The organism is Pelagicoccus sp. SDUM812005, from assembly GCF_031127875.1.
GTDB lineage: Bacteria > Verrucomicrobiota > Verrucomicrobiia > Opitutales > Opitutaceae > Pelagicoccus.
Genome location: NZ_JARXIA010000007.1, coordinates 1 through 57,671 on the forward strand (window position 1 = coordinate 1; position 57,671 = coordinate 57,671).

At 58.9% G+C, this 57,671-nt stretch carries 39 protein-coding genes (1 of these 39 running past the window's edge); 17 read left to right on the forward strand and 22 right to left on the reverse strand.

Annotated elements, in window-relative coordinates; genetic code table 11:
* Nucleotides 1-129 precede the first annotated feature (129 nt).
* The 3 genes from QEH57_RS09900 to QEH57_RS09910 are packed head-to-tail and all read left to right on the forward strand — an operon-like array spanning nucleotide 130 to nucleotide 3,213.
* Nucleotides 130-1,617: a glycosyltransferase family 39 protein gene (locus QEH57_RS09900; RefSeq protein WP_309006571.1), complete on the forward strand. Its 1,488-nt coding sequence runs from the start codon at nucleotides 130-132 to the stop codon at nucleotides 1,615-1,617.
* Nucleotides 1,604-2,488 (forward strand): FAD:protein FMN transferase, encoded by an 885-nt coding sequence (locus QEH57_RS09905; protein ID WP_309006572.1) that lies wholly within the window; start codon nucleotides 1,604-1,606, stop codon nucleotides 2,486-2,488. Before QEH57_RS09900 ends, QEH57_RS09905 begins: the two co-directional genes overlap by 14 nt.
* 2 nt (nucleotides 2,489-2,490) lie before the next feature.
* Nucleotides 2,491-3,213, forward strand: a complete 723-nt coding sequence (locus tag QEH57_RS09910; RefSeq protein ID WP_309006573.1) for a glycosyltransferase — start codon at nucleotides 2,491-2,493, stop codon at nucleotides 3,211-3,213.
* A gap of 3 nt (nucleotides 3,214-3,216) precedes the next feature.
* Here QEH57_RS09910 and QEH57_RS09915 read toward each other — a convergent pair whose 3' ends face one another.
* The 3 genes from QEH57_RS09915 to QEH57_RS09925 all read right to left on the reverse strand — a co-directional run bounded on the left by QEH57_RS09915 (nucleotide 3,217) and on the right by QEH57_RS09925 (nucleotide 7,109).
* The gene (locus tag QEH57_RS09915) at nucleotides 3,217-5,463 is read right to left on the reverse strand and encodes a CRTAC1 family protein (protein ID WP_309006574.1); all 2,247 of its coding nucleotides are present in this window, start codon (nucleotides 5,461-5,463) and stop codon (nucleotides 3,217-3,219) included.
* Nucleotides 5,464-5,612: 149 nt separating this feature from the next.
* Nucleotides 5,613-6,080 carry a DoxX family membrane protein gene (locus QEH57_RS09920; RefSeq protein ID WP_309006575.1) on the reverse strand — a complete coding sequence of 156 codons (468 nt, stop codon included), beginning with the start codon at nucleotides 6,078-6,080 and terminating at the stop codon, nucleotides 5,613-5,615.
* A gap of 102 nt (nucleotides 6,081-6,182) precedes the next feature.
* On the reverse strand, nucleotides 6,183-7,109 hold the full coding sequence (locus tag QEH57_RS09925) for a bile acid:sodium symporter (protein WP_309006576.1): 927 nt from the start codon (nucleotides 7,107-7,109) through the stop codon (nucleotides 6,183-6,185).
* Between the two features lie 150 nt (nucleotides 7,110-7,259).
* Between QEH57_RS09925 and QEH57_RS09930 the strand changes: the two genes are divergently transcribed.
* On the forward strand, nucleotides 7,260-7,748 hold the full coding sequence (locus tag QEH57_RS09930) for a hypothetical protein (protein WP_309006577.1): 489 nt from the start codon (nucleotides 7,260-7,262) through the stop codon (nucleotides 7,746-7,748).
* Between the two features lie 43 nt (nucleotides 7,749-7,791).
* On the opposite strand, the gene QEH57_RS09935 is transcribed toward QEH57_RS09930, so the two are convergent.
* The 3 genes from QEH57_RS09935 to QEH57_RS09945 are packed head-to-tail and all read right to left on the reverse strand — an operon-like array spanning nucleotide 7,792 to nucleotide 9,751.
* Nucleotides 7,792-8,859, reverse strand: coding sequence for a LysM peptidoglycan-binding domain-containing protein (locus QEH57_RS09935; RefSeq protein ID WP_309006578.1), 1,068 nt, complete (start codon nucleotides 8,857-8,859; stop codon nucleotides 7,792-7,794).
* A gap of 11 nt (nucleotides 8,860-8,870) precedes the next feature.
* Nucleotides 8,871-9,446, reverse strand: a complete 576-nt coding sequence (locus QEH57_RS09940) for an SET domain-containing protein-lysine N-methyltransferase (RefSeq protein WP_309006579.1) — start codon at nucleotides 9,444-9,446, stop codon at nucleotides 8,871-8,873.
* A 20-nt stretch (nucleotides 9,447-9,466) separates the two neighbouring features.
* Nucleotides 9,467-9,751 (reverse strand): DUF167 domain-containing protein, encoded by a 285-nt coding sequence (locus QEH57_RS09945; protein ID WP_309006580.1) that lies wholly within the window; start codon nucleotides 9,749-9,751, stop codon nucleotides 9,467-9,469.
* Between the two features lie 75 nt (nucleotides 9,752-9,826).
* Here QEH57_RS09945 and QEH57_RS09950 point away from each other — a divergent pair, with 75 nt between their 5' ends.
* Nucleotides 9,827-10,327, forward strand: a complete 501-nt coding sequence (locus QEH57_RS09950) for a hypothetical protein (RefSeq protein ID WP_309006581.1) — start codon at nucleotides 9,827-9,829, stop codon at nucleotides 10,325-10,327.
* Nucleotides 10,328-10,379: 52 nt separating this feature from the next.
* Here the strand turns inward: QEH57_RS09950 and QEH57_RS09955 are convergent, their stop codons facing one another.
* A complete protein-coding gene (locus QEH57_RS09955; protein WP_309006582.1) occupies nucleotides 10,380-11,204 on the reverse strand; it encodes an HDOD domain-containing protein in 825 nt (274 codons plus the stop codon).
* Nucleotides 11,205-11,382: 178 nt separating this feature from the next.
* Nucleotides 11,383-12,954, reverse strand: coding sequence for an HDOD domain-containing protein (locus tag QEH57_RS09960; RefSeq protein WP_309006583.1), 1,572 nt, complete (start codon nucleotides 12,952-12,954; stop codon nucleotides 11,383-11,385).
* 246 nt (nucleotides 12,955-13,200) lie between these two features.
* Between QEH57_RS09960 and rny the strand changes: the two genes are divergently transcribed.
* Nucleotides 13,201-14,736: a ribonuclease Y gene (gene rny / locus QEH57_RS09965; RefSeq protein WP_309006584.1), complete on the forward strand. Its 1,536-nt coding sequence runs from the start codon at nucleotides 13,201-13,203 to the stop codon at nucleotides 14,734-14,736.
* Between the two features lie 54 nt (nucleotides 14,737-14,790).
* Here rny and QEH57_RS09970 read toward each other — a convergent pair whose 3' ends face one another.
* The gene (locus tag QEH57_RS09970; RefSeq protein ID WP_309006585.1) at nucleotides 14,791-15,219 is read right to left on the reverse strand and encodes a hypothetical protein; all 429 of its coding nucleotides are present in this window, start codon (nucleotides 15,217-15,219) and stop codon (nucleotides 14,791-14,793) included.
* A gap of 10 nt (nucleotides 15,220-15,229) precedes the next feature.
* Nucleotides 15,230-15,994, reverse strand: coding sequence for an inositol monophosphatase family protein (locus tag QEH57_RS09975; protein ID WP_309006586.1), 765 nt, complete (start codon nucleotides 15,992-15,994; stop codon nucleotides 15,230-15,232).
* A gap of 96 nt (nucleotides 15,995-16,090) precedes the next feature.
* Here QEH57_RS09975 and QEH57_RS09980 point away from each other — a divergent pair, with 96 nt between their 5' ends.
* From QEH57_RS09980 to QEH57_RS09990, 3 genes are all read left to right on the forward strand, one after another.
* A complete protein-coding gene (locus QEH57_RS09980; RefSeq protein WP_309006587.1) occupies nucleotides 16,091-16,780 on the forward strand; it encodes a 3'-5' exonuclease in 690 nt (229 codons plus the stop codon).
* A gap of 87 nt (nucleotides 16,781-16,867) precedes the next feature.
* Nucleotides 16,868-17,743 (forward strand): SMP-30/gluconolactonase/LRE family protein, encoded by an 876-nt coding sequence (locus QEH57_RS09985; RefSeq protein ID WP_309006588.1) that lies wholly within the window; start codon nucleotides 16,868-16,870, stop codon nucleotides 17,741-17,743.
* A 173-nt stretch (nucleotides 17,744-17,916) separates the two neighbouring features.
* A complete protein-coding gene (locus QEH57_RS09990) occupies nucleotides 17,917-18,258 on the forward strand; it encodes a hypothetical protein (RefSeq protein ID WP_309006589.1) in 342 nt (113 codons plus the stop codon).
* Nucleotides 18,259-18,302: 44 nt separating this feature from the next.
* Here the strand turns inward: QEH57_RS09990 and QEH57_RS09995 are convergent, their stop codons facing one another.
* From QEH57_RS09995 to QEH57_RS10005, 3 genes are all read right to left on the reverse strand, one after another.
* On the reverse strand, nucleotides 18,303-19,622 hold the full coding sequence (locus QEH57_RS09995; protein ID WP_309006590.1) for a sulfatase: 1,320 nt from the start codon (nucleotides 19,620-19,622) through the stop codon (nucleotides 18,303-18,305).
* A gap of 81 nt (nucleotides 19,623-19,703) precedes the next feature.
* Complete coding sequence (locus tag QEH57_RS10000) at nucleotides 19,704-21,200, reverse strand: hypothetical protein (protein ID WP_309006591.1); 1,497 nt, start codon at nucleotides 21,198-21,200, stop codon at nucleotides 19,704-19,706.
* 118 nt (nucleotides 21,201-21,318) lie between these two features.
* Nucleotides 21,319-27,723: a malectin domain-containing carbohydrate-binding protein gene (locus QEH57_RS10005; protein WP_309006592.1), complete on the reverse strand. Its 6,405-nt coding sequence runs from the start codon at nucleotides 27,721-27,723 to the stop codon at nucleotides 21,319-21,321.
* Between the two features lie 386 nt (nucleotides 27,724-28,109).
* On the opposite strand from QEH57_RS10005, the gene QEH57_RS10010 reads away from it, so the two are divergent.
* Nucleotides 28,110-29,525 (forward strand): hypothetical protein, encoded by a 1,416-nt coding sequence (locus QEH57_RS10010; protein ID WP_309006593.1) that lies wholly within the window; start codon nucleotides 28,110-28,112, stop codon nucleotides 29,523-29,525.
* Between the two features lie 662 nt (nucleotides 29,526-30,187).
* Here QEH57_RS10010 and QEH57_RS10015 read toward each other — a convergent pair.
* The 7 genes from QEH57_RS10015 to QEH57_RS10045 form a co-directional block, all read right to left on the reverse strand.
* Nucleotides 30,188-31,378, reverse strand: coding sequence for a DUF4263 domain-containing protein (locus QEH57_RS10015; RefSeq protein WP_309006594.1), 1,191 nt, complete (start codon nucleotides 31,376-31,378; stop codon nucleotides 30,188-30,190).
* Nucleotides 31,375-32,694, reverse strand: coding sequence for a restriction endonuclease subunit S (locus tag QEH57_RS10020; protein WP_309006595.1), 1,320 nt, complete (start codon nucleotides 32,692-32,694; stop codon nucleotides 31,375-31,377). The genes QEH57_RS10015 and QEH57_RS10020 overlap by 4 nt, the downstream gene beginning before the upstream one ends.
* The gene (locus QEH57_RS10025) at nucleotides 32,691-34,127 is read right to left on the reverse strand and encodes an N-6 DNA methylase (RefSeq protein WP_309006596.1); all 1,437 of its coding nucleotides are present in this window, start codon (nucleotides 34,125-34,127) and stop codon (nucleotides 32,691-32,693) included. The genes QEH57_RS10020 and QEH57_RS10025 overlap by 4 nt, the downstream gene beginning before the upstream one ends.
* A 145-nt stretch (nucleotides 34,128-34,272) precedes the next feature.
* Nucleotides 34,273-34,944 (reverse strand): Abi family protein, encoded by a 672-nt coding sequence (locus QEH57_RS10030; RefSeq protein ID WP_309006597.1) that lies wholly within the window; start codon nucleotides 34,942-34,944, stop codon nucleotides 34,273-34,275.
* A gap of 160 nt (nucleotides 34,945-35,104) precedes the next feature.
* Nucleotides 35,105-37,492, reverse strand: coding sequence for a DEAD/DEAH box helicase family protein (locus tag QEH57_RS10035; RefSeq protein ID WP_309006598.1), 2,388 nt, complete (start codon nucleotides 37,490-37,492; stop codon nucleotides 35,105-35,107).
* 518 nt (nucleotides 37,493-38,010) lie between these two features.
* The gene (locus tag QEH57_RS10040; RefSeq protein ID WP_309006599.1) at nucleotides 38,011-39,474 is read right to left on the reverse strand and encodes an MFS transporter; all 1,464 of its coding nucleotides are present in this window, start codon (nucleotides 39,472-39,474) and stop codon (nucleotides 38,011-38,013) included.
* Nucleotides 39,475-39,579: 105 nt separating this feature from the next.
* Complete coding sequence (locus QEH57_RS10045; protein ID WP_309006600.1) at nucleotides 39,580-40,635, reverse strand: LacI family DNA-binding transcriptional regulator; 1,056 nt, start codon at nucleotides 40,633-40,635, stop codon at nucleotides 39,580-39,582.
* Between the two features lie 287 nt (nucleotides 40,636-40,922).
* On the opposite strand from QEH57_RS10045, the gene QEH57_RS10050 reads away from it, so the two are divergent.
* Complete coding sequence (locus QEH57_RS10050) at nucleotides 40,923-42,107, forward strand: Gfo/Idh/MocA family oxidoreductase (RefSeq protein ID WP_309006601.1); 1,185 nt, start codon at nucleotides 40,923-40,925, stop codon at nucleotides 42,105-42,107.
* 228 nt (nucleotides 42,108-42,335) lie between these two features.
* Here QEH57_RS10050 and QEH57_RS10055 read toward each other — a convergent pair whose 3' ends face one another.
* Together QEH57_RS10055 and QEH57_RS10060 are read right to left on the reverse strand one after the other, a co-directional pair.
* Nucleotides 42,336-43,643 (reverse strand): acetylxylan esterase, encoded by a 1,308-nt coding sequence (locus QEH57_RS10055; protein WP_309006602.1) that lies wholly within the window; start codon nucleotides 43,641-43,643, stop codon nucleotides 42,336-42,338.
* A 76-nt stretch (nucleotides 43,644-43,719) separates the two neighbouring features.
* Entirely contained in the window at nucleotides 43,720-44,976 is a 1,257-nt protein-coding gene (locus QEH57_RS10060) for a VCBS repeat-containing protein (RefSeq protein WP_309006603.1), read from the reverse strand.
* Nucleotides 44,977-45,151: 175 nt separating this feature from the next.
* Here QEH57_RS10060 and QEH57_RS10065 point away from each other — a divergent pair, with 175 nt between their 5' ends.
* The 6 genes from QEH57_RS10065 to QEH57_RS10090 form a co-directional block, all read left to right on the forward strand.
* Nucleotides 45,152-46,897: a tetratricopeptide repeat protein gene (locus QEH57_RS10065; protein WP_309006604.1), complete on the forward strand. Its 1,746-nt coding sequence runs from the start codon at nucleotides 45,152-45,154 to the stop codon at nucleotides 46,895-46,897.
* A gap of 140 nt (nucleotides 46,898-47,037) precedes the next feature.
* The gene (locus QEH57_RS10070) at nucleotides 47,038-48,639 is read left to right on the forward strand and encodes a right-handed parallel beta-helix repeat-containing protein (protein WP_309006605.1); all 1,602 of its coding nucleotides are present in this window, start codon (nucleotides 47,038-47,040) and stop codon (nucleotides 48,637-48,639) included.
* Nucleotides 48,640-48,649: 10 nt separating this feature from the next.
* Nucleotides 48,650-51,415 carry a polysaccharide lyase family 8 super-sandwich domain-containing protein gene (locus QEH57_RS10075; protein ID WP_309006606.1) on the forward strand — a complete coding sequence of 922 codons (2,766 nt, stop codon included), beginning with the start codon at nucleotides 48,650-48,652 and terminating at the stop codon, nucleotides 51,413-51,415.
* 50 nt (nucleotides 51,416-51,465) lie between these two features.
* Nucleotides 51,466-53,442: a glycoside hydrolase family 88 protein gene (locus tag QEH57_RS10080; protein WP_309006607.1), complete on the forward strand. Its 1,977-nt coding sequence runs from the start codon at nucleotides 51,466-51,468 to the stop codon at nucleotides 53,440-53,442.
* Nucleotides 53,443-53,633: 191 nt separating this feature from the next.
* Nucleotides 53,634-56,591 carry a TonB-dependent receptor plug domain-containing protein gene (locus QEH57_RS10085; protein WP_309006608.1) on the forward strand — a complete coding sequence of 986 codons (2,958 nt, stop codon included), beginning with the start codon at nucleotides 53,634-53,636 and terminating at the stop codon, nucleotides 56,589-56,591.
* Nucleotides 56,592-56,724: 133 nt separating this feature from the next.
* Nucleotides 56,725-57,671, forward strand: partial view of a glycoside hydrolase family 28 protein gene (locus QEH57_RS10090; protein WP_309006609.1) — the 5' portion only. The gene runs 373 nt beyond the window's last position; the window shows 947 of its 1,320 coding nt (coding positions 1-947); the start codon lies at nucleotides 56,725-56,727; the stop codon falls past the right edge of the window.

The following is a 57,671-nucleotide window of genomic DNA, read 5'->3' on the forward strand; positions in this document are numbered from 1 at the left end:
AGACGAAGGCCCGCTACGTGCGCCTCTACTCCGACGGCAACACCAGCAACGAGATGAACCACTACGTCGAGGTGGAGGTCTTTGGGGAGTACTAAGGCAAAGGCGTTTCTCTTTTGGGTCCCAGCCGTATTGTTGCTGGGACTCGCTTTTTGGCTGCGCAGCGAAAGCTCGCAGCGTCGCCTTTTCCACGCCGACGAAGGCGTGCAGTCCTACCAGGCGTGGCGGCTGATCGAGTCCGGAGAGTATCGCTACGACGCGAGCGAGCATCATGGTCCGCTGCTTTACTACATGGCGAAGTGGATGGCTCCGTTTCTTGAAGATGAGTCGGGAACTCTTTCCGATGCTGGGATGCGTCGGGTGCCAATGCTGTTCAGCATGGCGATGCTCTTCATGGGGCTGTATTTCTTTCGTCGATACGGAGGTGGCGCCGCCTTGCTTTGGGGGCTTGTTTTCGCGTCGGCGCCCCTGAGCGTGATCTACGGCTCCTATTTTGTGCAGGAGGCGATGCTCAGCTGTTTCACCCTTGGCTTCTTGTTGGCAGTTTATCGCTACTGGCTGGGGCCGTCCTGGTGGGGCGCTGCGGCGGTGGGGTCGGCCCTTGGATTGATGCATGTTACGAAGGAGACGGCGGTTCTGCACGTGGCGGCGATTTGCGTGGCTGGCGTGCTGGTCGTCTGGATACGCAAGCAAGGGGGGCAGCTCAAGCCAGCTCCGTTTTTGAAGCATGTAGGATTCGCAGGAGGTATCGCCCTCGCTTTGCACTGCGTTTTCTTTTCTTCCTTTTTCGAAAACCCGAAAGGGATGCTCGACGGGTTTGCGGCGTTTTTTAATTATGCGGAGCGTTCGCAAGGACAGGGACACGAGAAGCCCTTGCTTTACTACCTTGGCTTGTTCTTGCCGCAAAGGCTTGAGGGCGTGCGTTGGGGCGAAGTCGCGTTTTTGGTGGCGGCTGTTTGGGGAGGCTTTCGGTCGCTTTGGAAAATGAAGGCGGATGGGTTTGCGGCCTTCGTTTTTCTGAGCGGGTTGGGCATGTTTTTGTTGTATTCGATCATCCCTTACAAGAATCCTTGGTTGCTGCTGACGCCGTATTGCTTACTCGCTTACACGGCCGCTTTAGGGGGTGTGGAGCTTTTTCGGCTGGGGATTTGGGAAGGGGCGCAGTTGCGTCGCTGGAGCTTTTTTGCGGCCGGGATGGGGGCGTTGCTCTTCTTGTGTTTCGAGCTGCGAAGCAATTTGCAGAAGGCGGTTTTTTCGTATCCGAGCGCCACGCGAAATCCGTATCTTTACATGCATACCACGCCTCGCTACGCGAAACTGCTCGAGCGTGCGCGTTCGGTGGATGAAAGGGAGGAAATCTCTATCTACAGTCCGGATGCGGCTTGGCCTTTGCCTTGGCACTTGCGGTCGCGAGAGCGGGTGGGTTATTGGACCGATCTGGCGAGCTATCGGCCGGGGGGTATCGACTTGATCGATACGCGCTTGCTCGAGGGACAGGAGGAGTTGGTGAATGACGGCGGCTTCTGGGAATTGCATGGGTTGCGGCCTAATACCTTGCTTGCTTTGCGGGCGAGCGATGGGATCGCGGAGGAATGGATACAGGCAAATGCTAAGGATTGACGAGAAAGGGGAGCTTTTCAGCTTTCGCCATGAGGCGATGGCGGCGGATTTGGTAGTGTCGCTGGGGGGCGTGGACCAAGACTATGCGCGTCAAACCGCTCAAGCGTTTTTCGCTCGGGTGGACGAGATCGAGGCCAAGCTAAGCCTGTATCAGGAAAGCAGTGACGTCACGCGTATCAACCTGATGCAGCCGGGCGACGAGACGCGGGTGAGCGAGGAGTGTATGGAGTGCTTGCAGCTGGCCATGGCTGCCAGCGGCTTGACGGGAGAGCGCTTTCATCCGTTTCTGGGAGTGGATGCCTTGAAGGTGAAGGGGAATGTGCCTGCTTACCTGAATCCGCTTTTGCGTAGCGACGAAGCGGTTGAGCTTTTCTCTGCGGTGCAGATCGATCCGCAGTCGCGCTACCTGAAGAAGTTGGCAGCGGGGGTGATCTTGGACTTTGGGGGGATCGGCAAAGGTTTCGCTTTGGACCAAGGGATGCTGGAGATCGAGGATTGGGAGATTCCGGTGGCGATGGCGAATTTTGGCGGAAGCACTTTGTTGTTTCGAGCCGAAGAGAGCGCGGAGCCTTGGACCGCTAAGTTGGGGGAGCGGTCGCTGAAGCCGTTTCGCAGCGGCGCGTTTTCGAGTTCGGGAACGGGATTTCAGGGGGAGCACATCGTGAGCAGAAGCGGAAGGCCTCTGCTCTGGAAGCGAAGCTTTGCCCGGAGCCAGTCGGCTGCCTTGGCGGATGCCTTGACGACGGGGGCGATGCTGATGGGCGAAGGGGAGCTGGAAGCGCTGTGCGCGGCGGAAGAAGGGCTAGCGCTGGCGGCCACGGGCGAGGGCGTGAGCTGGGGCGTGGAGCGGTTTTGCGATTGGGAAGGCTGAGTATGGACTGCTTTTTGGTGATTCCTTGTTTGCACGAAAGTGGTCGGGTTCCCGTTTTTTTGGAGGCGCTCTGTGAGGCGATCGGGCGGAGCGGTTTGTCGGTTGGCGTGCAGTTGGTGGACGATGGCTCGGGGCCGGAGGAGGTCGAACGGCTGCGCAAGGTGGTGGCCAAGTGTCGCAATGCGTATCCGTTTTTGACGGAGGTTTTCGCGATGCGGGAGAATCGGGGCAAGGGGGCGGCGATCCGCAATGGTTGGGCGCTGGCTCCGGACGACGCTCGAACGCTTGGGTTCGTGGATGCGGATGGGTCCGTTTCGGCGGCGGAGACCTTGCGGGTCATGCAAGTGGCTTTAGCGGAGCCGGCGCCCTTTTTGGTGATGGCGAGCCGTCGGGCCGAAGGGGCTCGAGTGCAGCGCTCGCTGCTGCGGAAGTGGGTGGCTGCGGGGTTCGCCTGTTTGGTTCAGAAATCTTATGGTGTCCAGGTTATGGATACGCAATGCGGCTGTAAGTTCGTAGATGCCTCCTGGTATCGAGACCGCTCCCGTTCGTTCAAGGAAGACGGTTTCGGCTTGGATTTGGAGTTGATTCTCGAGGCGAAGGCGTCGGGCTGCTCCGTGCGGGAGATTGGGATCGCCTGGCACGAGGAGGCAGGAAGCAAGGTGGGGTTCTCGGACGTTTGGACCTTGGGGAAGGCAGTCGCCCGGAAGCGGATCGGTCGCTCTTAGGGCTTAGTTCCTTTTGACTGGGTGGTAGGCGCCGGTCTCCGGAGCGTCGAGCGTGGTTCGGGCTCCGTCGGGCCAAGTGACTTGTACCGATTTTATCGATACGTCGCGGGGGATGCCAAAGTTGAGGGTGGCGGGGCGTTGGGAGGAATAGGATTCTCCGTGGGTGTAGACGCGTTCGGTGGTGTATTCGTCGGTGACGAGGGTGACGCGGGCGCCGAAGAGGGCGTGGCCGGGCGTTTGCTGGAGGTCGATGCCGATCCAGTTGTTGTCGGTGCGGTGCTGGTTTTTGTAGAGGTGGACCCGCTCGATGGAGTTCATGGAGTCTTGTTCGACGAGGAGGATGTCTTGCTTGCCGTCGCGGTCGAGGTCGACGTCGAGCACGGCGCGTCCGTCGCCTCCGTGGGAGATGCCGAGCAGGTAGGCGATGTTGAGGAACTCCTGGCCTTGGATGTTGAGGTAGAGGTGGTCTTTTTCGAAGGGGTTCCAGCCCATTTGGTTTCCGCCGACGAGGGCTTCAGGCCCGAATTGGTTGAAGAAGCTGTCGAGTTCCTGTTCGGAGAAGACGGGCTCGGTGTAGATGTCGTGCGTCCAGAAGTTGCTGCAGTAGTCGCGGGCGGTGGAGCGGGAGAGGTAGCCGTTGGCGATGAAGATGTCGGGGTAGGAGTCGTGGTTGAAGTCGAAGGTGCTGTTTCCCCAGGACCAGCCGGAGCGGGCGACCTGGTTGCTGGTTTCGGCTTCGAGCAGGCGTCCGTCGGCTTGGCCGTAGTAGAGGCGGTTTCCTTTGGCGATGCGCATGCGCATTTCTTGGTGTTGGGGAAATTCATCGCGTCCGAGGCCCATGCCTTCGAGACGGCGGGCAGTGGTGGAGCTCATGCCGACGGCGAGCAGGTCGGAGGTGCCGTCGCGGTCGAAGTCGGCGAAGGCGTGGCTCATGCCGAAGAGGCTGCGTTCTTGGAGGTAGGCGTCGGTTTTGTCGACTAGGGTGCCGTTTTGGTTTTCGTGGATGTCGATGCCGGAGAAGTCGCTTGTCACCAAAAGGTCCATACGTTGGTCGTTGTTGAGGTCCTGGAAGGAGGCGGTGAAGGCGCGGCGTCCGCGCTTTTGGGCGACGGAGGTTTCTTCGGTGATGTCGACGAAGCTGAGGTTGCCTCGGTTCTTGAGGAGGTAGGCGGGGCGGCCGTCGTTGGCGTCGAAGTAGGGGGTGGGGATTTTTCCTCCTTCGTAGATGGGGGCGGATTGGCCGAGATAGATTTCTGGGTAGCCGTCGCCGGTGATGTCGCCCACGGCGAGCAGCCCGGTTTGCAGCGGCGTATCGGATTTCCAGATACCGAAGGGCTTGCCGTCGAAGGCTTGGGTGGAGGGATTGAGGGTGTAGGCGAAGAGGAAGGGAGCTTCGTGGGTGGAGAGCACGTATTCGATGTTTCCGTCGAGGTCGAGGTCGGCGAAGAAGGCGGCGGTCGGCAAGCCGCGTATCATGAATTGGGCGAGGGTTCTTTCTTCGAACTGGAAGTTGCCTTTGTTGAGGTAGAGTTGGTTGAGGCGGGGGAAGGCGATGTCTGGCAGGCCGTCTTGGTTGAGGTCGTGGACGAGGACGATGCCGTAGGGGGTGGTGTTCTTCTTGGATTCGAGCCAGGTGGTGTGGGCGAAGCTGGGGACTTGGGAGCGGGCGAGGATGGCGATGTCCTGGTGGGCGATGTGGCGAGGCAGGGGCGTTTCCGTTCCGCGGCGCTCCTGCCAGTCGACGGCGAGCTTGCCTTTGACGATGTAGCGGGTTGAGGCGGGGCCTTGCACGTGCAGGGCGAAGGTGAAGGTGGAGTGCCCGTGGCTGTCGGCTTTGGGGGCCTGGAAGGCGGCGTGGTGCCATTCGCTTTGCTCGATGCGGAAGCCTTGGGACTGGTAGCGGTCGAGCAGGGCGTGGAAGGCGGACTGGTCGTGGCTTTGCTCGGAGTCGGGGGCGGGCAAGTAGGAGTCGACGCCTTCGGGGTAGCTGCGGGCTTTTTGGAAGCGAGGGAGTCGCAGGGTCTCGAAGGGGAAGTTTCGCAGGGCGGGGGATTGGTCGTCGGGGTAACGCCGCATCTCGTCCCAGAGTTCGATGAAAGCGGTTTCGTACTCCTGGGCGAGGCGTTCGTTTTCCCAGACGGAGGCGTCGAGGCTTTGGCGTTGCTCGACGATCTTCTCGACGCTGGCGAAGCTGAGCGCAGGAAAGAGGGCGAGGGCGGATAAGCGTAGGATCTTGGGGAGGTGGGGCATGGTTTTCGGAATGTGCATTAAGATGCAATGTGATGCAACTAAAGAAGCGCTTTTGAGGGGGGATGCGTGAAAATGGAAACGCCCCAGCCTTGCGGCTAGGGCGTCCATTTTAGGGGTAGGGTTGTGTTTTGTATCTAGTTCCCGCGCGCTTAGCGCAGAGACTCGAATTTGTTGTGCCGTACGAAGTAGAGGGCGGCCGCGGTGACGAGCAGGTAGATGGCGATTTGGTTTACGGTCGCGCCGGATTCTTGGGTGCCGAGCAGCATCTGGCCGAAAGCCAAGGATACGAGGGTGAGGGCGATGAGGGCGAGCGCCCATTTGGTTTTTACGCCGAGGAGGAGGAGGGCTCCCAGCAGGATCTCCACGTAGCCGATGCTGTAGGCGTAGAGGGAGACGAGGAAGCCGGGAAGGGCGGTCTTCTCGAAGGCGGAAACGATCCAAGTGACCACGCCGCCGTAGTAGGCGTCGAAGCTGTAGGCGCCGTCCTGGTTTTTGAACTTTCCCAGTCCGGCCGTGAGCATGAGCAGGCCGAGGAAGAGGCGAAAGGAGATAAAGGCCCAGCTTTCGGCTGACCAGTAGAGGGGGGACCCGCTGCGTTGGGCGTTCTTTCGTGGCATAGGGGATATTTTGATTTGAGGTTCGGTTGAGGAGCGGGACGGGCTTGGGGGTGAAAGCCAATCTCGCGTGGGAAATCTGCGGGAAGGAAGGGAGCTCGACTTCTAGGGCTTGAGCCAGCCCTGGGTGAAGAGTTCGGCTTGCACCTCGTCGTTCTCGTGGTGGAACCACTCCTTGCGGGCGACGCGTCGCATGAAGTAGGTGACGATGGTGGAGGTGTTGACGATGAAGAAGGAGTAGAGCAGGGCGGGCCAGAGGATGAGGTTGGCCTGGGTTTCGGGGAAGCTGAGCAGGATGATGGCGAAGGCGAGGGGGCCGTTTTGGATGCCGGTTTCGAGGGAAACGGTGCGGCTGCAGCGTTTGCTCATGCCGAGGCCGCGGCTGACCCAGTAGCCGAAGAGGAAGCCGCCGAGCCCGAGCCCGATGCTGGTGAAGAGGATGGAGGGATCGGATTCGAGCAGTTGGGAGAAGTTTCGCGGCAGCCAGCTGAGGATGAGGAAGAGGATGACGATGATGCCGAGGGCGGCTCCGGTTTCCTCCATGTTCTTGGCCCAGCGCTCGCTGCGGCTGCGCAGGAAGATCCCGCCGGCTACGGGGACGAGGCAGGCGGCGAGGGAGAGGACGACCTTGCCGGTGTCGACCTGCAGGTTTTCCGCCTGGAAAGGGCCGGTGTAGATGGCGAGCAGCAGGGGCATGGCCAGCAGGGCGGCTCCGGTGGTGATGGAGCTGAGGGAGATGCTGAGGGCGAGGTCGCCTTTGGCGAAGTAGTTGAAGAGGCTGGAGGTGGTGCCGGAGGGGCAGCAGGCCACGATGATGATGCCGATTGCCCAAGCGTTGGGCATCTCGAAGTACTTGGCCATGCCGTAGGCCAGGGCGGGCATGATGAGGTATTGGGAGAGGAAGCCGACGATGACGGGCTTAGGCGTTTTCATCGCCACCTTGAAGTCCTTGAGGGAGAGCGAGCATCCGAGTCCGAACATGATGACTAGGATCATTACCTTGAGCAGGCTTTCCTCGAGTGGGGTAATCATTGATTGGGTAAGTTATTGGCGGCCACAGGGTTTTCCAGAAAATAATTTTTTTACAGAGTGGGGGCTCGAAGGGGCGGCTGGCGTCGATAATTGGCGGTATCTGGGGCGAATCGCTTAACGTTGGCTCGAGGGCGACGATAGCCTTGTTTAATGAAGCGTCTATTCATAGCTGCGTTCGCTTTGGCGTGCGCGTGCTCGGCCCGAGAGTATGAGCCCAACGAGTTGGAAATCGCCGTCCATCGTCGGGAGGTCTACCAGTTGGCTCGCGACTACGTGGTGGAGACCTTCAACCTGCAGGTGATCGAGGAGAGCTCCTTCAATCCGGTTCGCTTCAATTCGAACGGGGTCTGGGGCAACTTCGAGGCGCGCATCAAGGAGCTGGGCAAGGACCGTTTCGAGGTGCAGGGCTGGGTCCATGCGGTGGGCCACCACGAGAGCCGAATCCGCTGGGCGGTGCACATCCGCTACGGAATCTTGGATCCCCAGGGCTGGCGCTACCGGAAGGTGGACGAGAAGGTGGATAACGAGCCGGAGTTTCTCGGCTGGAAGTTCGGCGACTACCGCAGTCCGCTCTACAAGGCGGACTACGATCCTCTCTACGTGGCCCGGGTGTTCGAGAAGAACGCTCGCAAGCGTTGAGGCGGGGTGCCGTTGCGGGCTTCGCTTGCCCGCTTGGGGTTCGCTAGTCGAGCTTGGCTTTGAAGCTCTCGGTGGGGAAGTACTTGCCGGGGCACTGGGTGTGCTTGGGGTGGATAAGGGTGTGCGTGGTGACGCGGGAAACGGGGACGTGGGTCTTGTCCATGAGGTACTCGACGAGGGCTTCGAGGGTTTCCATTTGTTTGGTGGTGGGGCGGGTCTTGGAGAAGTCGCCGACGAGGCAGATGCCGATGCTGATTTGGTTGAGGGCGTAGCTGGAGACGTGGCCGCCTTGGAGCTGCTTTTTCCAGCGGTCGCCGATGTAGAGTTCGCCGTCCTTCATGCCGCGTCCGTTGCCGATGACGAAGTGGTAGGCGAGGCCGTTTTCCATGCGGCGCTCGTTGCGGTGGTAGTTGTCCATGCCCTTGGCGGAACCTACGCGGGTGGCGCTGTGGTGGATGACGATGTGCTTCCACTGGCTGGATTTGGTGCGGATGCGGTCCAGGGTGGACTGGTCGGAGTTGGCGAGGCGCGGGCCGGTGGGAAGGGGGACGGTTCCGGGCGCCACGGGGATCCTTATGACTTGCCCGATCTTGATGCTGTTGGCCCGGCGGATGGAGTTGAGGCTGGTGAGGGTGCTGACGGTGACGCCGTACTTCTTGGCGATGTCGGAGAGGCTGTCGCCCGAGCGCACCTTGTATTCGAGGTAGGTCGTCGGCGCGGCGGCGGCAGGGGCGGCGCCGTCGCTGGGGAGGGGAATCTTGATGACCTGTCCGACGCGGATGCGGTTGGCGTTGCCGATGGCGTTGAGGGCAGTGATGGAGCGGAGGGTGACGCCGTGCTCCTTGGCGATGTCGGAGAGGTTGTCGCCGTTGCGTATCTTGTACTCGGTGAACTGGGGGGCGGGGGCGGGGATGTTGAGCTTTTGGCCGACGGAGAGGGTGTTGGCGTTGCTGAGCTTGTTGGCGTCCTTGATGGCTTGGACGGTGACTTTGTAGGCCTGGGCGATTTCGGTGAGGGTTTCGCCTTTGCGTACGCTGTGTACCGTCGCCGCCTCGACGCTCGTGGCGAGTGAGGCGAGGAGGATGGCTGTGTATGCAAAAAGCTTATACATCTAAATGGGGCCTATGCTTTCTTTTTCTTGCTGCGTTTCTTTAGCTTCTTGAGCTTGTCCCAGTCTTCCTTGCGCACGATGTGGCCGACGCAATTGTCCGAGCCGCAGAGACAGGGGTGGTCCTTCCAATGTTCCAAGGCGTAGCCGTAGTCGAAGGTGATCTCTTCGCCTTCCTGGATGTCGCGCAGGGCGACGAGCCAGATTTCGCCGTCGACGTTTTGGGCTTCGCAGTTGGGGGAGCAGGAGTGGTTGGCGAGGCGGGCGATGTTCCACTCGAAGTTGCCGTCGATATCGGTCTTGTCGTCGAGCTCGAAGATGTAGACGGCTCCGACGTCCTCGACGAGGGAGAGGTCGTGCTGGTCGTTGGCGCGGGCGGTCGCGGTCTTCTTCTTGACGAGCTCGCCCAGGTACTGGACGACGTACTCTCCTTCGGGGATGTCTTGGGCAGCGAAGAGGCCGTGGTTGTGGATGGCGGAGGTAGAGGTGCGGACGTAGGGAAATTCGGGTGGATTTCCTTTCTTGTCCAATCCGATGTACTTCGGCTCCTTTTTCTTGGAGGGTTTCTTGGATTTCGTTTCTTTGCCCATGTGGTCAGGATTTGTGGAATTCAGGGGCGGGGAAGCTGTTGGACTTGGCTAGAGGAGAGGCACTCGAAAGCAATCACTTTCTGCCGGCTGGTCTCGCCTCGGAGGATGCTTATCTGGTTTTTGGATACGCCGATCTGTTTGGCGAGGAAGGCGAGGAGAGCTTTGTTGGCTTTGCCGTCTTGGGCGGGGGACTGGATGCGAACCTTGAGGGTGGAGTCGTCGAGCCAGCCGGCGAATTCGTTTTTGGAGGCGTTGGGCACGACCTTGACGGAGAGGGTATGCTGGTCTGCGGGGGAACTTGGCATGGGGAAGGCAGTCGTTATTGGGCGCTTGCGTTTCGGCGGCGAAGCAATTCTTAAAGGAAGGAGAGGGATTAGAGCATGTTGAACCAAAAGGACAGAGAACCGAATTTTATCGAGAAGCGCCGGGCCGAGCCGAACTTCATCGAGAAGAAGCGCCAGTGGAAGAGCAAGATGGAGAAGCCGCTTTCGCGCCGTACCTTGCTGATGGTGCTGCCGGCTTTGATTTTGAGCGTCTTCGTAATGATGTCGGCCCCGTACCTGAAGCTGATCATGGAGCAGTTTTTGCAGGAGGGGGATGACATGAGCTACCCCGTGGAGCTGAACCTGGAGGATGCCAAGGTGGTGGAAAAGCAGGGTCCGCCGCCGGATCCGGATGCGGTGATGCGGGAGACGTACCGCAAGCAGCTGGAGGCGGAAGGCTTCGACTGGCGCAAGAAGCCGGAGATCGAGGGGCCTGACCTTCGTTTCGCGAAGGAGCAGACGCTGGAGGTGAAGCCGGTACAGGTGGAGCTTCCCAATACGATGACGGAGCTCCAAGCGGCGTCATCTTCGTCGCCGGCGGAAACTCCGTCCGAGTAGTTTTGATTGCTTTCCGGCTGGGCCGGAAGCGAGGGGCGCCTTAGCAGGCGCCTTAGCAGGCGCTGTAGTTGCCGGAGATGAGCGAGTCTGCCATGTGGAGGCTGTCGCTCACGTCGGTGACGAGGTTCCAGAGGGTTTGCTCGCCTTCGCCGAGGAGGTTGAGCACGAGCAGGTCGGGGCCGAGGGCTTGGTCGGGCAATTCGTCGACTTCGCGCACGACGCCGGTGATCCATTTGGCGAGGTTGAGCAGGCAGGCCATCTTTCCGGTGGTCTGGCAGTCTAGGGGCGAGTATTGGAAGCGGACGGGGTCGACCAGGGCGCTGGGCAAGCCCCAGTCGCTGAGCAGGTTGAAGCAGAGGCCGGAATGGTTGAACTTCTTGAGGCGGTTGTTGAGTCGGCTGCTGCTGCTTTGCGATTCGTCTGGAGCGGCGGTGTCGATGACGGCTTCCGCGAGGGAGTGGACGAGGCCGATGGTGTAGGCCCGTTGCTTGTCCAAATTGTGCTTTTCGGCGAGCGTTTCCATGCAGACGGCGGCGGTGATGGCTCGCTTCCAGTGGTCGGAGGAGTAGCAGAGGTCTTCGCGGCTGGAGGGGTAGGAGTAGAGGCCGAGCAGGTCGTACATGCGCTGGAAGCCGATGGCGGTGACGGCTTCCTCGATGCAGAGGTAGCCTTCCGCTTTTTTGTCCGCCATGAGGTTCGCTTCGCGGAGGATGCGGGTGGCGAGCAGGGGCTCGAGGCGGATGAGCGGGAGAATCTCGTCGGGGTTGACGTTGCCTTCGGCGACGATGCTGCGGAGGCTTTTGCCGATGCGGGATGCAGGGGCCATGAGTTCGAACTGTTGCTGCAGGTCGCTGACTGTTGGATTGACTGGGTCCATGCCCAGTTTTTCGCCCCGGATCTGTCCACGTTTAGCGAGGGCTTCCAGTTTTGGTAATCGAGCTCAGGAGCTTACGAAAAGCGCTGGAAAACCCGCTCGGTACCGCTGGCGTATTTCCTCTATGCGGAGAGGGGAGCGGGGCTCAGGGCGGGTGGGCGTGGGCCCTTAGGCGCTCCGTCTAGATCGCGATGACTGCTTGGGAGTCGATCAGTCCGTAGAGGAGGGAGATGGAGGCGCGGATGGAGCGGAGGTGTTTGAGGTCGGTTTCGCTGAGGTCGATTTGGCGTCCCTCGGAGACGGTTCCCACGATGAGGCAACGCAGCTGCTTCTCGTAGCTGACCGGGAGGATGATGAGGGAGCTGGTTTCGGCGGCGGCGTGGATCCACTCCGGGATGACCTTGCTGACCTTTCCGGCGCGGGTGTCTTGGATGAGGATGTCTTCCTTGCGGGAGAGGCAGATGGAGAAGATGTCGTTTTTGTCGGGGCCGACGATGGGGCGGTTTTTGACCTTGCCGAAGAGCTTCCCCGAGCCGTAGCGGGCGGAGAGGTTCTTGGGGTCGTACTCCTCGCGGGTGAAGACGAGGCAGTTCTCGAGGTTGGCGGCCTCGGTGAAGGCGGCGCAGAGCGCGTCGAAGATTTCGGCGAGCCGGACCTTGCTGCCGGGGACGAGGGCGGCTTCGAACTTTTGGTTGGCCGCGGCGAAGGTCTCGTCGGAAAAGCTTTGGCGTTCCTCGGGGCTCATTTCGGTGAGCGGCTTGCTTTTGGCGAGGGCTTGGATCCGGGCGTGGGCGGGAGGCTTGGGCAGGTGGGTGGAGTTTAGGCGGGCGTAGAGCTTGGCGGAGGCGGGGGAGTGCTTGTCGGCGATGCCGACGGAGCGGTTGAGGGCGTTGATGTCCTCGTCGACTTGGAGCAGGGCTTCGTTGACGGCTTCGATGCTGAGCGGGTAGCTGGCGGCGAAGCGGGTAAGAACTCCGCGGAGGGCGTGGTTGAAGCCGTCGGGGCCGACGGTTTCGTCGAAGACGACGGCGCTGAGGGAGACGGCGAGTTCGGAGAGCAGCAGGGTTTCTTCCTGCAGGGAGTAGGCGGGCTGGCGCAGCGTGGCTGGGGATAGCGGGGCGAGGGAGCGCTTTATGTCCTTGGGCAGGTTGGTCTGCTGCAGAATTGCTTCGCCGAGGGCGAGGGGCGTGAGGCCGAAGACGTGTTCGAAGGCTTGGTCTTCCGGCATCTCGAGGGCGTGGGAGAGGGCGAGGCGGTAGTCGTCGAGCTTGAAGGTGGATAGCAGGAGTCGTCCGTAGTTGCGCAGGGAGGCGCAGACGAAGTGCAGCTCCGATTCGTCCTCGCGTCCGGGCTTCTTGGCGAGCTGCTTGGCCAGCATGCCGCTGCACACGCAGAGGGCGGCGGCTTGGCGTTGCTCGTAGGAGTTGGTCCCGTTGCTGGCGTTTTCGGCGAGCATGAGGGAGATGGCGAGGTTGCGGATCTTTTCGAAGCCGACGGTATGGATCGCGTCGGAGAGGGTGTTGACGGGTTGGCCGCCGGGGTTGTAGCCGAGGGTGTTGGCGGCGCTGATCACCTTGGTGGTGACGGTGGGGTCGCGTCCGATCAGCTCCGAGAGTTCGTTGACGGAGATGCTGAAGGCCTTGGAGGCGAGCTGTTGGATGATCTGGATGATCTCGCTGATCGCGGCTGATTGCTCGTCGGCCAGGGCGGCTTCGATTTCGATGATCGTCTTTCGTGCGAGAGAGGGGGGCATGAAGGTGTAAGCGGGAAAAGCGGTGTGTCGTTGGCCTATCAACCCAGCTCAGCTCGCGTCGAATCGCAACCCGCTTCCCGCGATGGAGGGGCTGGGAGGCGAGCTTTTACACCTGATTTGCAACAGCTTGCCTAACAGGAGGCTGGAAAAGTTACGGGGAACTTGTTGTTGCCTTGTGTTTGAAATTTCTTTGGCTTCGTCGGGTTAGGAGACCCCGCCTCGGGTGTCTCTCTTTTTTTTCAAAAGATGAGCAGTAGCATTTGGATCGGGCTGGTAGCGTTGGGAGCTGGATTCGTCATCGCGTACGTGAGTTTGCGTTGGTCGATGCGTCGAGCCCGGCAGCAGGCCCAGGCCGAAGCGGACTCGCTGCTCGACTTGGCTCGTCGCAAAGCGGAGATCGAGGCTTTGGAGAGCCGGGCCAAGGCGGAGCGCGAGATCGAGGGCTTGCGCAGCGATTTCGAGCGGGCGGAGCAACGGGCGGAGCTGGAGATCGAGATGAAGCTCAAGGAGATCCGTTCGCACGAGGAATCGATCGGCTTGCTGGACCACCAGTTGGAGCTGCGCCAGAAGCAGATCGAGAAGGAGCTGGAGGAGCTGAAGCAGAATCGGGAGAGCCTTTCCCAAATGTCCGCGAACATGCAGCGTACCATGGCGAACCTCGCTTCCATGGACGTTTCGGAGATCAAGGAATCGCTGCGCGAGCAGGTGCGGCTGGACTGTCGCGACGAGCTCAAGAAGCTGCGCAAGGAAGTGCTGGAGCGGTCGGAGGCAGAGATCCACCGCGAGGCGCGCCGGACCATGCTGGCCGCTATGCAGCGGATCGCCAGCAAGCCGAACAACGACATTACGGCGGCCATCGTGCAGCTGCCCAACGACGAGATGAAGGGGCGGATCATCGGCCGCGAGGGGCGCAACATCAAGTGCTTCGAGACGGCGACCGGCACGACTTTGCTCATCGACGAATCGCCGAGCATGGTGATGGTTTCCTCCTTTGACCCAGTGCGTCGGGAGATCGCGAAAACGGCGCTCGAGCGGTTGGTGAAGGATGGGCGCATCCATCCGGCGACCATCGAGGAATTCGTGGGCGAGGCTCGCAACGACGTGGACCAGATCGTGGAGAACGCGGGCGACGCGGCGGTGGAGCACTTGAAGATTTCCCGTTTGCACCCGGAGATCATTACGCACCTGGGCAAGCTGAAGTTCCGCACTTCCTATTCGCAGAACGTGCTCGAGCACTCGGTGGAGGTCGGCTTCTTGGCGTCGATCATCGCCTCGGAGCTGGGGCTTGATCCGAACATCGCGAAGCGGGCGGCGCTGCTGCACGACATCGGCAAGGCGATCGACGGCGAGTACGAGGGCAGCCATGCGATCGTTGGCGCGGAGTTCGTGAAGGCCCGGGGCGAGGATGCCGTGGTGGTGAACGCGGTAGCGGCTCACCACGAGGAGGTGCCTCCGGAGTCGCTGTACGCGGCGGTGGTTATTTTGGCCGATACTATTTCGGCGGTCCGGCCCGGAGCTCGGGCGGAAACGCTGACCTCCTACATCGATCGCTTGCGGGACCTGGAAGAGGTGGCGCTCTCCTTCGAGGGGATTCGCTCTGCCTACGCGATCCAAGCGGGCCGCGAGGTGCGGGTGATCGTCGACCCCGAGAAGACGGATGACGAGCAGGCCCGAACCTTGGCTCGCGATATTCGCGACAAGATCGAATCGCAACTGGAGTTTCCCAGTTCCATCCGCGTCACGGTCGTGCGCGAGCAGCGCTACGTGGAGACGGCCAAGTAGGCCGGGCCAATCGAGCCGAGGGGCTCGCTGGCTCCAGCAGGCGGCCCGTTTTCGTTAAAGCTCGGTGGCGAGCCGGGCGGTTAGGTCGCTGATCGCGGCGCCGAGCTTGACGCCCGCCTTTACGTTTCCGTCGTGGCCGGCTAGGTGCAGCTTCACCGCGAGGTCCTTGAGCGTCTCGATGGTCTTGAGGGCGGCCGCGTTGCCGGAGGCTTTGGCTTCGAGGGCGGTCAATGCGGGAGTGAGGGCGACTTCGAGGTGGTGGAATTCGACGTACTTGCCTTCTGCGGCGGCAGTGACGGCTTCGCTGGCCAAAAGGTTTAGGTGCCCGAGGAGCTGGGTTTGGTCGTAGCCGCTGAGGTCGACGTTTTCCCAGGCTTGCACGGCGCGGGGAGCGGAGTGCACGTCGTCTTGGTAGGAGTCGGAGCAGCTTGCAGCGAGCAGGGTGGCGGCCAGAGCGGCGGAGGCGATGAGCGGGTGTTTCATAAGGTCTTAATTACTGGTTGAGTGTTTGGACAACGGACTCGTGCAGGTCTGAATTGCTGGCGATGCAAGATTCGCCCTTGGCGGGGTTCCCGCCGTACCAGTCGGTGATCACGGCGCCGGAGCCGCGCAGGACAGGCACGAGGGCCATGATGTCCCATGGGTTGAGGATGGGGTCGAGCATGATGTCGGCCTTGCCGGTGGCGACGAGGAAGTAGCCGAAGCAGTCGCCCCAGGTGCGGCAGAACTTGGTCTTGCCGAGCAGCTCCTCGAAGTTGGGGCCGTTCTGGTAGCGGGGAATGGATTGCACGTCGGTGGTGAGCACGATGGCTTCGGAGAGGGGCACTCCGGTGCGGGCCTTGATGGGCTTGGCGTTGCAGAAGGCTCGCTGGTTGTCGCCGCAGATGCGCTTGTGGATGGCGGGGTAGTTGAGGGTGCCGAAGAGCGGTTCGCCGTCTTTGAGCAGGGCGATCATGGTGCCGAAGAGCGGGGCGCCGGCGGCGAAGGTCTTGGTGCCGTCGATGGGGTCGATAACCCATTGGTAGTCAGCGGACTCGTTTACGTTGCCGAATTCCTCGCCCATGATTCCGTGGTCGGGGTAGAGGGTTTCGATGGCGTCGCGGATCATTTGCTCGGTCTTGCGGTCGGCCTCGGTGACGGGGGTGTCGTCGCCCTTGGAGTCGACCTCGAGGTCGGGGGACTCGAAGTACTCGAGGATGATGCGTTCGGTCTCTTTGCAGAGTTTCCCGGTGAAGGCGTCGAATTCTTCGAATTGCATAGGGGAGGCAGATTGCTGGCCCGGGCCTCGGTGTTAAACATAAAAAGTTTCTTAAGGATTCCCGCGTAGATCTAGTCCCTTGCAAAGCCCGGCAAAATGGATTTGCTGCCCTTTATGGATCCTTATTGGGACGACATGCCAATCCACGTCATCGATTTCGAAGGCGGTCCCCATTGCGGGATTGTGGAGTTTGGCGTGGTCACCTTGAGAGGGTCGCGCATCGAGGAAGCCGCCACCCGGCTTTGCCGTCCCAAGGCCAAGATTTCCCGCAAGGAGCAGGCGACCCATGGCATCAGCAACGAAGCGGTGAGCGGGCTGCTGCCTTTCGCCCAGGAGTGGGACCGCTTCGCCCATCTGCGGGAGACCGGTCCGCTGGCGGCCCATTTCGCCTCGGCGGAGAATTCGATGCTGAAAGCGGTTTTCCCCTACGCTCGCCGCAGCGAGAACTGGATGAATCCAGGGACGAAGGGCAACGACTGGGGGCCTTGGATCGACACCGGGTATTTGTATCGCAACTACGGAGACGATGGGTCCACCTTGAAGCTCGAGGATCTGGTGTTGCGTTGGGAATTGCAGAACGAGCTCGACGAGCTGGCGGCCAAGTACTGTCCGGCGGACCGTCGCCACTACCACTGCGCCTTGTACGATACCTTGGCGAGCGCCTTGCTGCTGCTGCTGTATTGCAGCGAGCTGCGCGACGAGAAGGCGACCATCCCGCAGCTACTGATCGAGAGCCAGGGCAGCGCCGCGCGCAAGCAGGCGGCCGAGCAGCAGCAGCTGTTCTAAGGTGAGAGCGTGCAGGGGCCTGCGCCCTCGTAGGCATGAGCGATATTTGCTTGGCCAAGTGGTAGAGCCTGCGGATCATTTCCTGCCATGAGTGATTTAGAGTGTGTCTACCATGACCGCGCCCAGCTGGGAGAAGGGGTGCTGTGGAGCGAGCGCGAAGGGCGCGTCTATTGGATCGATATCGAAGGGCACCGCGTTTGTCGTTTCGATCCGGCTACGGGAATGAACGACTCCGTCTTCGTGGGCCAGCAAGTGGGCACGGTTGCCGAACACGAAGCTGGCGGGCTGGTGCTGGGATTGAAGGATGGGGTTTATTCCCTCGACTTCGAGACGGGCGATCTCGGCAAGTGGTGCGATCCGACGGAGGGAGACCCGGACAATCGCTTGAACGACGGAAAGGCGGGCCCGGACGGCCGCTTTTACGTGGGAGGCATGGGACCGGATCTAAAGCAATCCCTCTATTGTATCGACAATGACACTACGACGTATCGGGTCCTCGAGTCGGGAGTGAGTTGCTCGAATGGCTTGGCGTGGAGCCTGGATCACAGGACTTTCTATTATATCGACAGCCCTCAGCGGGTGGTGTGGGCCTACGATTTCGATGCTCGAGGCGGCCGCCTCTCGAATCGCCGCGTCGTGGTGGACTCGCGGGGAGGGGAGTGCGTACCTGATGGCATGACCATCGATGCGGAGGGCAAGCTGTGGATTGCGTTTTGGGAAGGCTGGGGCGTACGTCGTTACGATCCGGATACAGGCGTACTCTTGGAGGAAATTAGGCTGCCGGTTTCCCGCGTCACCAGTTGCGTCTTCGGGGGCGCTGATTTGGATACGCTCTATATTTCGACGGCGAGCGTTGGCTTCGAGGAGGCGGATTGGCTACGAGAACCGCAGGCTGGCGGACTTTTCGCAGTGAAACCGGGAGTGAAGGGGCTGCCAAGCTTCCGTTTTAGGGCGGCGCCTTGAACGCGTTTTTGCGCCGTGCGCATGGAGGCATTTGCCCCTTGTTCTAGAGTCTGCTACTTAGCGGCAACGGTCTGCGCTCCATTCCGAAGTACTAGGCAACGGTCAGGTAGCTACAATTGCTATTTTCATGTAAACTTGGGCCATCGTTAACCGAACATCCAAACCATCTCGACATGTGCCAACTCGAATCAAACGCTAACCTCAAGGCGGCATCGCCACCTGAGGTGAATGATACTAGCGGCGCTTTAGAGGAACGCCTCCTGCAAGCTTTCGCTCCACTTGTTCGCGAGGTGGAGGAGAATATCGAGCTCTACTTTTCGGACCTCGCCTCGGCTTCCGAAACCATTTCCGGGGAGTGCTTCGACGACGACACCCATGCCAGCTTCTATGTCGCGTCACGGGAGGTCATCGCTCAGGGCTTGGCCATCCAATTGGAATTCCTGAGGGACAATGCCCCGCACGCCTTCTCGATCTTGCTGAGGAAGGCAGGCTTCGCTTTCCCCTGCGACCGCTAGGGACGCCAGGGGCAATTCGCCAGCCCTCCAAAGGAGGACGGTGGCTACGCTAAGCGTCTCCCTTTAGGGGAACGTTCCGTGGGGTCGGTGACGATGGTGTGCTCCGTCCGCTTCAAGGGCCCGGCGAGTAGCGGATCGTTCGTTTCGTTCATCCACCGGTCGAGGCGCTCCCGCATTTCGCTGAGAGTGGCGGCGTGGGCGGGCGAGGCGGCGAGGTTGTGGGTTTCGTTTGGATCGAAGAGCAGGTCGAAGAGCAGCTCCATCTCGTAAGCGTTTTCGGTCCAGCCGTTCTGTATCCAAAAATCCTTGCTGGGGCCGTCGTCGCAATTCGGCAAGGGCTGGTAGCCATAGTCCTTGTAGCGACGGATGTATTTCCAGCGTTGGGTACGAACGGAGCGGGACGGTTCCTCGGTGGCGTGGAAATTGATTTCGGCGAAAACGCAATCGCGTTCGGCGACCTTTCCTTGGGCATCTGGCAAAAGGCTTTGGCCTTGGATGTGTGCGGGGATGGGCAAGCCGGCCAGTTGCAAGAAGGTGGGCGCAAGGTCGATTTGGGAAACGAAGGATTCGACGACTTTGCCGCCTCGGAATCCGCCGGGGCCTCGCAGGATGAGCATGACGCCGGTGCCGTGGTCGGTGAGGTTGCACTTCATGGCTGGGAAGGCGATCCCGTGGTCGGTCGTGGCGACGACAAGGGTATTGTCCGCGAGTCCGTTGCGGTCTAGGGCCTCGAGCACTCTGCCGATGCTTATATCCAAGCTTTGGATACTGGCGGCGTAGTTAGCGAAGTCGCTTCGCGTTTCGGCGCTGTCGGGAATGGGAGCTGGGGGGCGCAGGTAGTCGGGATTGGGGGGAGGAACTAGGCTGGGAAATCCGCCGTCGTCGGTGCGGTGCGGCGCGAAGTAGCCGAGCGACAGGAAGAAGGGTTTCTCGGGCGGGCTGGCGAAAAAGCGTTCTGCGGCGGCGGTGGGCGTTTCGAAATCTTGTTCGGTGGTGAGGATCTGGTCGTATCCGATTTCCTCGAGGGAGCTCAGCGGCGGGGCGGCGATATGCTGGGTGCCGGCTAGGGCTGAGGTGTAGCCGGCGGCCCGCAGTTGGTTGGCGAGGTGGTGTTGGTAGTCGTTGAGACGGAAGCCGCGGTGGGCGAGTCCCAGCATGCCGTTGCTGTGGGCGTATTGTCCGGTGAGCAGGCAGGCCCGGCTCGGGGAGCAGGTGGGATTGGCGCAATGGGCGTTGCGGTAGAGCACGCCCTCTTCGGCGAGTCGCTGTAGGTGTGGCGTCACTACGTTGTAGCCGTAGGGCTGAATGTAGCGGCCAGCGTCGTGGCAGTGCAGGTAGAGTATGTTTGGCGGGCGGGTTTGCATGGACTGGACTAGCCTTAGGGCGTTTGGCGAAGCGGGTAGAAGCCAACTTGATTGGCTTAAATAGTCAAAGCTAAGGCGATCTCAGTTCAGCGGGGTCCAGTCGAAGAGCTGGGAGTCGCTGAGCACGCGAGGGCTGTCCCAAACGGGCAGCTCGTAGAGGCTGAGGTCGGGGCCGAAGGAGCGGAGGGCGTCTTCGGGAACGGACCAGACCAGGCCGCTGAGCAGGTCCAGCAGGACGGGATCTTGCAGGCTCAGGTCTTTGGCGACGATGTCGACGGAATCGGGCTCGAAGGAATCGCCGGGTCTTGCTGCGGCGTCCCAGAATACGAAGCCTTGGTGGCCGCTCTGGCGGTCCTCGACCTTGAAGGAGTAGAGGCTGGAAAGGTTGGCGGCGGCGGTATCGCGTTGCTGCGGGATGCGTTGTTCGGCGAAGAGGGAGCAAACGTTGCGATAGGAAAAGTAGGAGACTTTGGGACGTTCGATGGAGAGGTCGTCCGGGCGGATTTTGAGTTTTCCTTTTGTATTCAGAATATCGAAGTGGGCTTGGTCGTAGTTCATCTCCGATATAGAAAAGAGGGAGAAGGGGATCTCGCGCGACCAATGGGCGAGGGAGCGGCGCAAGTCCCACTTTGCCTGGCTGAGTTCGGTCCAATCGATATTTTTGAGGGCGAACTTGGGGGCGCGTTCGGAAGGAGCTCCGGTCTCGCCTTGCCAGATGACGGCGTGGGGAAGGTGTTGGTCGAGGTAGGCGCGAACTTCGGCGATTCTCTCGAACCCGTGATCGGGATTAGAGGGATAGCCGTGCACGGTGATGCCGTCGATTAGCGAGAGGGTGTCGCGAGCGGAAAGTGTTTCCACGAGGTCGACGAGCCCGGAACCGGGACGGGCGTGAACGTAGGCGAGGGCGAGGGCAAGGATGGTCGCGTCGGGTTGTTCCTCGCGGATGATTTGGGCGGTGCGTTCGAAGAGGCGTGGGTAGGCGCCGGCTTCGCTTTGGTTGTGGCTCAGGTCGGCTTCGTTCCAGATTTCATAGGTTTCGACGCGGTCGCCGAAGTGCTGGATGGCGGCGCGAATGTAGTTTTCCCACGCTTCGAGAGCGGATTCGGAATGAGGCAGTCCGCCACCGAGACCGGTGCCGCCGGCGCCTTCGTAAATGGGGTTTCCGTAGCTGAGGCTCAGCCAGGGTTGGACTCCGGCAGCGAGGCAGCCGTCGACGATGCGGTCGAGCCAGGCGAAGTCGTATTCACCCTTTTTTGTTTCGGTCTTGGCCCAGCCGCTTTGCAGGCGAACGTGTTTAGCTCCAAGCGGTTTCAGGTAAGGGCCCCAAGCTTCGAAGTCGGTAAAGTCGCGGTCCATGGTTTCGCCGCCGATGCCGAGCAGGGAGGAGCTGATTTCCGTGGCGTCGCGGGGAGTGAGCCGTCCTAGGAGCTCGTAGCCTTCCGGCATGCTCGCAATGACGCCTTGTTCGGCGCGTTGCCACTCCTCGAAGTCTTGGGAGGGAGAGAAGGTCGTATCGCCTTGTAAGGAAATTGAGGATACGAGGAGGGCGATGGGTAGGAAGCGTTTGAGCGTGTGCATTTCTGGTAAGGTTGGCTTGTAAAATAGAGAAAGGCGTGGCTCGCATTGTCGAGCCACGCCAGAGTTTTATGTATTCAGCGAGGAGGTCAGCGAGGACGCTCGCCGAAGCTTAGCTTGCTTAGGGAGCGTCCCAGCTGAGCAGGGCGTTTCCGTTGATGACCAGCTCGTCGCTGGAGATGCAGCCTTGCAGCGTGGACGATCCGTTTAAGGTAACCTTGCCTAGCGGCGCTTCGACGAAACCGTGGAGGTTTGCGGCGCCGTTGAGCGTGAGGTCGCCGTCCGAGAAGCGGAGCCAAAGCGATTCCGGGAAGGCGGAGTCGCCGATGCTGGCGCTGTTGAGCGAAACGTTGCCGCTGAGGTTTAGAACGACAGGTCCTACAATCTGGATACTGGTATTGTTTCCGTTAAGGGTGATGCCTTCGAGGTTGTAGACGTCCGGCTCGGTGGCTCCGAGGGTTCCGAGGACGAAGCTGCTGCTGCCGTTGGCGGTCAGGCTTCCGTAGGTGCCTGCGGGAAGAGCCCGCGAGCCAGCGTTGCTGTTGAGGGTGAGGTTTCGCAAGGTGGCGAGTTCACCGATCTCGTCTTCCGGATGGTTGAGCGAGACGTTTCTGGTACCCTCTGTCGCCGGCGCGGGATCCACGGCTGGCAGGCTCGGAGGGTTGACGCGGCTGACGAGGTGGTTGATCGAAGCGCCACCGTTTAGGGTGATGCGGTAGTCGTCGGGAGCGATGTCGCCTCCGGCATCGATCTGTCCGGCGAAGCCGGGTTGTCCGTTGACGCGAATCTCGGGAGTGCCGGGAAGCAGAAGGTCACCAGAGACTGCGGTTCCACCGTTGAGGTTGAAGGAACTCGCTTCCACCAACTGCACCGAGCCGATGACGCCGCCGTTCAAGGTCGGAGCGTTGCGGACCAGGGCGGTCGCGACGATGCTTAGGCTGGCGTTGGCTTCGCCTTGATAGTTCAGGTCATCGATGCTGACGCTGACGTCGTAGGTTCCTGGATACGTAGGAGCTACCGGGGACCCGTCGAAGAGAAGGGTCGCTTCGAGATCGGCAGGATCGGTGGTGAGAGCCAACTCCGCTGGAGCTCCGTCGTAGACTTTCCAGAGTCCGTCCAAGCTCAGGCTGGCCGTGGCCTGGGCCACCTCGAAGGAGGCTTGCTGGGCTTCGGCGGGGAGGTAGTTGGCGTCGCCTGCTTGGGTCGCTTCTACGGTTACGTTCCCCGCCCCGGTGAGCGTGACGGTGTTTCCGGAGATTTCGGCCGGACCGCTGACCACGGCGAAGGCGACCGGCAGGCCGGAGCTTGCCGTGGCGTTCACCTCGAAGGGCGCGTCTCCGTAGGTCTTGGAGGAGATGGCGTGGATCGAGATCGATTGGCTCGCCTGGGCCACCTCGAAGGAGGCCTGCTGGGCCTCGGCGGGGAGGTAGTTGGCGTCGCCAGCTTGGGTGGCTTCTACGGTTACGTTCCCCGCCCCGGTGAGGGTGAGGGTGTTTCCGGCGATTTCGGCCGGACCGCTGACTACGGCGAGGGCGACTGGCAGGCCGGAGCTTGCCGCGGCGCTCACCTCGAAGGGCGCGTCTCCGTAAGTCTTGGAGGAGATCGCGTCCAGGTTGATGCTTTGGCTGGCTGCAGCGACGTCGAGCACGAGCGTAGCGATACCGCTGCCGTATTCGTTGCTGGCAGTGAGCTCGATGGTGAAGCTTCCGGTTTCGCTTGGCGTGCCGGAAATTTCGCCGCTCGCTGGATCGATGGACAATCCAGCGGGAAGGCCAGTGGCAGCGTAGCTAGTGGGCGTATCCGAAGCGAGGATACTGTAGCTGAAGGGACTGCCGTAGGCGCTGCTGGCGCTGGATGCGCTGGTGATGCTTGGGCTGGACCCTTGTGGCTCTTCGGTCTCGGTAGAGCCGTTGGTAGAAACCTGCGAAACGATCTGGAAGCCGCTGAGGCCGGTACGGCGTCCGGAAACGCCGACCACGCGGATGGAGCTTTCCGTGAGCCCTCGGAATACGACGTACTCTTCGCCATCGACCGCTTCGGCAGCGGTAGTGGCGAGGGATTCGTTGTAGGTGCCGTCCCACTTCCGGTCCGTGTCGCGGATGTATTTGGTAGCTTGGACGACCCAGGTGGATCCGTCGTGGTACTGCAGGTTCACGTCCATGGTGATGGGCACGGTTTCCCCTGACTTGCGACCGCTCCAGTAGACGTAGAGGTCGTAGGTGGAATAGGGGATCTCGGAGGCTTCGAAGGCCATGGAGGAGACGTTGCTGCGGGCGCGTTGGCTACGCATCATCTTCGCATCGTCATCGAGGGGAGCTGGCATATCCGGCGTTTCGTCAGCGTAGGGATAGGCCGTATTGGTGAACTTGATATCGGCCGTGGTGGCGTTTCCGTTGCTGTCGAGGACGTCTATCAGGTTTTCGTTGTTCACGGTGGAGTTGCTCCAGTAGGCAACCGGTACGGCGCCTACGACGTCGCTGGGTGCGAGCACGTTGTTGTCAGTCGTGATGTTGACGCTGATGGCGTCGCCTGAGGTCGACCCTCCGCCGCTGCTTGCGGCGGTGGTGACGATGAGCGCGTCGCTTTCCGCGGAGGCGTTTTCAGCTTCGTCGCGAGCGACAACGGTAGCGCCGTACGTGGTTTCTGGAGACAGGCCTGTGATGTCGATCGTGGTATCGGTAACGGACCCGAAGAGTACGCTATCGAGGTAGACGTCGTAGGCGGTTACGGCTACGTTGTCGGTGGAAGCGTCCCAGCTAAGGGTGAATCCGCTTTCGCTGACGTTGCTGCTTTGCAAGTTAGCGGGAACGCTAGGAGGCGTGAGGTCGCGCGAGACGATTTGGAAACCGCTCATTCCGATGCGGCGCCCTGCGGTGGTGACAATCTTGAAGTCCGTGTCAGTGCGGGCACGGAAGACTACGTATTCGTTACCATCAACTGCATCGCCTGAGGCGGTAGCGGTGGATTCGTTGTAGGTGCCATCCCAGGCGTGATCGTTATCGGTGATGTATTTGGTTTCTTGAGTCACCCAGGCGGAACCATCCCAGAGCTGGAAGCTGACCGTCATGGTCTGGGGAGTCGAGTCCGCGGAGCGAAGGCCACCCCAATAGACGTAGACGTCGTAGTTGTCGTAGGGGACCTCTTCTGCGTAGACGGCAGTGCTGGAGGAGTTGCTCGTGGCTCGCTGGGTGCGCATCATGGACGCGTCGTCGGCGAGTGGGGCAGGGTACTCCGGAGTGCTGTTCGGGTAGAAGAACGCCGTATTCGCGAAACGGATATCGAGCGTAGTGGCGACTCCTTCGCTATCGGTCGCGTCGGTGAAGGTTTCGTTGTTTACCGTGGAGTTGTTCCAGTTGGTGGCAGCGACAGCGCCGAGGCTGTCGGTCGAAGCGACTTCTTGTCCAGGGTTGGTGACGTTGAAGCTTACGATTCCGTCGCTGGAGGTACCGCTACCTCCTCCGCCGGTGGTTTCGGCGAGGGTGGTTACGCTGAGGGCCGAGCTGGCGGCAGAGGCGTTTCCGGCTGCGTCGAGCGCTACGACAGTGACGCTGTAGCTCGTTTCTGCAGTGAGTCCACCGATGGTTTCGGTGGTAGCGGAAACGGTGCTGTAGAGCGATCCGTCGAGGTAGACCTCGTAGCCGGTGACGGCGGTGTTGTCGCTCGAGGCGTCCCAGCTGAGGTTGAAGCTGGTTTCGGCAAGGGCGCTGCTTTGCAGGTTTGTCGGAACGGTCGGAGCTTCGGTGTCGGGCGCGGGGCCGTCGTTAGCGAGGAAGCGCACGGCGTCGGCGATAACGTGCCCGTTGGTGTTGTCGGTACGAAGGACCACGCTGTTGGCGGTGCCGGCAGCAAGGTTGTAGGTGCCGAGCAGGACCCATTCGCCGTTGTTGTTGCGTTGGTTGACCGAAACGGTGTCGGTACCGTTAGCGTGTATGATATCTACGGGTACGTTGCTGGCGCGGCTGCTGGAGCTGGTCCAACGTAGGAAGACGTCGTAGAGTCGAGCGGCGGGCAGGTCAGGCGTGTAGGTGACGGACTTGCTGCCTTGCTCTAGGTTTTCGTTGTGCTGGTAGTCAGCGCCCCAATGTCCGGATACGGAATTGCTGCTAGGCCAGCTTCCCACGAAGGTGACGCCAAGCTGGGCGTCGTTGTCGAGGATGATTTCGGCGCCCACGGTACCGTCGTCGAGAGTCTTGACGATTGCTTCGTCGCTAGGAGCGGAAAGGTTTCCGTTTACGTCGCGAGCGCGGACGCTGACGAAGTAGGAGGTGTAAGGCGACAGTCCGGTAAAGGTGTAGGAAGCAACGGAGGTTGTTCCTTGGTATTGACCATCCAGATACACGTCGTAGCTGTCGACTCCGGTTTCGTCGCTGGCAGGATCCCAGGTAACGGTGAAGCCGTCGGTTTGAACGTTGGAGGCGTAGAAGTTCGCCGAAGGTTCCGGTGGCAGGTCCGCGGAGGCGGCAGGTAGGATCTCGATGCCGCTAATCATGGGATTGTCTGCGGAGGCGGTGAAGACTAGGTCGAGAATGTTGTCCTCTACTTCCACGAAGCCGGATTTGACGAGAGCAGTCTGTGAACCGCCTGCTTGGTCGAATACGTCGATGTCGATCCAACCGGCCGGGTAGCTGTCTTCGGCGGAAACGGTGAAGACGCGTTGGCCGGCAGCAGTGATGCCGTGGTAGGTTTCGGCGAAGTGCAACTTCACTTCGTAGATCCCGTTGGCGAGGATGATGCTGTAGTCGGAAACTCCCCAGCGCTCGGTTTGGTAGATGCGATCGTCGAGGGTGCCGGCGATTTCGATGGCGCCGCGATCGGCCATGCCGCCGCCGTTGTCGCTGCTATGGTCGGCGACCCATTCGTTGCCGTTGGAGTCGGTGAAGCTGCTTGCTCCTCCCGATTCGATACGCGTTACCACGGGAGTGGTAGGGAATGTGATGACGATGTTGATGCTTTGGGATGCCTTGGCTCCGCGGTTGTCGGTGACGGTGCACTCGGCTTCGTAGGTGCCCGGTACGTTGTAGGTATGGGTCGGGTTGGGGGTGTTGGTGACGTTGCCGTCGCCGAAGTCCCAGAGGTAGCTAATGATGGTGCCGTCGGAGTCGGTGGCAGTCGACGTAAAGTCGATGGTGGTGGGCGTTACGCCGCCTGTGCTGGAGGAAGCGATGCTCAGGGTTGGAGCGACGTTGGGAGTCTCGTCGACGCGCTCGCTGCTATAGCCCTTGGTCAAGCCGTAGGTCTGGCTATCCATGGAGTCGAGGGGAACGCCTTGCCAAGCTGGATCGGCCGCGACGTATTGCGGGTCGGTCCCTTCGCCCGGACGGTAGGTCGCGGTATCGATCAGGTTGACCGAGGAAGATGCGAAAACGGCGGTGGCGCTGGTGGTGGAAAGGATCGAATCGGATACGGTAACCGATGCTCCGTTTTCGATGGAGACGCCGTGTCCGTTGCCGTGCATGGTCGAGAAGTCGACCGTGAGTTCGCCGCCGCTGCCGCTCACCCAGAGGCCGTAGGAAGAGCCGGAACCGCCTTTTTTGGAGTTGAAGGAGGCGACGCAGTTGAACATCTGGCCGTTGTCGGCCCAGTGGCGGTAGCCGCGAGAGTTGTCCGCGGAAACGCAATCTTGGTAGGTGATGTAGGAGGCCTTGTTGTCGAAGCCGGCGTCGTTGTTTCCGTAGGCTTTACAGCGGATGTAGAAAACGTTGTAGGTGCCGCGCTCGGTGCTGAATCCGTCACCGTTCCAGTACTTGGAGCTCGACTGGTTGTATCCGTTATTCAATGCCACGCAGTCGATGAAGGTAATGTCGTGGATGATTGGCTGTCCGTCCGTGTCGTCACCGGCGAATCCGTTGGGGATGGCTCGGGTGGGGAAGGACAGGTCGCCCGCGTTGCAATCCGTGAAGCAGGAATCGAAGGTAACGAAGCTCGAGTAGTCGCCGATGCGGAATGCTTTCTTGGTATGGCGGATTACGGTACAGTCCTTCACGAGGATCTCGCTCGTGTTGTAGAGGCGGATCGCGTCTTCGATGGTGTCGAAGTGGAGGTTTTCGAAGAGGATGTTGGTGCGTAGTGTATCGGTAGTACCACTACGACGCATCCCTATGACGAAGGGTTGATCCTTGAAACGGAGGTTCTTGATCTCCCAGTAATGGGCAGCTCCAGGAAACTCCAGGAAGGTGTAGTTCGCGTTGTTGTTCACGTCGAAGGTACCCTGGAAGAGCGGCAGTCCGCCGCCTGTATCCACACCTTCGAGCGCCTTGGGCGAACCGCTGGTGCCGCTAGTCGTGATATCGATGGGCGATACGGTATAGGTGCCGCTTCCTAGGAGAACGCGGTCGCCGGGAGCGGAGCTGTTCAGAAGCGTCTCGATCTGGTCTTGGGGGGAGGCGTTTGACCAGTCGGAACCATCTTGGGCTCCGGCTCCAGTGGGGGTGACATAGTAGTCAACGGCATACATACGTGCCGGGATGGCGAGCAACGCAAGCGTCGCCAGCAGTTTTAATAGAAACGTCGGGAACGACCTTTTCATAGATTTGGGTGTCAGGGGGTTGTTTGCGCTGAGCGCAGGATTCGTTGGAAAGGCGCAGCTTCCGTGTGGTCCACGGTGAGGCGGAACGCGCGGGGCGGCGCAGAGGGTGTCTCAGGCTGACCAAGATGGGGCAGGCCTGATACGGGTATTCTCCTCTCTCTTGTCCATCTGGAAGGCGGCTGCCAACCCTCGGGTTCATGTATAAATAAGCTGCTGAGAGGGTAAAATCGGGGTAGGGAAGTCGGTTTGCAGCGCCTCGCGCAAGGCGGTTGTCGAAGCCGATTCGGGAATTGCAGGGGGTGCATAGTTAGTCATGCAGCGCTGGCTTTCTCCCGGACGGCTTTGAGGCGAAACTGATACCATCCCCGAATACCAATTTATATCCTATGAAAAAACGTAAGATTCTCTTTTTACCCCACGGCAATCTGCAGTATTCCCAGTTAGATCCTTCCAAGCGCGGCTGGGTCGCGCAGCAGTCCTACGAAAAGCTTTTCGAACTGGTGGCTTCCGACGACCGCTACCGCATTGCCTTCGAGGCGAGCGGGAAGACGCTCGAGATCATGGCGGAGCAGTATCCAAAATCTCTCGACAAGTTGAAAGCCCTCGTGGAGGAAGGTCGTATTGAGGGGGTGGCGTCGCCGCATACCCATATCATGTTGTCCAATATCGATCCCGAGATCGGGTTTCACAGCTTGTTGGACGGATTGGACTCCTGGGAGCGCTACGTGGGAGTGCGGCCGGTCACGGGCTGGAATCCCGAATGCAGCTGGGCGGAGTACTTGCCGTCGATTTACCGGGAAGCGGGTTTCAAGAATTTGATTGGCGACGCGGACAGCCTTTTCTTGTCCTTCGACGAGATCCGCGAAGCGACGGGACTGCGTTACGACGTGCGCAGCCATAGCAACAAGAACAAGCTCTTCCGCATCGAAGACTATATTGCGGACAAGCCCGACTTCCTCCGCTTGCTCACGAATCCGACCGAACTTTCCAATGGCCTGCGCTTGATCTTCCGTTCCGACATGATGGCCAATCCGATGCTTTGGTACTTGATGGGGGCGACGGAGGGGAATCGCGAGACGCCGGTGCAGCTGGAGGAGATCCGCGAAAGCCTCGAGCGTTGGTCGCAGCGCGTGGAGGAGACCGGCAGCTTTATCATGCCCTACGCGGAGGATGCCGAGTATATCGGCACCAGCGCCTATTTTTACGTGAAGCAGTTTAACGAAGCGCGTTTCTTCGAGCCGATGCCGGAGAGCGTCGATCGCTTCCAGGAGCTGCTGGACCTGTCTCTAGATCTTGGATACGAGATGGGAACGCCTGCCGAGGTGATCGATGCGAGCGAGGAGGTGATCAAGTCGGACCAAGTTTACAAGGTGGACAATGGCATCGCCTGGCACGGTGGCACCGCCAAGGCCTGGGCCAATACGGTGTACTCTCGCATCATGGATCCGGTGTGCCGGGATATCCATGACGGGCTGCGCCGCGTGAGCCAGCGTTTGGGAACGGATTTCGGCACTATGCGCGACGACCTGCAGGCGGCTCGCCGCTTGCTGACGAACGCGTGGGTTTCCGATAGCCGTTGGCCGCCGCTGCCGACCACTCCGGGCCGTTTCAACGTGAAGGAGTCGATCGCCGACTTGAAGGAGGCGAACACCATGCTGGAGAACGTGATCGTGACGGTAGGCTTGCTCGAGCTGAAGTCGCTCTACAGTCCGGAGCTGATCCGCACGCAAATCGCCAGCATCGAGGAAGAGCTGATGGCGATGGACTATTTCGAGGAAAGCGGGGTTCCCGCTAAGGTTTAGAACTTTTTGTTAGTGTAGTTCTAGTTGAATGGGGAAGCCCACGCTTGGGGAAGCGTGGGCTTTTTCGTGCTTTTGGGTTGAAGGGGGGGCGAAGCGTTAGTTTCGGATCGTTGACTTGTGTTCTTTTGCCCACGACGGAGCGACGCGGAGATAGCGAAGCAATGAGCACGAATGGGGATGGGATGATTGGGAATGTGTTTTTTGAACCACAGATGACACTGATTGTCACAGATCGTGGATACGGTTGAGTCCTGAGGGAGTGGGGGTCGCCGCAGGGAGGTCCTGTTCTGCGTATTGTCTATGCAGGTTTCCCGCTAAGAGACCTTTAGTAGCTGTTGCGTAGATCTCCGTTGTTTTCTGGTAGCTTTTGCCGGAGGCGGCAGTTGTTAAGTACTGCTTAATAACTGAGGCTCCCTCCAGTTCGTTGTCGCTGAAGACGCTGATTTGAGACGGGAACGGAGAGGCCGTATAGCTCCGCCATCATCTTCTACGTTAGCCAGATGTTCTTGTCCTCGCAGCGGCATTTCGATGCTGCCTTCCGAACTTGTGGCAAAGCTCAGGAGATCCGCCGTGGAGACGCTAGTGAACGAGGCTTATTTGTTTTAACCACAGATAGCTCGGATTGTTTTGATGGATCTTATGTTTTCAGGAGATGTCCTTTCTCAGGATCCTTGAATCTGTCGGTGTTGGTCTCGGATGACTTTCAAGCGGCGCACTAAATCGTCGTAAGTCATGATATCGACAACGTTGCGATACTTGCGGCGAATGACTTCGAAGTCGTTCTTCTGATCATTTGTGAGGTTGTTGTCTCGGCCCATGATGATCAAACCCGTTGGATTCACTATTTTGATCTCGAGGCCTTGGGGAAGCTTCGATCCATACTTCTCGTTGAGCTTTCTCTCGCCAAGTTCTCCCCATCGATTGAAGTGGTAGAGGTACTTCTCAACCTGCATGATAGTCCCTGCGAGCTCACGCTGTGGGACATGATTTCCGCGATAGTCGTTGGGAGTTACAGAGTGTTGGTCGGAAGGTTTCTTAATTTCGATGACGTCTATAAAGCCGGAGGCGTCGACTAATAGAAAATCAACGCGACGTGTGGTATTGGCCCAGCTATCGTTGACAGGGCCTTCTTTGAAGGCGCGGATGTAGCGGGGAAAGAGAAGGAGAACGACTTGGAGAATTTCATCCTGCCATCGCGCTTCATTGTAACTCTCGCCGTTCTCAAGCATGGTCTCGATCTTTTCAGTAAGATCGGCAAACTTTTGAAATTCGTAAGGAGCATAGCTTAGCTGAGGCTCGCTACCTTGATATGAGTCCTTGGTGTTGAGGTAGTTTTCGTATCGCACCTTGTAATCGTTTTCGATGGGGAGGTGGTTTCGTATGATGGACGAAATGCGAGCCTTGGCGTAGCTGTTGAGCTCGTACGTGTTGGGGAATTTTCGAAGGAGTAGTCGGAACACTTCCGTCGGAAGTGCTCCTTCGGCGTCTCCACCAATGGTGAGTTGGGAAAGACCAAACTCGTTGAAGCGGCGGAAGATGGCGATGTTGCGCTCCGCCGCGAATATTTTGCGTTCGAGGTTTATCGAGGTGTGGATTGCTAGGTCGAAGTTTATGCCTAGTACTTCTCGATCGATGCGGAAGTAGGAATTGGCTATCGTCCCGATGCGGAATACGAAGCGATCGCTGTCTTCGTCCTCGATCCATTGCTCGTTGGTAACGAAAAAGATGCGAGCGCTGAGGCTCGCTTCGCCATTTTCTGCGAGTAGCTCACGTATCCAGCTCCCGTCTTGGTTTTCGGGCATGTAATCCAGGAGTAAGCCCGTTCCATCCTCTGTCTGCTCGAAGCGAATCATGGGGCGAAGGCTTCTTTAAGGACGGCTTGCAGGAGTTGGTTGGCGTGGGCTTGGGAGTGTTCGATTTCCGCTTCCAGCTCGCGGCAAGTTTCCATCAAGGCATCCACGCGTTCGACGATGACCGCTTGCTCGGCGAGGGGTGGAAGGGGGATCGGAACTGTTCGGACATTGGGTAGATTTAGTCCGGGCTTATCACCCTTTGAATAGCTCAGTAGCACTCCGCGAGGTCCGTTGTCTGTGGTTAAGCAGCGGTGAATCCAAACGGACAACTTGGTTTCCATCAATCGGGTAAGGGCGATGTGCTGACTAACATAAGCCTCTTCGAGTTGCTGGTCGACTCGAGCGGTTTTTCCGCAGTTTCCGCCTGTTATCGTTACTAAAATATCATCAGGCTGAACTAAGGTCCGTTGGCCTTCCATTTTATCTGGGAGATCAACAAAGGCGGATTGCGACAGATCCAAGAGATCGGTCTTAATGTTCTGAGCTCGGATGAAGAGGGATCCTTGATTTGCGTAGTAAGCTTTCCAACCTCGTGAACCACTTGTAACAAATTCAGTTAGTTCACCTAACCTGCACCACTCCCAGCTGTCAGGAATCTCGCAGGTGATCTCTTCGCTGGTGACCTTAGGTAGCGGCTTCTCTTTGCGGATTTTCTTTTCGGCGACGAGGCGGGCTTTTTCGACTTGGATGCGTTTGAGGAGTTCGCTGGCTGGCTCGACGTCGAGATTCTCAGCCCGCCAGTCGGCGGTGAGCTTTCCTTGTATCGCTTCTTGCAGGATGGCTTGCTTGAGCTTCTTGAGAAGGGATCGTTGGTGGTCGATCTCTTGATCCATACCAAGCTCTTCTATTGTACGAAGCTTCTCAACGAATCCTTGCTGTCCAGCTAGATCGAGATCGGGTAGCTCTACTTGATTTAGTAGATTTTTAGGAGTCAGATACTTGCGGTTGGTTGTTCCGGACGAAAGCTTCGTTATGTAATCGGCGAAGGCTGGAATTCTGAAGAGAGTCTCCAAATAGGTTGGGTCGACTTTTTCCAAATTTATATCGGCAAGAGCCATGTTGCCTGATGCAAGAGTGCCTGCATGGGTAGAATGAGTTACTCCGAATGCTCCATTTTTGGTATCAACTTTGCACCACATCAGTTGATTGGATTCTATGACTTGATACGTACGCATCGTAAGCTCCTGCCCCAGGACTCGCCTCCTTACCACTACTCCTTTGCCGTAGTTTTGGACCCCTGATATCTCGTAAGACTTTTCGTCTTCGATCTCGATGGTGTTTTTGTTTCTCAGCTTGATTGCGTCACCAAGTTTCATCCGTGAAGAAGCGTTCTGATTTTTGAAATTATCGCTGCGGTCTTCTCTTGAGACTTCGTAAGGGAATCTAACACGTCATTGACCGACAAGTCGGACTCAGACTCTTCCTCGTGTGGATTCTTCACGTCCAGGTCGAAGCCCTTTTTGAGGTCTTTGACGGAGACTTTCCAAGCGCGGTCTGACTTTTTGCGTTTGTGCCACCATTTGATCATGGGGGCGAACTCGTCGAATTGGATGGGCTTGGTCTTGGAGTAGCTTTTTTGCCCTTCGGGGAGGCGGTGCTCGTAGTACCAGATGTCTTTGGTGGGCGTGCCTTTTTCGAAAAATAATAGGTTTGTGGATACAGTGGCGGGATGGAAGGTGGACTGCGGGAGGCGGACGATGGTGTGCAGGTTGCAGTCGGTGAGCAGCTTTTCGCGGATGCGTTCCTTGTATCCATCTCCGGTGATACAGCCGTCGGGCAGGACGATGGCGCAGCGGCCGCCGGGCTTGAGGAGCTGGAGCATGAGAATGACGAAGAGGTCGGCGGATTCGCGACAGCGGAAGGCGGCGGGAAAGTTGGTCTCGACGCCTTCGGCGATGCCGGCTCCAAAGGGCGGATTGGCAAGGATGACTTCGACTTGGTCGCGCGGTCCGATGGAGGCGTATTCGGTCTTGAGGCTGTCTCGGTAGTGGTAGTCGGGCACGTCGATACCGTGCAGGATGAGATTGGTGAGGCCGAGAACGTAGGCGACGGGCTTGTATTCCCAGCCGGTGACAGTTTTCTGAAGCGTGGCTTCGTCGGGCAGGTCGTGGACTTCGTTGGCCCGGATGTAGTCGATAGCGGCGGAAAGGAAGCCGCCGGTGCCTGCTGCGGGGTCGAGTACGTGCTCGCCTAGACGAGGATTGGTCATCTGGGTCATGAGCTGGGTGATGGCCCGCGGGGTGTAGTATTCGCCTTTGTTGCCGGCGTCGCGCAGCTCGATGAGGATGGACTCGTAGATGGTGCCGAAGATATGGCGGTCGTCGCTGTTGTTGAAATCGAAGCCATTGAGCTGGTTGATCACCTTGCGCATGGCGTAGCCGGACTTCATGTAGTTGTTTAGTCCGTCGAAGACTTCGCGTACCAGGGCGGCGCGCTCGGGGGCTTTGGAAGACTGGAGGTTCTTGAGTTTGACGAAGAGGCCTTCAGTGGGATGGTCGATGAAGAGGCGGAGCTCGTCGCCGGTGATGCCTTCGGGATCGGTGGCCCAGTTTCGCCACTGGAATTGCTCGGGAATGATGGACTGGTAGCCCTTTCGGATGTACTCTAACTCTTGGTCCTTCTCGTCGAGGATTTTGAGAAAGAGCATCCAGCCTAGCTGCTCCAGGCGTTGAGCGTCGCCGGAGATGCCTTGGTCTTCGTTCCGCATGATGTTGCGGACGTTTTTGATGATGGAGGAAATGTTGGGCATGAAATGGAGTGTTCGCGAAAGGGTGGGCTTCTAGCGAATTTTCAGACAGGGGAAACTATAATCTGGCCGCGATGGGTGGAGTGTTGGAGCAAGAGCTTGAGATGTTCGCTACGGTGACGCTGGCTAAAGCTCAGCGCTACGTGCATCAGAGGCTTTCGATCTTTTTTAGCCACGGAACGAGTCCTGCGGCACGGACGGCGTCGAAACGGTCTAGACTCTTTGCGTAGTTGGCTAGTTCGGGGCAGATCCATCGTGTGATGGTTGCAATGTGTTGGTGCCGCAGATCGAGGTCTTTCCAATGGAGGATGCGCTCGTGGTGGAAAACTCGGTTGCGCAAGTCCCTGATTGCGAGCCAGCGGAGGTCTAGCTTAGTGGTGTTGCGCTCTGCCTTGGGGGCGTGCTGAAAGACCGTTTTTGCTATGTGGTGGCTGAGACCGGTGCGGTTGTGCTGTTTGTTAAAGAAGCCAGTCCAGAAGCCAAAGCTCAGCTCAGCGACTATGCGTCCGGGACTGGTTGGCTTACGGAGTTTTTGTAGAGTGATCTTAGCCTCTTGGACTTTGGTGTTTTGCCAAGGAAGGAGTTTCGCAGCTCCGTCGTACCAGTTTTCGGCTCCGAAGCGGTTTGTGAAGGAAGTGTGTATGGCATTGCGGAGGGCGATTTCCGCAAACTGAAGCGAGGGGTAGAGGGCTTCTGCGAGAGCCATGTTGAGAGCGTAGCGAGCTAGGGCGGTTTTCTCGTCGGCTCCGTCTTGACGATAGGCGTCCAGCCGTTCGGTATGCAGGGCGGCTTCGATCTGAGGAAAGGAAGGTGGGGTCATGCGGAGGGGACGAGTAGCTCAGAAGAATTCAATTGACTACGAGGTCAATAGGTCGATGTTAGAGATCGTACACCTCGGAACCCCTTCCTTCGCTCAATGTAGCGAATAGGCGCCGGGGTTTCTTTTTGCCCAGGCGAAACGAAGCGAATCAATCTACGAGTCATGATGCTTCGTACAGGGCTGTTGCCAGAGTGTGGACCGCCTCGTCGTAACCGTTTTTGCCCCCGAAGGCTTTGATGATCTCCGGAGCTGTGCCGAGGGTGTTGATGGGTCGGAGGGTAATGACTGCGGGGTCTTCTAGGTCGGACAAGCCCTCGTCGGCATACTTGTCTAGCAGCCCGTCTAGGACGGAACGGGCGAGTTCCCCATAGCGAGTGAAGTAGTCGCGTTTGCGAACGTTGTCGGCGCGTTCGCGGCGGGTAAGCGGTTTTTGCTCGAAGGCGATGTGGCAAATTAGGTCGAACGGTTCGAAGTCGGCTCCAACTTCTTCCTGGAGAGCGGAGAAGAATATTCCTTTGGTCTCCAGTTCTTCGACGATAGCTCGCTTGCGGTCAGCGTTCTTCCAAGACGTCAGGAATTCGTCGAGCGAGGCGTAGGAGCGTCGGATGCTGTTTCGAGTGTAGTCGAGGAGGCGTTCGGTGATGATCTTGCCATCGGGGCCCATGTACATGACCCGCTCTTTTACGACCATGACGTCGATCCCGTTTACGGTGACTTTGCGGCGTCGAGGGTAGTCGTTGGCGTCTTCGGCGAGGATGGAGATATCGGGGCGTTCGGAATCTGCGAAGTCAACTGCGTCACCCGATACATCGTCGATGATCTCCTCTTCGCTCGCCTCACTGTCCGCTCCTGAAATGTTGTCTTGCTCGGAGGTGTCCTTGATGCGCACCGGATCGCCGTCGAATTCGGGGTCAGCGAAGAGAGCGGTGACGTTTCGAAAATCCATGATGGTGAAGTAGTGCTTACCGAAGTCTTCGTTGATGCGGGTACCGCGTCCAATGATCTGCTTGAACTCGGTCATGGATTTGATCTCGGAGTCGAGCACGATGAGCTTGCAGGTCTGAGCGTCGACGCCAGTGGTCATGAGCTTGGAGGTGGTGGCGATGACGGGGTAGCGCTCGGAAGGGCTGATAAAGGCATCGAGGTGCGCTTTGCCGATGGCGTTGTCGCCTGTGATTTGCATGACGTATTTGGAATTCTGCGACACGAGATCTTGATTGGCGTTTGCTAGCTCGGTCCGCATACCTTCCGCGTGCTCGATATCGGTGCAGAAGACGATTGTCTTAGAGAAGCGGTCGCTGCCCTTGAGGAATTCGGTGATTTTCTTGGCTACGGTTTGGCGGCGTTCTTCGACGACGATGTTTTTGTCAAAGTCGCTGCGGTTGTAGACGCGGTCCTCGACTTCGTCGCCATCCTTATCCTTGTACCCTGCGGGTGGTCTCCAACCTTCGGCATCGATGTCGAGGGTGACTTTGATCACTTTGTATGGAGCTAGGAATCCATCTTCGATGCCTTGTTTTAACGAATAGGTGTAGAGTGGGTCGCCGAAGTATTCTGAACTGGATACGTCCTCGGTTTCTTTGGGGGTGGCGGTGAGGCCGACGTGAGTGGCTTTCGAAAAATAGTTCAGAATCTCCCGCCACTTGCTGTTGTCCCTGGCACTGCCGCGATGGCATTCGTCGATGACGACTAGATCGAAAAAGTCGGGACTGAACTGCTTGTAAGCGTCGGTGTCGTTGTTGTCCGATAGCCCTTGGTATAGGGCGAGGTAGATGTTGTAAGCAGTATCGATCTGCTTCTTCTTGATGACCGTCATGGCCTCCTTGAAATGCCGGAAGTCCCCACGTACTGTTTGGTCGATGAGAGCTGTACGGTCGGCAAGGAAGAGGATGCGTTTCTTAACGCCACTTTTCCAAAGACGGTAAATGATCTGAAATGCGGTGTAGGTTTTGCCGGTGCCGGTGGCCATCACAAGCAGATGACGATTGTCGCCTTCGTTGCGGGCGATGGCGTTGACCGTGCGATTGACGGCAATCTGCTGGTAGTAGCGAGGGGTTCGCTTTGGGGTGTCGATGTAGTAGTCTTGAGAAGCGATCGATTCGGCCTCGGAAGTGATGTTTTTGGCTATGCAGTACTTTCGCCAAAGAGCTTCGGGCGAGGGAAAGGATTCGAGGCTCAGCTCGGATTCAATAGGGCTATCTGACGCCGTCTTGTCGTGGAAGGCGAAGGCGTCGCCGTTGCTGCTGAAGACAAAAGGAATGTCTAAGGTCTCAGCGTAACCTAGCGCTTGCTGGAGACCTGCTTTGACGGAATGCTTGTTGTCCTTCGCCTCAATTACAGCGAGTGGGATGTTCGGTTTGTAGTAGAGTATGTAGTCCGCGCGTTTTCGTTCGCCACGAGTATGAAGCTTGCCTCGAACATAGATGCGTCCATCGGTGAACGAGACCTCTTCGCGTATTTGTGATGCGTTGTCCCAACCCGCTGCGATGATGCTAGGCGTAATGAACTTGGTGCAGATGTCGCGTTCGCTGAGGGACTTTTTGTTCATACCACGGTCGCGAGGTTGTCGGTGGAGTTTTTTGGGGAAGAGGTTTTTCTACTGGCAGGCATCGGAAGGGATGGAGGAAGCGGGCGCGATCGCAAATGGGGCTGTGGTAGGCTAGAGTTGTTCGAGGACAGGGATTTTAATGCGCGACGTAAAAGTCTGCGGCAATGGTAAAAGCGCCTATGGTGCCAATATCAGGAAAGCAGCTAGGTAGCGGGCTGCTGGCGTCAGCGGCGCGAAGGGCACTCTCCGTTGAATATCTGGAGGAGTGCGGGGGCGAGCGTGCTCTTGATGTGCCAGATCAGCGTCTGGGCGAAAGGCCGCAGGTAGTGCGGATTTTGGATACGGAGCTAGGTGAGGCAGGTGGGAACAGGCGTGTTCGGCGAACTCGCTCTACCTCGTAGGGCGGGACTTGCGCTGCCTGGGCATAGCTTTGCAGTGCCACGGGATTGTAAGGCCCGCCTACTGTTTATGGCGCTAGGCTGGATTTGGGGAGTCGCGGCGTGCTTACCGTTTTTCTTTTATACGACCTTGCCGCGGCGTTCTTCTAGCTCGCCTTTGAGTCGTATGACGCCGTCGTCGGTAAGTGGATACTTGCGGGCGATGATGTAGGCGATGGTCAAGAGAGCGGCTGGAATCAGCGAGTAGCAGAGGCGGATGGAGAGGATGGCTCCGTCGCCTTGGTCGGCGCCTTTGGAGACGTCGAAGCCGGTGATGTCGAGCATGGAGTTGGAGACGAGCAGGGTGCCGGTGAGGGCGACCTTTTCGATCCAGTTGGCCACGGCGGCGTACATGCCTTCGCGGCGCATGCCGGTGCTGAGCTCGTCGTAGTCGGCGGTGTCGGCCTTCATGGGGTCGATGAGGACCCAGAACCCGGAGAAGGCGGGCGAGAGGGCCAGCATGGTCACGAACTGCAGCCAGGGGGCGTGGGGCGTGTAGCTGAAGAATTTGGAGGCGGAGGCGACGATGCCGATGAGCAGGCACCATTGCAGGACCTTGAGCTTGCCGACGCGGTTGGCGATCTTGCTGACGATGGGGACGGCGACGAGGCCGGCGACGCCGTAGAGGGTCATGGCGAGGGCGTGGTACTTGGCGCCTTGTTCGGTGTCACCGGGGAAGACGTGGTAGCTGTTCACGTAGATGCCCAGGATGTTGACCATGCTGGTGCCGATGAGCATGCCGACGACGATGGAGACGAGGCAGCGGAAGGGGCGGTTGGCGAGGGTGAGCTTAACGGCTTTGACGAGCTTTACCTTTTGCTGCTGGGCGGCTCGTTTCTCGAAGCGTTCTCGGGTGTTGAGCACGGCGGGAATGGCTAGGAGAATGAAGAGTCCTCCGATGATGAGTCCGACGGCCCGGAAGCCGGATATGGTGCTGTCGAAGAAGTCGAGCTGGGCGATGACGAAGATCCAGGGGGCGATGAAGTTGATGATCTTCGTGCACATGGCACGGTAGGTCTGGATGCGGAGGCGTTCGCTCGTGTCGGAGCTGAGCTCGTATCCAAGCGTCAAATACGGAACGCCGTAGACCGTAAACGCGGTAAAGAACATCAGGCAGGTGACCAGGAAGTAGATGAAGGTCGCAGCTTCTCCCCAGTCTATGGGGACGAGCCACATGATGGGAAAGGTGATGGCGCAGAGCACGGCGCCGAGGGCGATGAAGGGGCGCCGCCGTCCCCAGCGGGTGCGGGTATTGTCGCTGAGGGAGCCCATCAGAGGATCGGTGAAGCCGTCCCAGAGGCGTACGATGGCCATGACGGTTCCGACGAAGGAGGGGCTGAGGCCGAGGGTAAGGTTGTAGAGCGGGTTGGCGATTTGCATGACCCCGCTGGAGCCTAGCATGAAGGGGATGGTGCCGATGGCGTAGGACAGCTTTTCCTTGAGGGAGGTGCGGTACTCGGCGTTGGGCTTCGCTTGCTCTGAGTGGCTGCCGTTGGGAGCCGAGGTGGCGTCCGCGCTGGGGGAATCGGGGTTTTCTGGCTTCATGTTTTTGGAGAAGCGTTAGCACAGTCTCGATCTGCTGGCATCCGCAATGGCTGGGAGGGCGCTTAATTAAACATTGGGCGAGCGGACCCGCTGGTGGCGGCCCGGCTAGAAGGTTTCGCCGTCGTGCCAAGTGGACTGCACGAGGAGGCGTTCGTAGGTGCGGGGCAGTCCGGCGTGGTTGCGGGTGATCTGGGAGGCGATGTTCTCCACGGCTCGTTGGCCCATGAGTTCGCGGTTGCCGATGAGTCCGCTGTCGTCGCCGTTGATGCGGGCGCGGATGTCCAGGCAGATAAAGGGCATGTCCTTGCCGAGCTGCATGTCGTTTCGCTTGAGGAATTTCTCGAGGTGGGGGCGGGTTCCCAGTTCTCCGATGACGACGTCCGGCTGAGCCCGTTCCATCCACTGAGTCATCTTGTCTTGGATGCAGGAGCGTTCCTCTTCGGTTTCGTGGCGGAAGAGGTGGATGAGGGAATCGGGGTCGAGGCCTTGCTCGAGGGCGAGGCGCCTGAATCCGTCGGTGAAGGCGAAGTCGATGCGTTCGTTTTGGGTTTTGGATACGGACAGTCCGATGCGCTTGTGGCCGCGGTCGAGGGCGGCGCGGAAGGCTACGGTGATGGAATGGTAGTTGTCCGGCATGATGCAATTGACCGGAGTGTGGGCGAAGTTGTAGCCCAGCGAGACGTAGGCGAAGTCGGGCAGGTCGAAGATAGGCTGGGCGAAGATCCAATGTCCGCTGGAGAGGGCGAAGACGACGCCTTTGACGCCGCGGTGGCGGAGGATGCTGGCGAAGCGTTCCGGGGAAATCTCGCCGGAGTCGAACTTGAGGGCTTCCAGGTTGAAGCCGAGGGCTTCGGACTTGTCTTTGACGCCCTTGTAGTACTCGAAGTTGCTGAAGGGGGTGTTGGGGTCGGGCTTGTTGCCGACGTAGACGAAGGCGATGCTGGCGTTGGCGCTTTTGGCGTTGAGGTAGCGCCGGGAGGTCACGAGGGCCCGCAGCATGGGGTCGGGCCGATATCCCAGCTGGTCGGCCATTTGCTTGATGGTGTTCTTCAGGTCTTCGGCGACGCGGTGGTCGTCGTTCAATGCCCTCGAGACGGTGACTTGGCTGCACCCGACCTTGCGGGCGATGTCGGCTTGGGTTACGCGGAAGTTTTGGTTCATCGATCTTTGGAGAGGGGTGCTGCTCAGTGGGGTGGAGACCGTTCGTCGGCCCGCTAAGAGCGAGGGTGTTAGGCGAGAATGGGAGGGGAGGGAGTTGCTGCAAGCTTAGGCTTATGGTTATTTAGTCATAGGGGTAGCGTTGAAGTGTGACCCAGAAAAGGGGCTTTCTGTACGGTGTCGCGGCCTTGCGGATGCGCGTAATTTAATACTCTTGTGGGAATGGCTCGACCTTGGCAGCGCTCGAGGGCGGCACCCTTTCCTTAACTACCAATATTAGCCCTTGTTAAATGATAAAAGCAGCTTTGATCGGCGTCTCGAGTTACGGTCGCGTGCACTTGAGGATGATCGACCACATGGTGGCGAAGGGAGAGCTGGAGCTGGTGGCTGCGACGGTCATCAACCAGGAGGAGGAGGCGGAGCTCTGCGCTAAGCTGAAAGCGGGAGGCTGCGAGTTGTTTCGCGACTACGAAGAAATGTTGGCTGCCTGGAAGGGGCGGCTCGACCTGTGCATGATCCCGACGCCTATCTTCCTGCACGAGGAGATGACCATGGCGGCATTGGAGGCCGAGGCCAACGTCCTGATCGAAAAGCCGCTCGCTCCGGAGACGGAAGCGTGCCGCCGGATCATCGAGCGAGCGAAAGCGGCTGATCGCTTCGTGGCGGTCGGATTCCAGAAGATGCACTGCCCGGTGACCCGGCAGGTCAAGCGAGACCTGGCGGCAGGCGTTCTGGGCGAGTTGCGGGAGATCCGGGGCATTACGCTTTGGCCGCGTGGGGTGCACTACTTTTCGCGCAATGCGTGGGCTGGGCGCGTGAGCGTGGGCGATTCCTTGGTTTTGGATTCGCCCGTGAGCAACGCGGCCGCCCATTTCTTGCACCTGATGCTTTATTGGGCGGGGGGATCGACCGATTCCGTCGCATCCATCGTAAGCTCCCTGCGAGCGGAAACCTTTCGCGCGAACGATATCGAGAATTTCGATACGGCTAGCCTGCGGGGCGAGACGGAGGCGGGCGTGCCCGTGACCTTTATCGCGTCCCACGCCAGCCGTGAGACGGTGAACCCCACGATCCGCATCGTCGGAACGAAGGGCGAGATCGAGTGGATCAAGGACGAAGCGGCTTACTATCGCATCGATGGCGAGCCCGAGCGGCGCTACGACTTGACCGGAGACGAGGAGGAAGTGCGGGCCATGATCGAGGCGATCGCGCGTCGCATCGCTGGCGAGGACGCTGAGCTCTGCGAGCCTGTGCACGCCTTGCCGCATGCGGAGGTGGTCGAAGCCCTCTACCGAGGATTTGAACCGCAGAGCATTGCGGAGTCCTTCGTGGAGGAGGTCGAATCGGACGGCGGCGTTTTCCGAGTGGTCAAAGGCTTGGAGGATATCGCGGTAAACGCATTCGAGCGCGGCGTGCTTTTCAGCGAAGTGGGCGCTCCGTGGGGAGGCGTCAAGGTAGCGCCTTTGCGGAAGTAGCAGCTCTGCTCTGTCTGTTCGGGGCGTTTAGAGCGTTTTTCGTTTAGTTAGCGTACTGTGTGATGAGGGAAACGCGGCGTGCCCGGCGGTCCCGCCCTACCTTATGCGAATGATCAAACGAAAAATGCTCTAGCTGTCGCTGCCAGGCCTTGGATGAGGCCGCGCCTTATCCGGCGGGGCGGGCTTCCCGTCGAGACGGGAAAGCGCCGCGTTGCGGGGAGCGTCCTTTTAATTCTTGCCGGCGATCTTTAGGATTCGCTGGAAGGTTTGCTCGCGGAAGGGCTCCGAGGCGGTGTGGCCCATGTCGACCTGGATTGTGAGATCCTTGGGCGCGGTGATGACGTTGTAAGCTGAATACATGCTGGTGGGCGGGCAGACGGTGTCGTTGTAGCCGAATGCGAAGCTGCCCGGAACGGTGAGGCGCTTGGCGAAGTTGACTCCGTCGTAGTAGGCGGTGGTGGCGATCATGTCTTCGTTGCGATAGCGATCGTACTTGAACATCTTGGGCCAGCCGCCGGCCCGCTGGTGGAGGGTGCCGGTGACGTCGCAGTAGGCGGGGTAGTTGGCGACGAGCCCGGTGACGCGCTTGTCGAGCGCGGAGGTGACGATGCTGAGGAATCCGCCTTGGCTGCCGCCGTAGACGATAAGGGTTTCGCCGTCCCAGTTGGGGTGGGTGGTCAGGATGTCGAGCGCCTTGACGCAACCGAGGAAGACTCGGCGGAAGTAGTACTCGTCGCGATCGTTGAGGTTGTAGCCCCAGTAGTTGTGAAGGCCAGCGTACCTGAGGTTTGAATACACGTCGCCTTCAAGGTCGATGGGGATGCTGTGGATACCGATTTGGAAGGCGATGAAGCCAGCTTCCGCGAGTTGCATGTTTCCGGTATAGGAGCGAACGCCGGCTCCGGGGACTTGCAGGACTGCGGGAAACTTGCCTTCCTTGTTCGGTTCGGTGAGCACGCCGTAGAAAGGGGCTTCGCCGTCCAGCTTGCCCCAAGATTGGTAGCGTACCTTGTAGGCGTTCACCTCGGGTGTATTGAGTTCTGGATACGGTTTTTTGAGAGGACGAAGGTCGATCTGCTTGAGGGTTTCGAGCTGCTTGTCCCAGTACTCGTCGAAGTCGTCGGGTTCGCTTTGAGTGGGGCGGATTTGCTCGGGGCTGAAGGCGGCGGTGGCCTTGGCGGAGTAGCTTTTTCCGTCTAGGGTAACGGAGGCGTTGCAGCGCAGGAAGCCGGGCTGGCTGAGGGGAGCTGCTTGGAAGGAGAAGCGCCCGTCTCGCAGGGTGGCGGTTCGGGTTTCGCCCTCGTAGAGCTCGGGACCGACCTGGTAGGATACCTCGACGTCGTCGAGGACGTTGCCGTGGGCGTGCAGCAGGATGGTGAAGGTGACGGGCTCGCCGAGCTTGTAGGTCCAGTCGGCACGGTCGGGGGCGACGGTGAGCTCCGGGATTTGCACGAAGGCGGGGGCTTCGGTTTGCGCTTTGGCGAAGCTTGCGATGCAGAGGCTGGCGAGGACTAGCAGTTTTAGGGGATATGGCATTTTTTTGCGTATTGAAATTAAGAGTACGCTTTAAATATGCAGTTGTGCAAAGGAGGGGCGACGGGCTTCTCGTTGACTAAAGATTCTCGCTGCGGGTCCAGAGGGTGATGCGGCTGAGATTCTCGAACGGTGGGTAGGCCTGGAAGGTTCCGGTGACGAGCTCGGGCGTTCCGTCTCCGTCGAAGTCGGCGGAGTCCACCACGACGAGGTGGGTAGGGGAGCGGGCGAGGGGATGGAGTTGGTAGCTGCCGTCCGGCTGGGCGAGGTAGGCGGCGAGCGAAATGGGCTTGTTTTCCCAATGGTTGAAGCAGCTGGTGACGAGGAGATCGAGGCGGCCGTCGGCGTTGAGATCGACGGCGTGAGGGCTGAAGGCACCGGGGAAGTCGGCGACGCGTTGGTAGCGGAAGCGGCCGTTTTCGTTGTAGAGAACCTGCAGTCCGTGGTGGGGGCGGGGACCGGGCCGGGCGTAGTCGAAGCCGTCGCCGTTGGTGTAGAGGATGTCCAGGTCGCCGTCGGCATCGAGGTCGGCAAGGGAGAGCCCGCTGCTGCCGTAGTCTTGGTTGCTGGAGGCGAAGAGGACTTGGTTTTGGAAGCTGCCTTGGCCGTCGCCTTTGAAGCAGTGAACTTCTTCCCATTGCTGGGAAATGAGGGCGACGATATCGAGGTGGCCGTCGCCATCGAGGTCGGCGATCGGAGTGTGGATGGCCCCGGGAAGGGCGAGAAGCGGGTGACTGTCGAACTGCCAGTTTCCCTTGTTCTCCAGCCAGCGGACTTCGCCTTGCTCGTATCCAAATTGTCCTACAACGAGGTCGAGGTTGCCATCGCCGTCGAGGTCGCCTGCTTGCAGGTCGGTAACGCGAGCGATTTGGCTTGCGATGACGCGCCGCTCGAAGGTGCGGGGGGCAGTTTGCTCGAGGATTTCGATGGAGCCGATCTGCTGGTTGCTGGGGAAGATGATGCCCATGCAGGCTACGAGGAGGTCGAGGTCGCCGTCTTGGTCGATGTCGCAGGCTTCGACGTGGGCAGGTCCGGCCGTTTGCTCGTTGAGGGCTTGCTCCTCGAAACTTAGGCCGCCGAGGCCGTAGAGGGCGGAGATGCGGTGGAGCCGTCCGTCGGCCGCGACGACGTCGAGCTGTCCGTCGCCGTCGAGGTCGGCGATGCAGAGGTCGGTGATCCAGGCTTCGCCCTCCGGCAGGTTGCCGATGGGGCTGGGCGCGTAGGCGGGAGCGGGGAGGGAGTCGGATGCTCCGCTGGCTGGAGGCGGAGCGAGGGCGGCGGAGATGAGGCCGGCGCCCGCGATGGCGAGGCTGAAATTGCTGGGTAGTCGGGGCATGTCGGGGCGCGTAGGAGTGCTGCTATGCTGCGGCGACTACGGAGACTTTAAAGGTTATGAATATTTAGTCATTGCCTATGGGCGGGGGATTCCGCTTTTCCGCTAGGCCTGAGCGGGCAAATGGTGAGAGAGTGCCTATCGCTCTCCGTGTGCCCCTAGAGACCCCATGATTTGTATGAATAGCCCCGCCGCTTCCAGGCTTGTCCTGTTGCTCCTCTGCTCGCTGGTTGCGGGCGGATGGGTGGAGCGTCTGGAGGGGAGCGCCTTGCCGCGCTTGGAGGATTCGGATCTGGGAGGGGACTCGGTTTTCGAGCGAGCCTATCGCAGCTATTGGGAGAAGAGCGGGGCTAGCGCGTTGGATGCGCTGCGGCTGGGGATGTTCTTTCATGCCAACGCGTTCTTGCACGAGGCTGGGCGCTGCTATGCGTACGTGGCGGATTTGGAGGGCGGAGAGGTTTCGGATCGGGCTGCTTACTTGGAAGCCTGCGTCCGGGAGGAGCTAGGCGAACGCGAGGCGGCTCGGACGCTGCTTGAGGGGCTGCTGGATCGGGGGCTCGACTATCCGTTGGCGCGGTTGCGCTTGGCGCGGCTGCGCGAATCTCAAGGCGAGAGGGTTGAGACTATGTACGAGCAATGCTTGGAAGTGGCGGAAAGTTTTGCGGGAGCCTCGATTGCCTTGGCCAAGGGGGCGATGAGAGCCGGGAAGTGGAAGCAGGCAGAACGGCTTTTGCAGGACTGCTTGCAACGGGACCGGCAGTGCGGGGATGCGGCCTTGCTTTTGGCGAACCTCTACGCGGGGCAGGGCGACGACCAGCGGGCCCAGCGTTACTTGGACCTCGGTCAAGGGAATCCTAGGCACACCTCGACTCGAGACCCGTGGTTGGATGAGGTGCGATCGTATCGATATGGCGAATACCGTTTGTCGTGCGACGCGGACGAATTGTTTACCGCCCTGCGCTTCGAGGAAGCGGGAGCGGTGTTGGAAAGAGGGATTCGGCTGTATCCCGAAAGCGGAGAGCTTTGGCTCGGTTTGGCTAAGCTGGAGTTCGCTTCCGACCGTCGAGAGGCGGCCTTTGCCGCGATCGAGAAAGCGGTTTCCTGTGCGGATGCCCGGGCTCAGGCCTTTGCCATCTACGGGGAGGAACTGTATCGAGATGGGAAATACGAGGCAGCATTGAGCATTTGCTCGCGGGCGTTGGAGCACGAGGTTGCGTCGTCGCGCATCGCATTGGTGGAGGCTCGCTGCCTGCGGGAGTTGGGAGAGACCGGGAAGGCGCAGGAGGCGCTGGAATCGGCTCTGCTTCGGTTTCGCTTCGATGCTGGCTTGCTCGAAGCCAGCGGTGACCTGGCCCGAGAGGAAGGCCGTTGGGATCTGGCCCTGGCCCGCTTCAAGGAAGCGTCCAAGGGGCGTCCCATGGATGCTTCCCTTTATGCGAAGCGCTTGTCGGTGGCGATCCAGGCGAGAGCTTGGGACGAGGCGGAGGCGGCGCTGGATACGCTTGCGTTGCGGTTGCCGACGGAGGGATCGCTCGCGCGCTTGAAATCTCAATACTGGTTGGCCCGAGCTTTGGATTTCGCGGAATCAGGGGATCGCGAGTCGTGGTTGGGAGCCTTGACGAAGGCCTTCGAGAGCGATCGCGGCAACGAGTCCTTGTTTCGGCAGGTGGCGGCTCCTCTGGTTGGAGGCGAGGAGTGGGCTGCTTTGCTCAAGCTCGTTGGCGAGGCGAAGGGGAGTCTCGCCGAGAGCGTGTTCGTTCTAAAGATGGAAGGGGTGGCCCTGCTGCAGTTGGAGCGCTACGAAGAAGGGGTTCTGGCTTTGCAGGCGGCCCGAAAGCGGGCTCTTGCCCAAGGGGAGCATCTTGAGGCGCAACGATTGGCCGCCCTCATCGAGAGACTGGCGAAGGAGGCTGATTCTGTTTAGTCATAGGGTGGGGATTGTTCGCAGAGAAGGATGCTAACTAAATGGAAATTTTTCGAATGAAAGCGTATACCCTAATTGTACTGCTCGCCCTTTTCGGGTTGGGACCCGGAGTTTTTGGCAAATCGTCTGTTCCGCAAGCGGTGCCGACGTTTGACTGTATCGGTCTGCGGTGGGCGCCGAAGGAAGGGGCGAGCGATGTTGTCTGCTCGGTGCGCTACCGGGAAAAGGGAACCTCCGAGTGGCGGGAAGCCTTGCCGCTTTGGTTCGACGACTACGTTCACGAGGAAGCTCCGCAGTATCGCGACGAGTATCGCGGCAGCATCGTTGGCTTGCGGGACGGCACGCGCTACGAGGTGGAATTGAGCTTGGAGTCTGGCCTCGCTCGGGAGCGGATCGAAGTGGAAACGTGGAGTTCCGACTTCAAGATCGCCCGAGTGGTGACCTTGCCGGAGCGTCTGGAGGAGACGCTCACGATACGGGAAGGCGGGAATCCGAAAGATGGATACGTGCTCTACCAGGCCAGCGAAGGCGGCACGGTTATTGATGGACGGAACCGGGACGATGCGAACGTGCGGGTGGAGGCGAACTTCGTGATCCTGCGCGGCTTGACTCTTGTAGGGGCAGCTCGCCATGGAGTGCACTTGGGAAAGGTGCAGAACGTAGTGGTCGAGGACTGCGACATATCTGGCTGGGGACAGGACTTGGACGATGGTTGGGGGCGGAATTTCGATTCCGCGATCTTCCACGAGACGAAGGACGGCGAGGAGAAGACGCTGCAGCGAATCGTGATCCAAAACAACCGGATGCACCATCCGCGCTCCAACTCGAATTCCTGGATGCAAGCGAGGGAGAGTCGCAACGGCAGTCGCCATCCGATCGGCCCGCAGGCGATCTCCTTCATCAACGGGGAAGGGGAAATCGTTATCCGGCATAATCGCATCTATTCCGATTGGGACCACATGTTCAACGATGCCATGGGCGAGTGGCATAATTTTGGATACGGCGGCTTTCCGGTTCGTGATTCCGATATCTATGGAAATTGGGTTTCGCACTGCTGGGACGACGGCTTGGAGATCGAGGGCGCTAACTTGAACGTGCGCGTGTGGGGAAACGTGATCGACAGCACCTTCGGCGCGATCGCGACTGCGGGCACCTCGGTAGGACCCTGTTACATCTTTCGCAACATCTACCTGCGCTCCCGCAAGGGGCCTGATTCCTATCGGGGGCAGTTCTTCCTGAAGCTCGGGGGCGAGCCAAGGAGCGAACCCTATGCCCAAGGGCGCATCTACGTTTTTCACAACACCATCCTGCAGCCGGAACCTTGGGAGGGGACGAGCGAGAGTTCGGGAGCTCAGGCCGGACTGAAGCTTAGCACAGGCAAGAAGGTTCAAGTGAATATCCAAAGCCGCAACAACATCCTTTGGCTGCGGCACGACACGGGACATGCTATCTACGATGGTCAGCTAAGCGAGCGAAACGATTTTAACTACGATCTCTACAACGGAAAAGTGCTCGGGCATGAGTCTAGCCAAAGCGAAGGGATCGTGGGCGTACCTGTATTCGCAGAACCGTTACGCGAAGGCGCTGGGTGGGCTTTGCCGCTTGCGGAGGATAGTCCGGGATTTGGCGAAGCAGTGGTATTGCCAAACTTCAACGACGATTATTCGGGGGAGGGTCCCGATATGGGAGCCATCGAATCCGGGAAGCCCTTGCCTGACTTCTTTCCAGCTTCGGACTCGTGATATGGGGATTTTGAATACGGTATTTGTTATTGCTGCGGGCGCTGCGTTTGCGGGAACATTGGCAGCGGAGGAGCACGAGAGACGGCTCTGGGTGGCAACCCAGACGGAAGTCGCTATCGATGGAGACTTTTCGGAGTGGGACGCGGTCGCTCCTTCTGGCGGAGGGGAGTCGGGCTATCTGTTGAAGGCGGCTTGGGACGAGCGTCGGGTTTATTTGATGCTAGAGGCTGAGGGTGGTCCCGACTTTTGGGAGAAACATGGGGAGGACTACTACAACTTTGGCATCGATCTGAAGAACGATGGAGATTTCAGCTACGAGCAGGACGATTTCCATTTCCTAGCGGGAGTTCCCGATGCCAGCGGAAAGGTATCGACAACTTTGATACGTACCGGCGCTGCCTCGGTCGAAACGCGAGAGGTGATACAAGTCGCAGGCATGCAGCTCGACAACGGCTACCGATGGGAGCTGGCTCTTTCCGTGGACGAGCTAGGCGGGGAGGCCCTGTTGGAGGGCCGCTCGCTGGGATTCGAGATTGGGCGTCGCGGGGGGGACTCGGATCCGATGCCGTTTTGGATGCCGGTACTCTGGGGGGATTTGGCTCTAGCGGATGGGACTGGACAGCTGAGCTCGAGCGCAGCGCGTAGGATAGCCGACCAGCAGGCTGACATGGCGGAGCGCTATCGTCTGTACCAGACCGATCCGGAGAAGCCTGAGCAGCTTGACGGGAAAGCGCGGCAGGATTTGGAACGCTTGGCCCGGCGCTTTATCGAGCTGCAAGTTGAAGCTATTGAAAAGAGCGAGGTTGAGGAATGGTTGGCCAGCCAGTTGCCCAGCGGGCAGTGGCCAGAGTTTGAATACGGGTATACGGACGAGGTGAGCGCGACGAGTCGGATGCAGCACCTCTATCGTCTGCGTGAGCTGGCTTATGCGAGAGAGAAAATGCAGTTTTCGAGGTCGGAGAAGGAAGCTCTCCTAGAAGCGATTTTGCGTGGCATGGACTTCACGATCGAAGAGGATCTGCGGCTCCGCAACTGGTACTATAATGAGATCGGTTATCCGTTGGAGTTCGCTCGGATCGGCCTTTACTTGAAGGACGAGTTGGATGGCGATCGTCTGGAGTCTATCCTGAGAGTCTTGAAGCGGGCGAAGCGTCCCATGACGGGGCAGAACTTTATATGGATCAACAAGGTCACGATGATTCGCGGCTTGCTGGAGGAAAATCCTGCCTTGGTACAGCGCTCGATGGAGAGGATCGCGAGCATGGTGCGCGTGGAAGTTGGCGAGGGCTTGCAGCCTGATTTCAGCTTCCATCAGCATGGGTCGCAGCTTTATTCGCATGGGTATGGGGCGAAGTTCGTCAGCGACCTGACGGAAGTGATCTACATCGCTGAAGGCGGACGCTTTCAGTTTCCCGAGTCCAAGAAGGAGCTGATTCGCGGAATGTTGCTCGAAGGAAATCGCTGGATGGTGCGCGGTACCTTTGCGGACTTCGGCGCCTTGGGACGCTCGGTATCGATCGAGAACAAGGATGCGAGCTACTTGGTCCCGGTTGCCCAGCTTTGGCTGGAAATGGACGATAGCCGTTCGGATGAGTTGCGGCGCTTCATCGCGTCGGCGAAAGGGGAGGGCCCCGATTTGCTGGAGGGGAACCGCTATTTCTACCGGTCCGAGTTTATGGTGCACCGACGCGAGGGATTCTATGCCTCGGTCAAGGCGTATTCGAAATTCCTGACAGGTACGGAGTCGATAAATGGACAGGGCTTGAAGAGCTACTACTTGCCGGATGGAGCGACCCTTTTCGTACGAGACGGCGACGAGTATGCGGATATTCAACCGGTTTGGGACTGGCGTCGCGTTCCAGGGGTGACGGGAATCGTATCGGATGAGCCGATACCTGCCTTGGATCACCGCGCCGTGAGGACCAAGGGAAACACGGACTTCGTAGGAGGGGCGAGCGACGGTTGGCGAGGGGCTGCTGCCTACGACTACCAGCGGGACGGGGTGTCCGCCTTGAAGGCCTACTTCGGGTTTGATTGGGGAATGGTCATGCTGGGGGCCGAAATCAGCTCGCTGCGGGAGGAGCCGCTGCAAACGGCAGTGGAGCAAAGTTTCGCCCAAGGCGAAGTTCGCCTCCTTCGCAAGGGTAGCAAGGCCCGCAGCGTCTTGAAGGATTCCTTGGAGCTGGAGCCGCTAAACGAGCCGCTGGGAGTTTGGCACGACGGAGCGCTGTATTACCTTCCAGAAGCGCAAAACGTAAGCGTGCGTAGCGAGTCCCAGAGCGGATCGTGGCGTGAGTTGCGTTGGACCGGGAGCGAGACTGAAATCGAGCGTAGTGTGTTTTCCGTTACGCTTTCGCATGGAACGAAACCGCGCTCCGAGAGTTATGAATATGCGGTGATCGAGGCGCGGACGCCGCGGCGGGGCCGCGAGCTGATGGAGGCGCCTCCGTACCGGGTTTTGGCGAACGACAAGCAGGTGCAGGCGGTTGCGGATGCTGGAGGAGCGCATAGCCAATTCGTTTTTCACGAAGCGGGACGTTGCCAATTGCCTGACGGGGGTTGGGTGGCGGTGAGCAAGCCCTGTGTCTTGCTGGTTTCTATCGCCGACGACGAGGAGTGCGTGCTCACGGTGGCGGATCCGACGCGAGCGGGTGGCGAGCTTATCGTGGAACTGGAAGCGGCGACGGGAGGAAAGGCTCAAGCGGTCTTTCATCTAGACCGTTCGCCTTCGCGAGGAGGCGAGTCCGCGAGCATGAGAATTAAACTAGAAAACTAAAAATGACAGGATTGAACGGAATGAAATGTGAACGAGTAGTGAAGCGATCAATGACTGGCGCCGCAGCTTTCGCGGTTGCGGCCTTTTTCGCGACGGGGTGCGCCCAAAAGTCGGAGCAGGCTTCGGCCGACTCCGTCGAAGCGGAAGTGCGAAAGGTAGCGGACTGGATCATCGACCACCCAAGCGGACGGGACACGCGGCACTGGGTGATCGCTCCGTTGTATGACGGCTTGCTTCGGGCGGCGGATGCCACAGGTGACGAACGTTATTTGGCTACCGTCGTGAAACTCGGCGAGCGATCCGCTTGGTTGCCGGGGCCTCGTCGCTACCATGCCGACGATCACGCAGTAGGGCATGCGTGGTTGGATATCTATTTTATGAATACGGAGCGGGAGGATCGCATTGAGCCGTTTGTCGACCTATTCAGCAAAATCTTCGAGGAGCCGCGTCTGGAGGCGCTCGACTACCGGGATAAGAAGAAGTATCCAAATGTTGACGTCAGCGATCGCTGGACTTGGTGCGACGCGCTTTACATGGCTCCGCCAACTCTGGCCCGCTTGCACGCTGCTACGGGCGACGAACGCTACCTTGAGTTTTTGGAACGTGAGTTCCGCTTTACCTACGACGAGCTTTACGATGCGGAGGAGCAGCTCTTCTTCCGCGATACGCGCTTCCTCGATCAGCGCACGGAGAACGGGAAGAAGATTTTCTGGAGCCGTGGGAATGGCTGGGTGTACGGCGGTTTGGCCCTGACGCTGGAGAGCTTGCCGGAGTCGTACGAATTTCGTCCATTTCTGGAAAACCTGTTTATGGAGATGACCGAAGGCGTCTTGCGCGCTCAGCAGGACGATGGACTGTGGCGTCCTTCGATGCGGGATCCCGAGCAAATCGCCATTGGCGAAACCAGCGGGTCCGGTTTCTTCGCCTATGGCTTGGCGTGGGGAATCAACAACGGGTATCTGGATCGCGAGACCTACCTGCCGCCATTGCAGGCAGCGTGGGAAGGTTTGCTCACTCGCATTGAAGAAAGCGGCCGTGTGGGATACGTGCAGCGTATCGGTTCGGCTCCGGATACGCTGTCGGCTGAAGAGACGGAAGATTACGGCGTAGGCGCCGTGTTGCTGGCTGGGGCGGAGTATATGCGAGTGCTCGGCCAGTACGAGGACGCTTTGGATTCGGAGTTGCTGGCTAAGGCCGAAGCGTTGCTCGCCAAGGATGCGAACAAGCCGCAAGGCTACGCACGTATGGTACCCGAGCGAAAGGACGACGTGGCTTGGGAAAACGACTTGGTTGCATTCCGTATCTATGGTCCAGCTCTGTACGACTCCCAGGAGCGCAGTGGCGTCGATGCCTGGACTAAGAAAGTCGATTACCCGATTCTCAACAAGTGGTACGAAGGGGAGCTGAAGCACGGCAAGAGCTATCACAAGGATACCGGAGAAGGCTTTGATGGATACAAAGTCGGGCCGACCGTTGGGCTGGGAGGTAGCGGGATTTGGCAGGCCGATGCGCTGCTGCAGTCCAATGTTTATGAACGGGCCTTCGTGAACTGGACCTCCGAGGATACGGCATCGATCACAGCTCACTATGAGTATTTGGATACGGAATACGGATCATTTGTAGAGAAGAAGACGATCACGCTCCATATGGGAGAACGCTATTACGAAGCGGTTTCCCAGTTCGTAAAATATGGAACTTGGAAAGGCGTTGAGGATTTGCCGGTAGCGGTTGGTCTGGTCGCTCAGTCGAACGATCCGGAAAGCTGGAGCGACGAGGAAAGCGCGTCGCTCGGACTCTGGGACGCCTTTCACGGCGGTGCTTTAGGGTCTGCGGTGCAGCTGGTGGACAAGGAAGCTTTCACGAAATTCGCAACTGCGGACGGAGGACAGAAACTGATAATTGGCAAGACCGACGAGAATGGAGAGATTCGTTACCGCAGTGGCTTTGCTTGGTCCGAAGCGGCGGACGTTTCAGACCTCGAGTCCTGGAGAGCGCTGTGGGAAGAGGCTCAGCAATCGTCTCGATAAGCAGATCGGAATCAAAGTTAGCGGCTGTGTATTAATGTTTAGAAAACGAGCTATGATGGTTGTTTAGTCATAGCTCGTGCAGTTGCTGAAATGATCGGGTTGTTGCGTAGTAGTCGATCATTCGGAGGTGGCTCAAAAAATAACGGGGAGCCTCCCTTCAAACCTACAAAACTGAATACCCTTCTATCCCAATGAGAAAATCAGATTCAAAACCCAATTGGCGGCCTGCGCTCGGCGCAGCGGCTTGCCTAGCCATGGTGGGAGCGAGCAATGGTGTCGCTCAGACCGTGCAAGACATGGACGAGGACGTTTTCGAACTCAGTCCTTTCGAGGTTTCCGGCAACGATGATCAAGGCTACCGCGCTACAAGCTCTTTGCTGGGAGGCCGCACGGCCACTGGCATGAAGGACATCGCGAACTCCGTCGATGTTATCACCAAGGACTTGATCGAGGACTTGGCGATCACGGACGTGCAGGACATGGCGGCCATCGCCAACAACGTGGAGCCAGCGGAAGTTGGTTTTGCGAATTCCAACGGCGAAGAGCGCGAAGCATGGAATTTCAACTACTTGACGATTCGCGGCTTCAAGGTCGGAACGGCTACGCGTAACTTCATGAACTTGGAGACTTCGGTTGAGGCGTACAATGCCCAGCGCGTCGATTTCTCCAAGGGGCCGAACGCGGTGCTTTTCGGACTCGGCGATCCCGGTGGATCTTATAACTATTCCACCAAGGTACCTTTCTTTGCGGACGAGAACAACGTTTCCTATAAGATCGGCGGCGAAGGCGGCCAACGCGCTACGGCTGACATCAACAAGGTACTGATCGAGGACAAGCTCGCGCTGCGCGTTAATGCCTTGAGCCAGGATTGGGAGTACTTCCACAAGCCGGGTTATACGGTGTCTGACGCCTTGCATGCGTCGCTGCGTTGGAAGCCAACGGAGAAGACGACCCTGACTTTGAGCCACGAGTATAACAACGTGGACCGCGCTTACCCAAGAAAGGTATTCGGGGCGGATCAGTTCTCTCGCTACTTGGAAGCAGGCGCTCCTGAGGTGGTGGACTACTATATCGCGGAGGACGATCCTCGCAATCCGGACGGAATCGCCCAGGGCAATGCTATATTGCTCGCAGGATCCGACACGGTGGTCGATCGTCGCGACTATGATCTGAGAATCATCGGTACCGCTTACATGATTAGCGACCGCGAGACCGCAACTCGCTCCCGCTACCTGCTTTCGGAAACCGGTTCGGAGAATGGCTATACCATCAGCAATCCGCAGAAGTTGATCGATGCTGGTTACCCGCTGAACTACCAGCCTTCCGGCACGAATACGCTCTCGGATACGCGTTTCAACGTAACTGAGTTCAACCTTCAGCAAAAGATTACCGAAGACCTGTATTTGGATTTCTCTTACGGTAAGTCCGACCAGCAGAAGTTGTCGACTCACTCGGTAAGCACTGCCTTGCGTGTAGAGCCCGAGTCCGGAGAGCACTTCGGAGAATTCTATACAGCAACTTCGCGTCCCATGCAGATTCGTCGTTACTGGGATATCGAGGACTACCGCTTGTCCCTGTCTTACGATTTCGATTTCGGAGATCGTAGTGAGATCTTCGGTACGCACCGTTTGGCTGCCATGGTGGAGCAAAACGAAAAGAACGAAGTTTGGGACCAATGGCGTATGGTTACGACCGGCACTCCAGACGGCCCGATCGTGACGTCTAACTTCGCAGCTAGCAGCCTGCGCCCCTTGTTCAAGGAATACTTCGATCCTAGCGAAGGCGAGTACTACTCTTCGGATTGGAGAGACACCTACTGGGACAAGGAAACCATGAACATCGATGGCTATACCTTCGAGTGGGTGAAGACGGATAACTGGGCGAACAAGAACCAGACTTATAAGTTGGATACGAAGCTCTACGTTTTGCAGAGCCGCTTTTGGAACGATCGCATCGTAACTTCAATTGGCTACCGTGATGAAACTCGTGACGAGTGGCTTGCTACAGGTGTTACGGGCGACCGCAGCAGCCAGTACACCATCGTAGAACCAGCGTATGGTTACGTGGAAGGCACGCCAGCGAGCGACCGCTCCTTCCGCAATGCGGCATTGCCGGACGAGATGACGGGCAGCAACTCAGGTATCTCCCGCAACCATGGCGTCGTGTTCCACGCCACGGATTGGGTCAGCTTCTCCTTCAGCCGAGCCAACAGCATCGGATTGCCTTCCGAGAGCAACGATATCTACGGTAAGTTGTTGGGCGCGACGGACGGTGAAACAGACGAATATGGAATCCGTTTCAACCTGATGGAAGATCGCTTGAACATCTCCCTTAACCAATACGAAACGGTTGCCCAGCAGACGCGTCAGTTCTCTGCTTTCGTGAACGACCTCCGTTCTATCGAGTCGATCCTCTTCAGCAATCCAGACGTAACTGGTTCGACTTCGGACCTACTTGAGAACTCCGGTTCCCACTCCCGTTCGAACGAAATCGCCGAAGGTACTGAATTGATCGTCAACGGCTCCCTCGGCAACGGGTGGACGTTCCGCCTCTCCGGTCGCGAAAACGAAACCACGATTCAGCAGGCTGGTACCGACATGCTCGACTACTTCGATGGACGTCGCTCCGTGTATGCGAATCCTGACTACGCGAATCTCACCACTGAGAACGGCACCACCACGCTGGCCGGTTACCTGGCCCAAGCGGACTACGAGGCAGCTAAGATCATCGCCTTGCAAGGCAACCAGAGCTTCCCGTCCTCCAAGTACCGCATGAATGGTATCTTCAAGTACCGCTTCCAGAACGACTCCGCCCTGAAGGGCACCTCGGTAGGTACGAGCTTCAGCTGGTCCAGCGCTCCAATTATCGGCTACTTCGTTGACGCGGATGGAAACTTCGACGTGAGCCGCCCAGCCAAGGGCGAGGAGCGTACCACGGTTGACTTCTTCGCTACCTATAGCCGTCCGATCAACGACAAGGTCAACTGGCGCGTACAGTTCAACGTGAAGAACGTTTTCGACGACGACGATCCCTACGTGATCGAAAAGCGTAGCGTCGGCACTGATCCAGATACATTCGAGTGGCAGGACTACAAGTGGCGTCCAACGGACGGTCTCACTTGGTCCCTCACGAACTCGTTCATCTTCTAATCGGTTTACGAGTTCTTAGGTAACTGATTCTCGGGTGGCTGCGCTGAACTTTTGGCGCAGCCACCTTTTTGTGGAGAGTCAGTTCAACATACTTAGGGCGGACGTTAAGTCCGCGATGATAGTGAAATAGCATATGAACCAACAGAGAGAGGCGCGCTTAGGGCGCGAGTATGTGGAAGTGGAGGCGCCGTTCGATATGCCGCGTATCCAAATTCCGGATTTCGGCGACTGCCAGCGACGCTCCATCCTTGAGTTTGGGGCAAAGGCGGCGGATCGCCCCGCGACTACGCGAGCGATAGCAACCGCTATCGCGGACGCGAACGCTGCGGGAGGGGGCGTGGTGGAAGTGCCGGAGGGAGATTGGCTTTGCTCGGGAGTCCGCTTCAAGAGCAATGTTTGCCTACACTTGCAGCGAGGAGCTCGGCTCATTTTTTCAGGCAATCCAGACGACTACCTGCCAGCGGTGCCTTCCAGTTGGGAAGGCTTCGAATGTCTGAATTATCGACCTTTGATATATGCTTACGAATGCGAGAACGTCGCCATCAGCGGCGAGGGAGCGCTCGTCGCGGAGATGGAGGTTTGGGAAGAGTGGTTTGCCCGTCCTCCTGCCCACATGGAGGGGCTTAAGCGATTGTATGAGATGGGCTCCAAGGACTGGCCTCTGGAGAAGCGCGACATGACTCAAGGGGATGCCAACTTGCGTCCTCAGTTCGTGCAGTTCAACCGCTGCCGCCATGTCCTGATCGAGGGGGTATCCATCGAGAACAGCCCGTTCTGGGTGCTGCATCCGTTTCTTTGCGAAGACGTGGTGATCCGCAGGGTTTCCGTGAAAGCCCACGGGCACAACAACGACGGCGTTGATCCGGAGATGTGCCAGAACCTATTGATCGAGGATTGCGTGTTCGACCAGGGCGACGATGCGATCGCGATCAAGTCGGGACGCAATCGCGATGCGTGGCGGATTGGCGTTCCCACGCGGAACGTGGTGATTCGGAACTGCCACGTTAAGAACGCGCACCAGCTGCTAGCGGTGGGGACTGAGCTTTCGGCCGGGGTGGAGAATGTATTGGTCGAAAACTG

Coding starts and splice junctions, on each gene's coding strand:
- QEH57_RS09975 (WP_309006586.1), bottom strand. CDS start 15,994: ATGCAATTCGAAGAATTCGACGCCTTCACCGGGAAACTCTGCAAAGAG.
- QEH57_RS09985 (WP_309006588.1), top strand. CDS start 16,868: ATGAGTGATTTAGAGTGTGTCTACCATGACCGCGCCCAGCTGGGAGAA.
- QEH57_RS10040 (WP_309006599.1), bottom strand. CDS start 39,474: ATGAAGCCAGAAAACCCCGATTCCCCCAGCGCGGACGCCACCTCGGCT.
- QEH57_RS10060 (WP_309006603.1), bottom strand. CDS start 44,976: ATGCCCCGACTACCCAGCAATTTCAGCCTCGCCATCGCGGGCGCCGGC.
- QEH57_RS09970 (WP_309006585.1), bottom strand. CDS start 15,219: ATGAAACACCCGCTCATCGCCTCCGCCGCTCTGGCCGCCACCCTGCTC.
- QEH57_RS09955 (WP_309006582.1), bottom strand. CDS start 11,204: ATGGACCCAGTCAATCCAACAGTCAGCGACCTGCAGCAACAGTTCGAA.
- QEH57_RS09980 (WP_309006587.1), top strand. CDS start 16,091: ATGGATTTGCTGCCCTTTATGGATCCTTATTGGGACGACATGCCAATC.
- QEH57_RS10050 (WP_309006601.1), top strand. CDS start 40,923: ATGATAAAAGCAGCTTTGATCGGCGTCTCGAGTTACGGTCGCGTGCAC.
- QEH57_RS09915 (WP_309006574.1), bottom strand. CDS start 5,463: ATGCCCCACCTCCCCAAGATCCTACGCTTATCCGCCCTCGCCCTCTTT.
- QEH57_RS10020 (WP_309006595.1), bottom strand. CDS start 32,694: ATGAAACTTGGTGACGCAATCAAGCTGAGAAACAAAAACACCATCGAG.
- QEH57_RS09905 (WP_309006572.1), top strand. CDS start 1,604: ATGCTAAGGATTGACGAGAAAGGGGAGCTTTTCAGCTTTCGCCATGAG.
- QEH57_RS10055 (WP_309006602.1), bottom strand. CDS start 43,643: ATGCCATATCCCCTAAAACTGCTAGTCCTCGCCAGCCTCTGCATCGCA.
- QEH57_RS10005 (WP_309006592.1), bottom strand. CDS start 27,723: ATGAAAAGGTCGTTCCCGACGTTTCTATTAAAACTGCTGGCGACGCTT.
- QEH57_RS09935 (WP_309006578.1), bottom strand. CDS start 8,859: ATGTATAAGCTTTTTGCATACACAGCCATCCTCCTCGCCTCACTCGCC.
- QEH57_RS10080 (WP_309006607.1), top strand. CDS start 51,466: ATGACTGGCGCCGCAGCTTTCGCGGTTGCGGCCTTTTTCGCGACGGGG.
- QEH57_RS10030 (WP_309006597.1), bottom strand. CDS start 34,944: ATGACCCCACCTTCCTTTCCTCAGATCGAAGCCGCCCTGCATACCGAA.
- QEH57_RS10010 (WP_309006593.1), top strand. CDS start 28,110: ATGAAAAAACGTAAGATTCTCTTTTTACCCCACGGCAATCTGCAGTAT.
- QEH57_RS09925 (WP_309006576.1), bottom strand. CDS start 7,109: ATGATTACCCCACTCGAGGAAAGCCTGCTCAAGGTAATGATCCTAGTC.
- QEH57_RS10035 (WP_309006598.1), bottom strand. CDS start 37,492: ATGAACAAAAAGTCCCTCAGCGAACGCGACATCTGCACCAAGTTCATT.
- QEH57_RS09950 (WP_309006581.1), top strand. CDS start 9,827: ATGTTGAACCAAAAGGACAGAGAACCGAATTTTATCGAGAAGCGCCGG.
- QEH57_RS09920 (WP_309006575.1), bottom strand. CDS start 6,080: ATGCCACGAAAGAACGCCCAACGCAGCGGGTCCCCCCTCTACTGGTCA.
- QEH57_RS09995 (WP_309006590.1), bottom strand. CDS start 19,622: ATGCAAACCCGCCCGCCAAACATACTCTACCTGCACTGCCACGACGCT.
- QEH57_RS10000 (WP_309006591.1), bottom strand. CDS start 21,200: ATGCACACGCTCAAACGCTTCCTACCCATCGCCCTCCTCGTATCCTCA.
- QEH57_RS10085 (WP_309006608.1), top strand. CDS start 53,634: ATGAGAAAATCAGATTCAAAACCCAATTGGCGGCCTGCGCTCGGCGCA.
- QEH57_RS09930 (WP_309006577.1), top strand. CDS start 7,260: ATGAAGCGTCTATTCATAGCTGCGTTCGCTTTGGCGTGCGCGTGCTCG.
- QEH57_RS10065 (WP_309006604.1), top strand. CDS start 45,152: ATGAATAGCCCCGCCGCTTCCAGGCTTGTCCTGTTGCTCCTCTGCTCG.
- QEH57_RS09940 (WP_309006579.1), bottom strand. CDS start 9,446: ATGGGCAAAGAAACGAAATCCAAGAAACCCTCCAAGAAAAAGGAGCCG.
- QEH57_RS10045 (WP_309006600.1), bottom strand. CDS start 40,635: ATGAACCAAAACTTCCGCGTAACCCAAGCCGACATCGCCCGCAAGGTC.
- QEH57_RS09910 (WP_309006573.1), top strand. CDS start 2,491: ATGGACTGCTTTTTGGTGATTCCTTGTTTGCACGAAAGTGGTCGGGTT.
- QEH57_RS10025 (WP_309006596.1), bottom strand. CDS start 34,127: ATGCCCAACATTTCCTCCATCATCAAAAACGTCCGCAACATCATGCGG.
- QEH57_RS09960 (WP_309006583.1), bottom strand. CDS start 12,954: ATGCCCCCCTCTCTCGCACGAAAGACGATCATCGAAATCGAAGCCGCC.
- QEH57_RS09990 (WP_309006589.1), top strand. CDS start 17,917: ATGTGCCAACTCGAATCAAACGCTAACCTCAAGGCGGCATCGCCACCT.
- QEH57_RS09945 (WP_309006580.1), bottom strand. CDS start 9,751: ATGCCAAGTTCCCCCGCAGACCAGCATACCCTCTCCGTCAAGGTCGTG.
- QEH57_RS10015 (WP_309006594.1), bottom strand. CDS start 31,378: ATGATTCGCTTCGAGCAGACAGAGGATGGAACGGGCTTACTCCTGGAT.
- rny (WP_309006584.1), top strand. CDS start 13,201: ATGAGCAGTAGCATTTGGATCGGGCTGGTAGCGTTGGGAGCTGGATTC.